This window comes from Martinezella calliandrae (assembly GCF_030272695.1).
Taxonomy (GTDB): domain Bacteria; phylum Pseudomonadota; class Alphaproteobacteria; order Rhizobiales; family Rhizobiaceae; genus Rhizobium; species Rhizobium calliandrae.
Window position 1 is genome coordinate 1 of sequence record NZ_JARFYN010000043.1, and the last position, 55,499, is coordinate 55,499.

Here is a 55,499-nt window from a genome sequence, read left to right on the forward strand (position 1 = left end):
ACTCACTTAACCTCAATCTCTCGAACCGCCCGGTGCGGACCCGCATGCCGGGTGGTGTGGCAGGGGCGCGATCAAATACGATCGCCCCCTATGCCGATTCTTGATGCAAGGCGTTCTGCCGAGTGGCAGTTCCTCATGCCAATCATCGGTATCATCTCACACCAAACAAAATAAAACCGGCCGTGCAGACACGGCCGGTTTTATTGTCAGCTATAAGCTATCGAAGCTCAGCTATTCCCAAACGCCGTCTGCAGCAGGGTAAGCTGCGCCTTGACGCTGTTCTGGTTATCCGGGACGATCGGCGCTTCGGCCGGGCGATAGATTTCCCGGTCGAGCAGGGCAACGCGGTTCTGAAGACGCAGCGACCGTTCGACGAGGTCACGAAAGGCTTCGGGCAGGTCGCTCCAGCCGGGCGCTGTGCGGTCGACGTTGAAGCCGTCGAGGCGGACTTTGTTCTTTTCGGCCAATACCTGATCGCGCGACATTTCGCCGTTGTTGACGGCTCGCTGCAGCAGCAGCCACGAAGCCATCTGCATGAGGCGGGTGGTCAGACGCATGGATTCGGCGGCATACAGCACGGAGGCCATGCGCGGCAGAACCTTGGAAGCTGCCCGACCCTGACCATCGAGATAAGCAGCGGTTTCCTCCACCAGCGACATGCCTTCGGAATACAGCGTCTTGAACTGTGCCGACGAAGCTGCATGGCCACCAAAGCTGATCGTGTTCAACCCAAGTTCCGACATCGAAGAAATCCCTGCCTAACGCAACACTTTTGTTCAGGAAAAGCCGGTCAAGTCCAGAAGAACTCTCGGCGCCCGTTCTTATGACTTCAAGATGGTGGTTTTAACTGAAATTCGCAAGGCGATTCTTAAGAAAGGGTTAATCTCCACAGTTTCGTCGCAAGCGTCGTGCCGAGGCGAAAAAGAAGAGCCGCAAAAGCGGCTCTCAAGGTAAAACAGGGAGAAAAATCAGACCAATTCGCCAAGTGGAGGAACTGTCTGAGTCCAGAGCGAATCTGGATGGTCACAGTAATATGTCGTAAAGCTTAATATTCCGTTGAGCATGCCCCAATCTGTACTACGATCAAACAAATCTAGCGCTGATGGCAGGCTCAGGAGCGGAACAGGTTTTCGGCAGCCTTGCGGCCGGATGCCTTAGTAGCGACCTCAGCTTCAAGTCGCGCGATCTCTGCTTGCATCAAGGCGATGCGCGCCTTGAGTTCATCGACGGAAAGCAGTGACAAGTCGCTGCCGATCTCATGGGCGGACGGCTTCTTGGGTCGGTCGTCGTCGAAAATGCTCATTTCGTCTCCTCCTTGTCGCTCTTTCGCGCTCAAGTGCCCTAATTTACCGTCGTATCTTCCTTTTTAGAAGCGTCGCTGCGCGCCATGGACAGGCTTTCCGGCGTGATCATCTGCGCATTTGCCGACGGCATCGTCGTATAAGCTTCGCGGTCGCCCGCGGGCTTGGCGGCGCGCTGGCGGCTGCGGAAGATCGCATAGCTCGTGATTAGCACATGGGCGACTGCGGTGACGAAGAACAACGCATAGGGGCCGACGGAGGTCATAACCGGACCCCCGAGCGTCGGACCTATGATTGTGCCGATACCATAGAGCAGCAGCAGGCCACCGGAGACTTTGACGAAATCCTGAGGCGCTGCGAAGTCGTTGGCGTGGGCGACGGCAATCGGATAGAGCGTATTGGCGACTGCGCCATAGATGACGACCATGCTGATCAGGAAATATGGATGGGCAGGCTGCAACAAAAAAAGCAGCAGGCCGTCGATGGCAGCGATGGCGGCCATGCCCGCCAGCACATAGCGGCGGTCGATGCGGTCAGAAAGGCGGCCGGCCGGCAACTGCATCACGGCGCCGGCGAAAATGGTCGTACTCATCATGAGCGCGATATTACTGTCCGAGAGGCCGGCATTGGCGCCGAAGACCGCGCCGAGCGTGCCATAGGCGCCGTTAGCGATTCCGACCAGGAGGATGCCGATGGAGGCGACCGGCGAATTGCGATAGAGCGCCTTCAGGTCCAGGCTGACGGCCTTCAGCGGCTGCGGCGAAGCGGCGGTCGACAGCGTCGTCGGCAACATGGCGATGCAATAGCAGATGCCACACCACATGAAGAGAATGGGGGTGTGGATGTCGGCGAAGGGGACCATCATTTGGCCCGCGACGGCGCCGATCAGTGTGATGCCGATATAGAGCGAGAAGATCGCACCACGGCTTTCGTTCGTTGCACGCTCGTTGAGCCAGCTTTCGATGATCATCGAGGTGCCGGCGGTGCAGAAGCCGGTGACGGCGCGCAGCAACACCCACCAGACGGGGTTGACGATGATGCCGGTCAGAAGCGCGATGACGGCGATGACGGAGATGAAGCCGGAAAAAGCGCGGACATGGCCGATGCGCCGGACCAGTTTCGGCGCTGTCAGGCAGCCGAGCACGAAGCCTGTCGCCCAGGTTGTGCCGAGCAGGCCGAGCGTCGTCGTGGCATAACCCTCGGCTGTGCCACGCACCGGTAGAAGCAGACTGTGCAGGCCATTGCCGGTGAAGAGGAAGAGCGTACCGAAAAGCAGGGCGAGGACGGGCAGGATATTTCTTTTCATGTTCCCCACTTTCATTCGGCTCGGCTTAAGGAACCGATAGGGCAGGAACGAGTCCTGCCAGTTTTCGCTATTGATTGTGCCCCGGATTGCCGTTATCGGCCTGTAGAAACAGTCTGTTGGCGCGGAAAAATGTCCGTCCTATGACGATTAGAGCATGATCGCGAAAACCGCGCAGTGGTTTTTGTGTGAGGCCATGCTCACACTTGCGCAAACGGAGAAAAATACCGTGACAAAAGTGATCGCGGTGCTGCTGTTGCTCGCCATGGCGGTACAAATCATCAAGCCGCTCGGACTGCCCGGCCTGAAAAGGCGTGCTGATTTTTGGAAGATCGCCGTCATTGCCTTCGCAGTCTGGACGATTGCGCTGATCATCAACGAGACGATTTAAGGCATTGGCCCGGATCGAGGCTTTCGCGCGATCGCGCGTGGCGTCTTAAAGCAGGATCTCGCCGCGCATGACCTGGATGCTGTTACCCGACAGCAAGACTTCCTTTACCGTGTCGGAAGATTTCATGACAGCGACGCCGATGACGCTGCGTCTTCCCATCTCCACGCCTTGCTCGATGGTGATTTCCACCTTCGCATCCGGCGCCGGCAACAGAGAGGTCAGATAGGCGCCGAGTGCGGCGGAGGCGCTGCCGGTTGCAGGGTCTTCTGTCACGTTGTCGAGGGGCGCAAACATGCGGGCGCGGATGTGCCACGGATTTTCAGCGGAGCGCACATAGACAAAGAGCGAGAAGCCGGTCTTGTCTTCCTTGTGCCGCGCAGCCGCTTCGGCAAAGACTGCCGCATTCGGCCACGCTTTTCCGAGCGTTTCGAGGCTGTCCAGTTCGGCGAAGGCGAAGGGCAAGCCGACGGATGCAAAGGTCGGGGCATGCGTCTTTGTGCGGATCGATTGCGGAGCGATCTGTACGCAGTCGGCAACTAACTCGGGCGCAATCGCTTCGCCGATCGTGAGCTTTCCCGGTGCACGTATGCTCGCGCCTTTGATGTCACCGCCCTTGCGTAGCAGGGTCACCTCAACCAGCCCCGCATCCTCTTCGAAGATCAGCCTGTCGCCTGCGAGTTTTCCGAAGATCTCCCTCTGTTGTCCGAGCACGAAAGCCGTGCCGACATTGGGGTGACCGGCAAAGGGGATTTCGGCCGTTGGCGTGAAGATGCGGACGCGCGCGGTATGAGCTGGGTTTTCCGGCGGCAGCACGAAGGTTGTTTCCGAATAACCGAACTCGGTTGCGATCTTCTGCATGGCGTCGCTGCTCAGGCCGCGGGCATCGGCGATCACGGCCAGCGGATTGACGACGAAGCGTTCTGATGTGAAGACGTCGGCGGTGACATAAGCGACGATGTTCATGGCGGATTCCAGAGTCTTGATAGAACTGCCAGGATTTAGCCGCTGCTCGGGCGAGCCTGAAAGCGGGAACTTGTGCCGGTGACAACTTCCTCGTTGTTCTTTCCGGCGCCGTCCGCTCACCCTAGCGGGAGAGGGGACGACCGCGGTAAGTGGCGTCTAACACGTGACAAAAGCAAAAAGCCCTGATCGCATTGCGATCAGGGCCTTCATCCTTTGGAGATATCACCTCAGATCAAGCTGCCTTTTCGCTATCCTTGGTCCACCTTCCCTTGGCGGCGAGGTAGTTCATCTCGGCGCGATGGGCGAAGGCGCGCTGACCGGCGGCGACGTTTTCCGCCTTGCCACCCCATGCCTTCAGCGAGGCGTCCTGCAGGGCGCGACCGTAGGAGAAGGTAACATGCCAGGGGAGGTCATAGCCGTTGATGGCGGAGAGATGCGCGGTTGCTTCCTCCGGCGTCTGGCCGCCCGAGAGGAAGGCGATGCCCGGAACGGCGGAAGGAACGGTTTCCTTCAATACCCTGACTGTGGCCTCGGCGACCTGCGCGACCGATGCCTTGCGGAGCTTCTTGCCGTCGATGACCATGCTCGGCTTCAGCACCATGCCTTCAAGATTGATGCGCGCTTCGGCGAGCTCCTGGAATACGATCTGCAGCGTCCAGCGCGTCACTTCTTCGCTGCGGGCGAGATCGTGCGTGCCGGGTTCGCCATCCATCAGCACTTCGGGTTCAACGATCGGCACGATCTTCGCCTGCTGGCAAAGCGCGGCATAGCGGGCCAGCGCATGGGCATTGGCCTTGATCGGGCCATGGGTCGGCAGCTTGTCGGAAACGGCGATCACGCCGCGCCACTTCGCGAAGCGGGCGCCGGCGTCGTAATATTTCGCAAGGCGGTCAGCGAGGCCGTCAAGGCCCTCAGTGACGGTTTCGCCCGGGAAACCGGCCATCGGCTTGGCGCCGGTATCGACCTTGATGCCGGGAATGGCGCCGGCAGAGCGGATAATGTCGACCAGGGGCGTGCCGTCGGCAGCCTTCTGGAAAAGGGTTTCCTCAAAAAGGATAGTGCCGGAGATGCACTTCTTCATCGCGTCCTCCGAACGGAAGAGCATTTCGCGATAGTCGCGCCGGCTCTCTTCGGTGGAAACAAGACCAATCGTGTCGAAGCGCTTCTTAATCGTCGCGGTCGATTCGTCAGCCGCCAGCAGGCCCTTGCCATCGGCAACCATCTTTACGGCAATGTCTTCAAGTCGTTCGCTCATTTTTGCTCTCCAAGGCGATTTAGGTCACCGATAGGAAGATATAGGTCGGCGACACCAGAAGTGTACAAAGAGGGAAATGGCCGGCTAACTCATTGAAACGATTGAAATGATTGAAATGATTTGAACCGTTTGAAGGTTCGGACTGTCATTTTAGCATCCTGTGGAGAGCTGCGAAAGTCCAGGTATCGCAGCTCTCCCCATTGTGTCGTATGCCTATTTTCCGGCTTCGAGAACGGCGACGCCGGGCAGGACTTTACCTTCCATCCATTCGAGGAAGGCGCCGCCGGCTGTCGAGACATAGGTGAATTCGTCGGCCACGCCGGCATGATTGAGTGCCGAGACGGTGTCGCCGCCGCCGGCAACCGAGGTCAGTTTGCCGGCCTTGGTGCATTCGGCGGCATATTTGGCAGCCGCCACAGTGGCGGCGTCGAAGGGCGTGATTTCAAAGGCGCCGAGCGGTCCATTCCAGACCAGCGTCGTTGCGCGGCCGATCCATGCCTTGACGGCTTCGACCGATTTCGGGCCGACGTCCAGGACCATGGCGTCAGCCGGAATCGAGTCGATCGAAACGACCTCATTGTCAGCACCGGCCTTGAATTCGCGGGCGATAACGCCGTCTTGCGGAAGCACGATGGCGCAGCCCGAAGTGGCGGCTTCGATCATGATCTGCTTGGCGGTATCGGCCAGATCATGCTCGCACAGCGACTTGCCGACATTGGTGCCACGGGCGGCGAGAAAGGTGTTGGCCATGCCGCCGCCGATCACCAGCGCGTCGACCTTCTTCACCAGGTTCATCAGCAGGTCGATCTTGGTCGAGACCTTGGCGCCACCCACGATGGCGACGACCGGGCGAGCCGGGTTGCCGAGGCCTTTCTCCAGCGCCTCAAGCTCGGCCTGCATGGTGCGGCCGGCATAAGCGGGGAGGTGCTTGGCTAGGCCTTCGGTGGAAGCGTGAGCGCGGTGGGCAGCGGAGAAGGCGTCGTTGACATAGATGTCGCCGAGATCGGCCATCGCCCTGGTGAAGGCTGCATCGTTCTTCTCCTCTTCCTTATGGAAGCGGGTGTTTTCGAGTAGCAGGATATCGCCGTTGTTCATCTTGGCGATAGCGTCGGCGGCCGGTGCATGAATGCAGTCGGAGGCGAAGAGAACGGCGTGATCGAGCACTTCTTCGATCGCCGGGACGATGAGGGAGAGCGACAGATCCGGCGATGGGCCATCTTTCGGGCGGCCGAAATGGGCGAGTAGGATGACCTTGGCGCCCTTGCCGGACAATTCGAGTATCGTCGGCGCCACGCGCTCGATACGGGTCGTGTCGGTAACCTTACCGTCCTTGACCGGCACATTGAGGTCCACGCGCACGAGCACGCGCTTGCCGGTGATGTCGGTGAGATCGTCGAGGGTCTTGAAGGTTGCCATGGGTGGATCCAATATGGTTGGTGCCGCGAAGTGCGCCGACCATACTACGGATGATACGAGACGCAAGGCGGTCAGGCGTCGTTTTTGCCGGTATTTGAATCGGTTGAAACGACCTCTTCGGCGTGCTCGCGGCGCTTGCGCAGAAAGCCGCGGATACCATTCAAAATGTCGTGGAGATTGATGAAGATCGGCAGGATCGTTGCCGGTTCGAGCACTTCCAGCGACATGCCGACGGATTGGATGTGGTCGTTTTCATCGAGATCGCGGACGATCAAGATGATCTCGCCGAGACGTACACGGTCGGCATACTCGGCCCTGCCTCCAAGGCGATGACGCATCAACTCGGCAATTGTCAGACCCTTCTCCGCCTCGCTCAGAAGCCCTGGCCCATAAGCCGCATCGAGATCGGCGGCGGGGCGCAGCGGCGAGATCGAGAAGGCGCCAAAGAAATCGGCGTCATCCGGATCGACCGGCGCGCGGCTGGCGAACAGTCGGTCGAGCAGCCGTGAATAGCTCGGAACGATGAAGAGATAGACGAGATCATTTTCGCGCAGGCGGCCGGCATATTGATAACGCATCGACTTGCCATCGCGCACGACGAGCGACGGCATCGCCCAGCGGGGGATGCGCTCGCCGCGCAAGACCGGGCTATCCTTGGCGACGCGATAGGAAAGCAGTTCATGGTTGACCGCGCCCGGGAGGTCGACCTCGACCTTATCGACCGCGCCCATACGCGGAGGGACGATGAGGCCGAGCCGACGCGCCATCGGCTTGATAGTCCAGCCCTGGACGAGAAGCGACACCAGCACGACGATGAAGGCGACATTGAAATAGGTCTTGCTGCTCTGGAGATTGCCGAGGATCGGCATGATGGAGAGCAGGATGGAGACCGCGCCACGCAAGCCGACCCAGGCGACGAAACCGGTCTCCCGCTGCGTGTAATCGAAAGGCAGCAGGCAGAGCCAGACGGCGATCGGCCGGGCGATGAAGATCAAGAATAGTGCCAGCGCCACGGCAGGAATGGCGATCGCCGGAAACTGCGACGGGGTTGCGAGCAGGCCGAGGACGAGGAACATGATGATCTGCGCCAGCCACGTCATGCCGTCCTGAAAGCGCTTGATGCTAGCTGCGGCGGGCATTTTGCGATTGCCGGCGTAGATGCCGGCAACATAGACGGCGAGGAAGCCGCTGCCGCCGGCGGCGCCGGTGAAGGAGAAGACAAGGAGGGCGAGCGCCAGAACGAAGATCGGCGTCAGGCCGCGATCGGTCTCAAGATGGCTGACAATCAGCACGATCATCATGCCGCCAAGCAGGCCGAAGATGACACCAAGGCCCATTTGCTGGAGGAATGCGGCGAGCATGACGAGATTGAGACCGTGATAGCCTTCGCCGCTTGCCAGCAGTTCGACCAGCGCCAGCGTCAGGAAGATCGCCATCGGATCATTGGTGCCGGATTCGACTTCCAGCGTCGAACGCACCTTGTCGCGGATGTTGATCCCGCCGATGCGCAGCAGGAAGAAGACGGCGGCCGCATCCGTCGATGCGACGATTGAGCCGAGGAGCAGACCCTGTAGCCAGGTAAAACCGAGGAGCCAGACGGCGGCGAGGCCGAAGAGCGCTGCCGTGACAAGAACGCCGGTGGACGCGAGCGCCAAAGCCGGTGCGGCCGCCAGTTTGAAGGCCTGGATCGGCGTCCCGTATCCGGAATCGAAAAGGATAATCGCGAGGGCGAGGGAGCCGAGAATATAGGCAACATAGTTGTTGCTGAATTGGATGCCGAGCCCGTCCGTACCGGCCATCAACCCGATCATGAGAAAGAGCAGCAGGAGCGGTGCGCCGAAGCGGAAAGCGAGCAAGCTCGAGAAAGCCGCCATCAAAATCAGGAGGGTGCAAACCAGCACGACGACATAAAAAGCCTCCACTGCTTCTTCCCCTTTCCCGCGTATCCTCGCCCGGATCGAAAGCCCGGATCCTTCGCAAATTCCCCTTGCCATTCACTATGCTGCCGCGCGCTTTAATTTAGTAAATAGAAATATTGCTCAGAGAGGGCGTTGCGATCGATGCCCGCTCCGACGAATGCGACTTCATAGTGTGATGCGTTCGCCAGAACGGCGAAACGGCCCCTGAAAGCCCTGGGAGAATTCCTATAAGAAATCTATTTGTGAATCTGGACGATAGCAGGGCAGGAAGGGGAAAGATTTTGGCGGAGCGGCGGAATAATTCGGGCGGTGCGCTGTTGTCAGTTCGAGCCGGAGGAACGCGACTGTCCCTTGCCGCCAGAAAGCGAAGTAAGACGCCGGTCATCGTTGGTTTCGATCGACCAGGGGGCGCCGGATCCAGTTGGCGGCGCAGTCGATGCGATAGAAGGCGCCGTTGCCGTCGCGGTCAGTGATGACCAAGCCAGTGATGACCAAGCCACTGGCGCGAATGGCCGCGCCCGTGGCAATTTCGAAGGGAGCGATCGTCAAATGCTCCAGCCCGTCTCCTTCCATGGACGCCAGCGAACCGTCGTCGGAAGGAGTGGGCAGAAGTCGTGATCAGATCAGCTTGGCAAACGCGACGGCCGTGTCGGCCATACGGTTCGAGAAGCCCCATTCGTTGTCGTACCAGGTGAGGATGCGCACGAAGGTGCCTTCCAGGACCTTGGTCTGGTCGAGAGCGAAGATCGACGAATGGCTGTCGTGGTTGAAGTCGCGGGAAACCAGCGGCTCGTCGGTGTAGCCGAGAATGCCCTTCAGGGCGCCGTTGGAGGCCGCCTTGATCGCATCGTTGATCTCCTGGGCGGTCGTTGCGCGCTTGGCGACGAACTTCAGGTCGACGACCGAAACGTTCGGGGTCGGTACGCGAACGGACGAACCGTCGAGCTTGCCCTTGAGTTCCGGCAGCACGAGGCCGACAGCCTTGGCGGCGCCCGTCGAGGTCGGGATCATCGAGAGAGCGGCAGCGCGGGCTCGATACAGATCCTTATGCATCTGGTCGAGCGACGGCTGGTCGTTGGTGTAGGAGTGGATTGTGGTCATGAAGCCGTGGTCGACGCCGACCAGATCGTTCAGCACCTTGACGACCGGAACCAGGCAGTTCGTCGTGCAGGATGCGTTGGAGATGACCAGGTGATCCTTGGTCAGCTTGTCGTGGTTGACGCCGTAGACGACGGTCAGGTCGGCGCCATCGGCAGGAGCCGACACCATGACGCGCTTTGCGCCGGCGGTCAGGTGTGCGGCAGCCTTGTCGCGAGCGGTGAAGATGCCGGTGCATTCCATGGCGATGTCAACGCCGAGGTCGCGGTGCGGTAGGGTTGCCGGATCCTTGATGGCGGTGACCTTGATCGGCTTGCCGCCGTTGACGATGAGGCTGTCACCGTCGATCTTCACTTCGGCCGGGAAACGGCCGTGGATCGAGTCGTAACGCAGCAGGTGGGCATTGGTCTCGACCGGGCCGAGGTCGTTGATGGCGACGACTTCGATGTCGGTGCGGCCGGATTCGACGACCGCGCGCAGAACGTTGCGGCCGATGCGACCAAAGCCATTGATGGCAACTTTTACAGTCATGGTGTTCACTCCCTTTCAGTCAGGGTCATTATCTATTGGATTTGAGAGCGCTTGTCAGCGCCCTCAGGAAAGCTTTGCCTCAGCGGCGGCGACAACGGCGTCAGCCGTAATGCCAAAGTGCTTGTAGACGTCCTTGTACGGAGCAGAAGCGCCGAAGCCCTTCATGCCGATAAAGGCGCCTTCCGGTCCGATGAAGGCATCCCAGCCTTCGCGAACAGCAGCTTCGACGGCGATCTTGACCGGGGAGTTGCCGATGACTTCCTTGCGATAGGCTTCCGGCTGCTCGAAGAAGAGTTCGGTGCAGGGAACGGAGACAACGCGGGTGGAAATACCCTTGCCTTCCAGCGCAGCGCGAGCGGCGACGGCGATTTCGACTTCGGAACCCGAAGCGAAGATCGTCACCTTGGCGTCGGCATTGCCGGCGAGCGTGTAGGCGCCCTGTTCGCAGAGGTTCTTCTCGCTGTATTCGGTGCGCACGGCAGTTAGGTTCTGGCGGGTCAGCGCGAGGCCGGACGGACGATTGTGCGTCTTGACCGCGATCTGCCAGCATTCCGCAGTTTCCGTGGCGTCGGCCGGACGGAACAACTGGAAGTTCGGAATGGCGCGCAGGCCCGCGATCTGCTCGACCGGCTGGTGGGTCGGGCCGTCTTCGCCGACGCCGATCGAGTCATGCGTCAGAACGTGGATGGAGCGGATACCCATCAATGCAGCGAGACGGAGCGGCGGACGGCAATAATCCGTGAAGATCAGAAAGCCGCCGGAATAGGGGATCAGGCCACCGTGCAGCGCAATGCCGTTCATGGCCGAGGCCATACCATGCTCGCGAATGCCATAATGGAGGTAACGGCCGGAGAAATCGGTCGGGGTGATCGACTTCATCTGGCTGGTCTTGGTGTTGTTCGACGGCGTCAGGTCCGCAGAGCCGCCGACGATTTCCGGCACGAAGCCATTGATGACCTCAAGCGCGTCTTCCGAAGCCTTGCGGGTTGCGACCGTCGGCTTGGTTTCGGCGAGCTTCTTCTTAAGGTCGCTGATGGCGGTATCAAAGCCGGCCGGCAGCTCGCCGGAGAAGCGACGATTGAACTCCGCCTTCTTGGCGGGCTCGGCAGCGGCGAGGCGGCCTTCCCACTCGGTGCGGGTGGAAACCGAGCGCTCACCGGCCGCACGCCATTCGCCGAGGATGTCGTTCGGGATAACGAAAGGCTCGTAGGGCCAGTTCAGGGCGACGCGGGTCGCGGCGATTTCGTCGGCGCCGAGCGGCGAGCCGTGAACCTTGTGGGTGCCCTGCTTGTTCGGAGCGCCAAAGCCAATAATGGTCTTGCAGGCGATCAGGGTCGGGCGATCAGATTTCTGAGCGGCTTCGATTGCATCGCCGATTGCGGCCTGATCGTGGCCGTCGACTTCGATCGTGTTCCAGTGAACGGCCTTAAAGCGGGCGATCTGGTCAGTCGAATCCGAGAGCGAGATGGCGCCGTCGATGGTGATCGAGTTGTTGTCCCAGAAGAGGATCAGCTTGTTGAGCTTGAGGTGGCCTGCAAGGGCAATCGCTTCGTGGCTGATGCCTTCCATCAGGCAGCCGTCGCCGCACATGACGTAAGTATAGTGATCCATCAGATCAGCGCCGAATTCTTCACGCAGCTTGCGCTCGGCGATCGCCATGCCGACCGAGTTGGCGATGCCCTGACCAAGCGGGCCGGTGGTGGTTTCGATACCCGTGGCATGACCATATTCCGGATGGCCGGCGGTCTTGGAGCCTAGCTGGCGGAAGTGCGCAAGGTCATCGGCCGTCATGTCGGGATAGCCGGTCAAGTACAGCACCGAATAGAGAAGCATGGAGCCATGGCCGGCCGACAGCACGAAGCGGTCGCGGTTCGGCCAATGGGGATTCTTCGGGTCGAAGCGCAGATATTTGCTAAAGAGAACAGTGGCGACATCCGCCATCCCCATCGGCAGACCGGGGTGACCGGAATTGGCCTTCTCGACAGCATCCATGGCAAGGAAACGGATCGCATTTGCCATCCGGTCGTGTTGTTCGCGAGAGATCATGGGTTTTTCCGCAATGTTCCGGGTTCGGGGGATGGCCACACGCATGGGAGGCAGGACCACCGGTTGAAAGGCGGCCGAAACGGAGAAGTCCTTATAACTCCGTTTTAGCGTTGCCTTAGGCGGCTGAGACATAGCAGTTGGGGCGAGCAAGTCAACAAATCCGCGGGCCGATCAAGGGGTGGTGCGGCAATTTTTCGACATTTGCCTGCTGACTTTTACAAAAGACGACAATGGCAATGCAAAGCCCGCATAAGCCGCAAAGGCGGCCTTCATCCACAGATTAGGTCCCCTGCCGCATGACGGCCTTTATTGACGTGCAGTTGCCGAGTTGAATATTGTTGCGAAATCAGACAAGTGGCCGGATGTTTTGATTCGGGCCTTGCGCGGGGAATCGAAAGGCATGACACCTTCAGGCAAAACGGTGGATGTGGCGCTCGCTCAGTTGCGCCAGGCGCTTTCGACTTTGGAGAGTGCAGTCGACGGGCGGTTCGAACGTGAACGCGCGCAAAGCGATGTCGAAGGCGAAGTTCGCCGGGTGCATGCCGATCGCTCGCGGCTCGCCCAGGAGCTCGATCAGGCCGAGTTTCGTGCAAACCGGCTCGAAGAAGTCAATCGCGAAGTGTCGCGCCGGCTTGTGACGGCGATGGAAACCATAAGAGCCGTGCTCGACCGCTGACCCCCTGGGAACCAGCCGTCGCGATCAGCGGCAATGATCGGAAAGTCGAATGGCGCAGGTAACGGTAACGATCGACGGCAAAGCCTATCGCATGGCCTGCGAAGAGGGGCAGGAAGCCCATCTGACGGATCTCGCCACCCGCTTTGATCGCTATGTCGCGCATCTAAAGGGTCAGTTCGGCGAAATCGGCGATCTGCGCGTCACCGTCATGGCCGGCATCATGATCATGGACGAGGTGGCGGAGCTGACGCGTCGTGTCGCTGGATTGGAAGCCGAACTCGACGCCTTGCGTAGCAACCATGACACCGTGGCTGCGGCCAACGCCCGCAGCGAAGAGACGCTGGCGACCGTCATCGACGAAGTGACGATGCGTATACGCGGTATTACCGAGAAGCTGACCGTTCGCCCGAGCGGCGAGCCGAACTGAGGTTTTGTTTTATTTCTCGGACTAGACTTGGCACCCTCTGGTGCTGATTGAAAATCCCCTTTATATAGAGGCCGCGGTCTGCGCTTCCCGACAGGAACCACAATCCCTGGGGCCATACTCGATCCAAAGGGAGCTGTCCCTGACCAGGCTCGTGGGCCTGGACACACGGTGCCCACCTACGTTTGTAGGCGCCCAGGATCGTAAACATCCATCGGTCGTCGTGGATCGCTCTTCCTTTCTCGACCGTGAAAAGAAAGGCAGCGTCGCGGGATTCTTATTGCCCCGCTGACGCCGTTCCTCCTCCCTTAACGTTTTGCGCCCAGATATGCGCCACGCTCGAATTCCGAGCGGTTGGCGGCGCTGCGCAGTCGCAGTAGATCCTTGCGGGCGATAAGGCCGACAAGAACGCCTGTTCGCTCATCAACAACGGGGATACGGCCAGTATCGGCCTGGATCATGATATCGGCGACGCGGCCGACCGTATCTTCCGGATGGGCAAGCGGAATGGAGGTGTCCGAGGCCAAATCATAGACCGTCTGACCGGCGAGATCGGGCTCATTCTGCCAGCGCAGGGCGTCCGCTCGCGAGATCATGCCGACCAAACGGCCGTCGGTCTCGATAACGGGATAGTAGCGACGGGCATCCGGCCGCTCGGTCAATTGCGCCAACGCCTCTATGGCCGGCATGGCGGCGGGCAGAGTGTTCACATTCGCGATCATGATATCGGCCGCGCGCGTCAATTCGAACGGATCGATGCCGTATTCGCGGGTGATGTGCTGGCCGCGGCGCGCGATCTTTTCCGTCAGAATCGAGCGCTTCAACAGCAACACCGTGACCGCGTAGGCTGCCACGGTAGCCGCAAGCAGCGGCACCAGTGCATGCATATCGCCCGTGAGTTCGATTGCGAAGAAGGTGCCGGTCAGCGGCGCGCGCATCGTGCCACCCATCATCGCGGCCATGCCGAGCAGCGCCCAGAAGCCGGGATCTCCGGGCAGAGCGAGGCCGATAAGCCAGCCGAGCGTGCCGCCGAGGATGAGAAGCGGCGCGAGCACGCCGCCCGACGTTCCCGACGACAATGCAACCAGCCAGATGCCGGCCTTGACCAGGAGAATGGCGAGCACGGCAGCTGCGACGATATGGTTGTTCAGCAGGTCGGCAATGATTTCGTAGCCGACGCCAAGCGCGCGTGGCTCGATCAATCCGCCGAGACCGACAACGAGGCCGCCGAGGGCGGGCCACCACATCCAATGAATTGGAAGTTTCTCGAAGGCGTCTTCGATGCGGTAGAGCAATGTCGTCAAGAGGCCGGATTGCAAGCCGGACACGATGCCGAGGCCGGCGGCCAGCAGGATGCTCCACCCGCTCAGCGGCATGTCGAAATTCGCCGGGAAGAGCGGCCCGCTGCCGATCAGGAACGGTCGCCAGGTGATGGAGACGCAGGATGCGATCACGACCGGAATGAAGCTGCGTGGCTTCCATTCGAACAGCAGCAGTTCGACGGCCAGCATGACGGCGGCGATGGGCGAGCCGAAGATCGCAGTCATGCCGGCGGCCGCACCTGCGACCAAGAGGGTTTTGCGCTCGGCGGCGCTCAAATGGAAGAATTGTGCGAACAGCGAGCCGATGGCGCCGCCGGTCATGATGATCGGCCCTTCCGCGCCGAACGGGCCGCCAGTGCCGATCGAGATGGCGGAAGAGAGCGGCTTCAGGACTGCCACCTTCGGCGACATGCGGCTGCCGCCGATCAGGATCGCTTCGATTGCTTCCGGAATGCCGTGGCCGCGGATCTTTTCCGAACCGTACCGTGCCATGAGGCCGATCACCATGCCGCCGATGACGGGAGCCGCGACCATCCAGGGCGAGCGGGCAACGGTGCCCAACGACAGGGGTTCGACGCTGATCTTGAACATCCAGACGGCGTTGGTAACCAGCACGATGAGGTTGATCAGCACCCAGGCAGACAGGGCGCCGCCGGTGCCTACGACCAGGGCCATAGCCGCAAGCACCAGAACGCGCTTGTCCGTGGTAAAATCGCCGTTGTCTTTCCGTGAAGCGCCACCCGAGAAATCATGGGCGTGCCGATGTGCGTTGATATCCTTCATGGAATGCTTTCTGTGCTAAAGCGCGGGGCAAGTGGCCGGGATTGCGTTGCACTGGCAATTATATCGTAATGCGATATAAATCAACGGCCGAAACGATGAAAACAACGAAAACAAAATGTATTCATGAGGACGATGAGAGTGGCGCGAGATTTGGATAAAACGCTATCGCAGACGGACTACGAGGCTCTGGCGACACTGCGCTATACGCTCCGGAAATTCATGGATTTCAGCACCTCTGCCGCCCAACATGAGGGATTACCACCGCAGCAGCATCAAGCGCTGCTAGCGATCAAGGGCAACCCGCAAGGCGAGGCGATGACCATCGGCATGCTGGCGGAACGCCTGCTGATCGCGCCGCATACCGCAACCGAGCTGGCCGGCCGTCTGATTGACGCCGGCTATGTCTCCCGCCATCCCGATCCGGCCGACAAACGCCGGCAAACGCTGCGGCTGACAAAAAAATCCGAGGATATTCTGCGCCGGCTCAGCGCGATCCACCTCCGGGAGATCCGCGACATGGCGCCGGAGTTGATCCACATCCTGACGCATCTGCAGGCTGACGTCGGGGGCAAGTGAGGGCCATCGCCGGGTCTGACCGGCCATGGCGCGCTGCGCATTATTGGCCGAGCCGAATGCCGCCGTCACAGATCAGCGTATGGCCGCTGGTAAAGCCGTTGCCGACCAAGAAGGCAATTGTCTCAGCAATCTCTTCCGGGCGTCCGACCCGTCCGACAGGGGTGCGGGCGGCGAAGCTAGCAAAGGCCGGCGCCTTCTGTTCCTCGCCGAGGAAATCCCACCAGGGCGTATCGACGACGCCGGGCGAAACGCAGTTCACTCGGATCGGCTTGAGTTCAACGGCAAGGATTGGCGCAAGGGCTGCTATAGCGGCGTTGACGGCTCCAAGCCCCGCTGTTCCCGGCAAGGCAGCCTGTGCCGAAACGGCGGAGACGAATGTGATGCTGCCGTCCTTCGAGAGATAGGGAAGGCAAGCCTGGGCGCAGGCAAAATGCGCCATCGTCTTCTGCTCGAAGCCTTTCTTGACATCGGCCAGATCGACCGTAGCGAAGGGGCCGCCGCCATTGCCGCCGCCCAGTGCCAGAACGAGATGATCGAACGGCCCGATCGCCTGGAAGGTGTTAGGAAGGCCGGTGAGGTCGGCGGCGTCCATGGCGATCGTGGCGACTTCGCCGGCGAGGCTTTGTGCCGCCGCCTTCAGCTTGGCCGCATCGCGACCTGTGATCGTTACCCGATATCCTTTTTCGAGGAGGTGAGCGGCACTCGCAAGGCCGATGCCGGATGAGCCGCCAATGATGACGACGTGTTGGGGTGACATGTTTTGTCTCCTTGTTGGATGAATAATGATGGGATTGGAAGATTGAAGAGGGGCGTTTCGGCCGGCGTTCAGGCGAGACCGGTGAGGTCTTGGCTGAGGACGCGCAGCCGATCGCGCGCAGCCGCGTCATAGGCTTGGGCATTGGCGCGGGAAGGGCGCTGCCCATCGTAATAGAGGCCGGTCTGTCCTTCGAGCTTGGCGCTTACAGCCAGATTGAGAATGGCGTCGGCGCCCTGGTCGACGGTGCTCATGGGTGCCACGCCTGCCTGGTGCACCATGGTGGTGTCCATGTAGGTTGCAGGGTGCAGGCAGTTGACGGTAACGCCGGATCCCACCAGTTCCTCGGCGAGATCGAACGTGAACATGATCTGCGCCAGCTTGCTCTGACAATAGGCGCGTACGCCGCTATAGCCATGGGTCAGCATGACATCGGAGAAATCGATCGGCTGCTGACCAATCGAGGAAACGTTCACGATGCGGGCGGGGTTGCTCGCCTTCAACAGTGGCAGCAAGCGGCGGGTGAGCAGGAATCCGGCAAGATAATTCACCGCAAAGCGCAGTTCATGCCCATCGCGGCTGACCTGGCGGCCGGCACCGCGGCCGCTGGTGCCGATGCCGGCATTGTTGATCAAGATCTCGAGGCGACCATGATCGCGCTCGATCGCGTCGGCCAGGGTACGGACCTCGTCCAGTGATGAGAAATCGGCGGGGTAAAAGGTCGCTTTCCCACCCGCACCATGGATGCTGGAAAGCAGGCTCTCGGCGCGCGCTTTGTCACGCCCATGCACCAGCACCGTCGCGCCCGATCCGGCGAGCCTTTCGGCAACCCGTCGGCCGACGCCATCGGTCGAGCCGGTGATCAGGATCGTCTTGTCGCTCATGTCCATCGCAATCGCCTCCAGTTCGTCTCTGCCGTGATATTTGGCAGTTTGCGAAAGCGACAAACAGTTCCAGCTTTATCCTAGTATTGATCCTGCTATGATAGGCCATGACGATCAATCAAAATCAAACCATTCTCGAAGCAAGGCGCCGAGAGTTCGGCGCCTTCCTACGGTCTCGCCGTGAGAAGTTGACGCCCGTAAGCGTAGGTCTGCCAGAAGGATTTCGCCGGCGGACGCCGGGATTGCGACGCGAGGAGGTGGCACTTCTCGCCGGCGTTGGGGCCACCTGGTACACTTGGCTCGAGCAGGGGCGGGATGTGCGTGCTTCGGCGGAGGTGCTGTCGGCGCTGGCTGACGCGTTGCGGCTCGATCCCGCCGAGCGACGGCATCTCTTCATCTTGAGCGATCGGCCATCGACGGAAATTCCGTCGCGCGGGCCGGAAGAAGTGCCGGAATCGCTGCGGCGGATGCTTGCGAGCCTCACCGGCCAACCCGCCTATGTCCTCGGCCGGCGCTGGGATGTACTTGCCTGGAACTCAGCGGCGGTGGCTCTTTTCGGCGACTACGGCTTGTTGCAGGGCGACGCGCGCAACACCGTCCATCGGGTGTTCACCGATCTCGCTCATCGTGAACTATTGGTCGATTGGGAGATCGTGGCTACGAATTCGCTCGCAATGTTCCGCGCCGATAGCGCCCGTTATGCCGGCGATCCCGACTTCGAGCGGCTGATCGAGACATTGACGCAGGCAAGCCCGGAATTTCGCGCCTGGTGGCCGAGACAGGAAGTGCTGCGGCCGCTCGCCGGCTACAAGCGATTGCGCCATCCCCAAGGCGGGCTGATGACGTTCGAATATACCGCGCTCGCCGTCATCGACCGGCCGGATATGAAGCTGGTCGTCTATACGCCCCTTGAGGAAGATGGAACCGGCGAGAAGCTGAAAGCGCTATTGAGCCAGAACGCGAAAAGCTAGTCGCGCGGCCATCGGACTACCCCTGTTACTTCAGCCTTCGAGATCGCTCTTCAGCCGGCCAAGGATCGACAAGGCATTGCCGGCATAGGCGCTGATCCAGCGGTCGTGAATCTGCTTGATCGGCAGGCTATTGAGATGGTTCCAGCACTCCCGGCCTTTTCATTGGGATGGCGGCACCGGCGAGGATGGCGCGCGATACAGGACGAAAGTGGAGATGACGTTTAAACGTTGACCGAGAAAGGGCGCGGCCTTTTTTCATGTCGTGGCGGGGCTGCGGCAATGGGGAAAGCGCACCTATTTTCGCCCGAAGAAGTCCATTGGGAACTGGTAGATATCGCCAATCGGGGAGCGGTCGAAGAACTCGAACCGCATTCGGGAACGGGAGGTTTGCTCGCTTGGGAAGATAAGATCGTCCGAAAGGTACATCCTGACGGAGAACTGCGTTGATGGCAGGCCACACTGTTCACTTTTCTGTGTGGATAAGCTCAAATTCGGGATGAATGACAAATTCCTTTAAATAATAACAGATTCATTGCTGGCGGAACGAGTCCTGCGCCAAAATTGCCCAAATTCAGAATGATGGGAGCGCTCGAGAAAAAGAGCCCGTCGTAAGAAGTGCTGGCGGTAACACAGAGATGCAAGATTCGCGTTACTGCACATCCGACTAAACGGGACCGGCGAAAGCCAATTCAAAACAGGTAGAGCATGTCGACTCCAATCGATCTGAAAAAAGCCGATGAGGACCTGGAGGCGCGCGGCGGCATAAGCGGGTTCCTGAACCGCAATCGCACGCTGATTGTCGCTATCCTCACGGTCGCGGTCTTTTGTATCGCCGCCTATGCGATCTTCGATCTGACGAACGAGGTGCGCTATGACGATGTCGTGCACGCGCTGGCGACGACGAAAATCTCGTCAATCCTGCTCGCCCTGTTTTTCACGGGTCTCAGCTTCTTCTCGCTGATCTTCTACGATCAGAACGCGCTGGAATATATCGGCAAGCGGGTGCCATTTCCGCATGTGGCGTTGACCTCCTTCAGCGCCTATGCGGTTGGCAATACAGCCGGTTTTGGTGCGCTCAGCGCCGGCGCCATACGCTATCGCGCCTATACCCGACTCGGCTTGTCACCGGACGACATTACCCGCGTTATCGCCTTCGTAACCCTTGCTTTCGGTCTTGGCCTCGCTGCCGTTGGCTCGATTGCGTTGATGATCATCGCCGACGAGATCGGGCCGCTGATCGAGGTCGACGGCCTATGGCTTCGTCTGGTCGCGGGCGCCATTCTCGCGGCGCTGGCAATCGTGATCGTCATCGGCCGCAACGGCCGCGAGGTCCGGATCGGACCCATCGCCATTCGCCTACCAGATTCGCTTACATGGTCGCGGCAATTCCTGGTGACCGCGCTCGACATCGCCGCCTCGGCGTCGGTGCTCTATGTGCTGCTGCCGGATTCGGCCATCGGCTGGCCGGGCTTCTTCGCCATCTACGCCATCGCCGTCGGCCTCGGCGTCCTCAGCCACGTGCCCGCCGGCTTCGGCGTTTTCGAGACGATCATCATCGCGTGGCTCGGCAGCTCGGTGAATGCCGACGCGGTTCTCGGTTCGCTGGTTCTTTACCGCGTCATCTATAACGTCATCCCGCTGGCGATCGCGATCCTGGCGATCTCGGTGGCGGAACTGCGTCGTTTCGTCGACCATCCGGTCGCCTCCAGCATGCGGCGGATCGGCGGCCGTCTGATGCCACAGTTGTTGTCGACCTTCGCGTTGCTGCTCGGCATGATGCTGGTGTTTTCAAGCGTGACGCCGACGCCGGACAGGAACCTCGAATTCCTCTCCGACTATCTGCCTCTGCCCCTCATCGAAGGGGCGCATTTTCTTTCCAGTCTTCTCGGCTTGGCGATGATCGTTGCTGCCCGTGGGCTCGGCCAACGTCTTGATGGCGCATGGTGGGTTTCGATTGTCTCGGCGGTATTCGCGTTGCTATTCTCGTTGTTAAAGGCCATCGCCGTCGTCGAAGCCGCGCTGCTCGGCTTCCACGTTTTCGGCCTTGTCGTCAGCCGCAGACTGTTCACTCGCCCGGCATCACTGATCAACCAAACCCTGACGGCGGGGTGGTTGACGGCAATCGCGGTCATTTGCATCGGCGCGGTCGTCATTCTGTTTTTTGTCTACCGCGACGTCGAATACAGCAACCAGCTCTGGTGGCAGTTCGAATTTACCGAGGAAGCGCCACGCGGGCTTCGCGCCGTGCTCGGCATTTCCATCGTCTCGTCGGCGATCGCGATCTTTAGCCTGCTGCGGCCGGCAACGGCGCGGCTGGAGCCGGTTTCCGACCATGCGGTGGAACGGGCCGTCGAAATCGTTCGCAAGCAAGGGGTTGCCGACGCCAATCTCGTGCGCATGGGCGATAAAAGCATCATGTTCTCCGAAAAGGGCGATGCCTTTATCATGTATGGCAAGCAGGGTCGTTCCTGGATTGCGCTCTTCGATCCGATTGGACCACGACAGGCGGTGCCGGATCTCGTTTGGCGGTTTGTCGAAGCTGCCCGCGCGGCCGGCTGTCGTTCCGTCTTCTACCAAATATCGCCTGCGCTTTTGTCCTATTGCGCCGATGCTGGTTTGCGTGCCTTCAAACTCGGCGAGCTGGCGGTCGTCAATCTCGCCAATTTCGACCTGAAGGGTGGGAAATGGGCCAATCTTCGCCAGACAGCGAGCCGCGCCGTGCGCGACGGACTAGAATTTGCCGTTATCGAACCCCATCTTGTGCCCGGCGTCATCGATCAGCTCGCTCAGGTTTCAGACTCATGGCTTGCCGATCACAACGCCAAGGAAAAGGGTTTTTCGCTGGGCGCCTTCGATCCCGATTATGTCGTTTCGCAGCCGGTTGGCGTGTTGAAAAAGGATGGCAAGATCGTTGCTTTCGCTAACATCCTGATGACGGAGACCAAGGAAGAGGGCTCCGTCGATCTGATGCGCTTCTCGCCTGACGCGCCGAAGGGATCGATGGATTTTCTATTCGTGCAGATCCTCGTGCATCTGAAAGAGCAGGGCTTCCAGCGCTTCAACCTTGGCATGGCGCCGTTGTCGGGCATGTCGAGACGGGAATCGGCGCCGGTTTGGGACAGGGTCGGCGGAACTGTCTTCGAACACGGCGAGCGGTACTACAACTTCAAAGGGCTTCGTGCCTTCAAATCTAAATTTCATCCCGAATGGCAGCCGCGTTATCTGGCTGTCTCGGGAGGTGTGAGTCCAATGATCGCGTTGATGGATGCCACATTCCTCATCGGGGGCGGACTTAAAGGGGTCGTGAGGAAATGATCTTGAAATACGCAGTGTCATTGGCGTCCGCATTCATATTGGCAACGGGGCTAATTGTATCCGGCGCGGCGAAAGCGGCCGAGGACGGTACCAAATACGATCTCGGCATGATTTCCCCGCCGCATATCATGCGTCCACAGGGCAAGGTGACGAGCGAGGTCGTTCTGATCTCGGACGCGGCCGGTTGGGGCGATAAGGAAAATGGCGTCGCCAACAAGCTCGTCGCCAAGGGCACCCTGGTTATCGGCATCGATTACCCGTCCTTTCTGGCCTCGCTCAACAAGTATGATGTCAGCCAGAACGACGGTTGCATCTACATGGTCTCGGACCTGGAGTCCCTAAGCCAGCAGGTGCAGCGTTCTTTCGCCGACAGTACCTATCAACTACCGATCATTGCCGGCGTCGGCGCCGGCGGCGCGATGGCGCTGACCATCGCTGCGCAAACGCCCGACGCCACCGTGGCCGGCACGCTTGCTATCGATCCGACCTTCGGCATCGCGCTGAAGCAGGAGCTTTGCACGCCGGCCGAAAAGAAGACCGATGGCGATATGGTGTCCTTCGGTCTACAGGACGGCGCGCTGCCGAACCCGATCGTTGCGACCTTCACTTCGAAAGCTCCCAAGGATGGACGCGATCACGTCGCGGAGATCCAGAAGGAGCATCCCGATGTCCAGGTTACCAATTCCGACACCGACGACACCTATGCCGCGCTAAGCGATGGGCTGGCGGAGATGATGAAGACGATCGATAGCGAAAAGTCGCCGCTTGGCCTGCCACTCGACGTCATGAGCACCAAGCCGACGCAAGATACGCTGGCGATCGTCTATTCCGGCGACGGCGGCTGGCGCGATATCGATAAGGAAGTCGGTAGCTTTCTGCAGGACCAGGGTATTCCCGTCGTCGGTGTCGACTCCCTGCACTACTTCTGGTCGGAGCGCGATCCACAGCAGACCGCCGACGATCTCGCTCGCATCATCCAGTACTATACCAAGCGCTTCAAGGTGAGGCACGTGGTGCTAATCGGCTATTCCTTCGGCGCCGATGTACTGCCGGCAAGCTATAACCGACTGAAGCAGCCGGACAAGGACAAGATCGTGCAGATGTCGCTGCTGTCGCTGTCGCGCAAGGTCGACTATGTGATCTCGGTCATGGGTTGGCTCGGCGCCAAAAGCGAAGGCAAGGGCGGCGATCCCATCAACGACCTCAAGTCGATCAACCCGAAGATGGTGCAATGCATCTACGGCAAGGATGATGACGAGGATGTCGCCTGCCCCGCGCTGAAAGACACCGGCGCCGAGGTCGTCGCCATGGATGGTGGTCACCATTTCGACGACGACTATGAAGCACTCGCCAATCATGTCATCAATGGGTTGAAGAGCCGGCTTGGCGAGTAATGTAGCGACATGCGCGGCGGATTGCTCTGCCGCGTATATTCTGGCAGTCAGATGGTCGGCAACACGGACGCCGATTGCCGTTTCAGCCTGTCCGCTAGGAAGTCGACGCAGAGGCGCACCTTGGCGGCGGTATGACGATTGTGCGGATAAACCGCGTGGATCGGCGCGGCCGGCAGCCGCTGCTTCGCGAGCACAACCTCCAGCCGTCCGGAATCGATATCGTCCCGGACGTCCCATATCGATTTCATGATCAGACCGGCGCCGTCGAGAGCCCAGGTATGCGCAAGTTCGCCATCATTTGTGGCGAGCGACCCACGGACATGCACGGTCGTGCCGTCGTCGAAAACCCAATCGTCCAGCGGCGGATGGCCGAACACGATACAATCCCGGCCCAGAAGGTCTTCCGGTTTCTCGGGCCGCCCGTGCCGGTCGAGATAGGCCGGTGCGCCGCAGATGACGCGAATATTCGGTGCGAGTTGCCGAGCAATCAGGCTGGAATCCGCTAGAGCGCCGAAGCGCACCGCGAGATCGTAGCCGCCTTCGACAATGTTGGCGATGGAGTCAGACGTGTCGAGCTGGATATGCAATCCGGGATGATGCGATCGGAATTCGCTAAGCAGCGGCGCCAGCCGCCGGCGGCCGAAGGCATAGGTCGACGTGACCCTCAAAACGCCGGTTGCAGTGTCGCGACCGCGCGTCACCTCCAACTCGGCTTCATCGATTTCAGCGAGAATGCGGACGCAGCGCGTGTGGAAAGTCGTGCCTTCCTCGGTCAGCGCCAATGTCCGTGTTGTGCGATTTACCAGGCGGACGCCGAGGCGCTCTTCCAGCCGCGCCAATTTGCGGCTGACGACGGCAAGCGACAGGCGTAGTTCCCGCGCCGCGCCTGAGAGACTGCCCGCCTCGACAACGCGCACGAACACCAACATGTCAAATAGGTTATCGGCCATATTCTTGCTGATATAGCAAGGAACCATCTCTAGAAAAGTCTATTCTTGCAAGCGCCAAGAAGGTCTAAATCTTTCTCGTCACAGGCGGACCGAAGTTGGGAACAGAGCATAGATGGCAGCGCGACGCCGGCGCTTGCTCGATATCCAGCGGTTTTCACAAGAGGAGTATGCCCTATGAAGTCTTTGATTGATCAACGCGTTCTGGTGCTCGGCGGCAGTTCCGGCATTGGACTGGCAACGGCGAAGGCGGCAGCGGAGGCCGGCGCCAAGGTCACGATCGCGTCCCGCTCGCAGGCAAAACTCGATGAAGCCCTGAGGGGCCTGGCTGCCACAGTGCGGGCCGTGGTGCTCGACACTGCCGATGAAGCGGCAATCGATCGCTTCTTTGCCGGGGAAGCGTCTTGGGACCATATCGTCATCTCCGCCGCGCAGACAGCGAGCGGGCCGGTCCGCTCCTTGCCGTTGACTGATGCCAAGCAGGCGATGGAAAGCAAGTTCTGGGGCGCTTACCGTATCGCGCGCGCGGCCAAATTCAGCGAGCGGGCGACATTGACCTTCATCACCGGCTATCTCGCGGTGCGGCCTTCGGCGACGTCGGTCCTGCAAGGAGCCATCAACGCGGCGCTGGAGGCCTTGGCGCGCGGCCTTGCGCTGGAATTGGCGCCGGTACGTGTTAATGCAGTCTCACCCGGTCTGATCGATACACCGCTTTGGTCGAGGATGGCCGAAGAGACGCGCCAGGGAATGTTTACCCGCGCTGCGGCAAACCTGCCGGCCCGCGTGGTTGGGACGCCGGAAGATATCGCCAATGCGGCACTGTTCTTGATGACAACACCTTTCGCCACCGGATCGACCGTACGTGTCGATGGCGGCGGCGCGATCGCGTGAGACCGGCCATGTTGGACCATGTGACCCTGAGAACTGCCGATCTGGAGGGCACGCGCGCCTTTCTTGAGACCGTTCTCGATCTGAAGCCGGGTTACAGACCCGCCTTCGGTTTTCCCGGATATTGGCTCTATGCGGGCAAGGATCCGATTGTTCATCTCATTCCCGGCCGTGCCGGCCCTGTCGACCGTCATGGTGAAACCATCGATCACGCCGGTTTCCGGCTTGCCGACTATCACGGGCGTCGGCGCAAGCTCGATGCACTGGGCATTGCCTATTCGACGATGGATCTGCCGGAACTCGGCGAGCGGCGGCTCTTTGTGCATACCCCGACCGGCATATTGCTGGAGTTGGTGTTCCGGGAAGGGGAGAACTTCGACGGGGCATAACGGCATTTTTCCTTGCTTGCCGTCCAGCATTCATTTGCTTCTTGCCGTCGCTATCGGTAGTCGGAGGAAAGATATCGCGAGTAAGCCTTGGCTCGCGCCGACTGATCCCGTCAACCGAAAGGGACTGTACCTTGTCCGTCGCATCGTCTTCCGCCTTCGACAAAAAATATTCCGGATTCCTGTTCGACATGGATGGCACGATCATCAACTCGATCGCTGCTGCCGAGCGCGTCTGGGGTGATTGGGCGCGCAGCAAGGGGCTCGATGTCGCGGCTTTCATGCCCACCATGCACGGTTCGCGCGGCGTCGATACGATCGGCCGGCTGAACCTGCCGGGCGTCGATCCGGTGGCTGAGTCGCTGATGATCACGGAAGCGGAAATCGCCGATGTGGAAGGCGTGGTGCCGCTCCCGGGCGCCATCGAATTCCTGGCCTCGCTGCCGCCGGAGCGTTGGGCGATCGTCACCTCCTCGCCGTACCGGCTTGCCCAGGCCCGCTTGGCGGCCGCCGGCATTCCGGTCCCTCGGTTTATTGTCACCGCCGAGGACGTCAAGATCGGCAAGCCCGATCCGCAATGCTACATCCTCGGCGCCGAACGTCTCGGCATGCGGCCGTCTGATTGTCTGGTTTTCGAAGACGTGATGGCCGGCATCAAGGCCGGCGAGGCCGCTGGTGCCGACGTCATGGTGATCACGGCCACGCATTCTCATCCGATCGAGACAGGTCATTCCCGGCTGCTGAACTATGAAAATGTTCGCGCGCACATCGAAGGGGACGGGCTGATTTCGGTGACACGCAAGGTTGGCTGATCTCTGTCGGCCAACATACAATCACCGCATGTCGCTTTCACGCATTGCAATAGGCCGCCGGCTCATTATCTTTTCGTGATATTTGTCAAAATCCACGAAAGCCTGATGACCCCCAGAGAGCTGAAAACCCAATATCGCAACGAACGTCTGGCGGCGCGCGACGCCATTGGCCCGGACGAACGTATCGAAAAGGCGCTGGCGATGCTTGTGCATGGCGGCGATGCGATCGATCTTCAGCCGGGGGAGATCGTGTCCGGCTTCCTGCCAATCCGCTCCGAAGTGGATATAAGGCCGCTGATGGCCCGGCTGCGTGAGCGGGGCGCGCGGCTCTGCTTGCCCGTCATTCTCGACAAAAGCACCATCGTCTTTCGCGAACTCGTTGCCGGCGCGGCACTCGTTTCCAGCGGTTTTGGGACGGCGGGGCCGGGGCCCGAGGCCACAGTGCTGGACCCACAGATTATGCTGGTGCCGCTTTCGGCTTTCGATAGCACCGGCCACCGTATCGGCTACGGCGCCGGCTATTATGACCGCGCCATCGAGCGGCTGCACCAAAAAGGGTTGTCTCCGCGGCTGATCGGCATTGCATTCGATTGCCAAGAAGTGCCATCAGTACCGGCTGAGCCGCATGATGTCCGCCTTGACGCGATTTTGACCGAGAGCGGACTCAATTTCGTTTCGGAAGTGATTGGATAGGGAATGCGGCTGCTTTTCTTGGGTGACATGGTCGGTAAGACCGGGCGCGTTGCGGTATGGGATCGCCTGCCGGGCCTTATTTCCGATCTGAAGCTCGATTTCGTCATCGTCAATGGCGAAAACGCTGCCGGCGGATTCGGCATTACCGAGGATATTTTTCTGGAAACGATCAATGCCGGTGCCGATGTGGTGACGACCGGCAATCACGTCTGGGACCAGAAGGAAGCAGTGGTGTTCTGCGAGCGCCACGATCAGTTCCTGCGCCCTGCGAATTATCCTGCCGGCACCCCCGGTCGCGGTTCCAGCATCTACTACGCCCGCAACGGCGCCCGCGTGCTCGTCGCCAACATCATGGGCCGCGTCTTTATGCATCCGGAACTGGACGATCCGTTCAAGGCGGCGGAGCTGATCCTCGATGCCTGCCCGCTGAAGGAGCAGGCGGATGCCATCGTTTTCGATTTTCATGCGGAGGCGACCAGCGAAAAGCAGTGTTTCGGTCATTTCGTCGACGGCCGTGCGAGCTTCGTCGTCGGCACACACACGCATGTGCCGACCGGGGACGCGCAGATCCTGAACGGCGGTACCGCTTATATGTCGGATGCTGGCATGTGCGGCGATTACGATTCGTCGCTGGGCATGGACAAGGAAGAGCCGCTCAATCGTTTCATCTCCAAGATGCCGAAGGGCCGCTTCGAGGCTGCCTCCGGCCCGGCCACCATCTGCGGCGTCGGTGTCGAGATATCCGATGCGACCGGACTTGCCGAAAAGATCGCGCCACTCAGGATCGGGCCGCGGCTCGCCGAAACCATTCCTGAATTCTGGCGCTAGATATTGCCCAGCCGTTAATCACCCGTCGGCGATGACGTGATTGTGAGCAATCCTATCGGATTGTCGCTGGACGTACCTCAGGCCATGCCGCATCTTTTAGCCCTCTGTGGAGCTGAAGGGATGGCATGATGCCGCGATTTCCTGTCTTCGCTGTGATCTTCCTGCTGTCCTTGGCAGGGTGGGATGTCGCAGACGCCCAGGAAATGCCTTCGCGCCCGCAAGCCAGCCAATGTCAGGCCATCGCACAATCACTTCCGAAGGCGACGTTCGCCAGCTTTTCCGGTTCCGGCCCGACGCTTGCCAACGATCCCGTTGGTGGCGACGTGAAAATTACGTTCCTCGGTCACGCCACCCTATTCATCGAGACGCCCGGCGGTGTGTCGATCGCCACTGATTTCAGCGGCGCCTTTCCACCGCCCTATACGCCGACCGTCGTTACGATGAACAAGGCGCACCCGAGCCACTATACGCTGACCCCGGACCCGGCGATCAAATATGTGTTGCATGGCTGGGCCGATACGCCCGGCGAGCCGGCGAAGATCCATTTGACTGTCGGCGATACGCTGATCCGCAATGTGGTGACCGATATCCGCTCATGGTCAGGGGGCGTCGAGGCGAACGGCAATTCGATCTTCATCTTCGAGGTCGCCGGCCTTTGTATCGGCCATCTTGGTCACCTGCATTTCGAGCTCAACGACAAGCAATATGCCGAGATCGGCCGGCTCGATATCGTCATGGTGCCGGTCGATGGCGGGTTGACTATGGGTGCAGACAGCATGAGCCGAGTGGTCAAACGGCTGCGTTCGTCGCTCATTCTGCCAATGCACCGTTGGGGGCCGCCCATACAGCAATTCCTGGCAATGTTCGGCCCGGATTTCGACGTCGCTTATGCGCCGACCGCGAGCACTACGGTTTCGCTGAAAACCCTACCGAGGAAGCCGCTGATATACGTGCTGAAGGGGCTTTGAGCCGTTCAGTACGATGCCCGGGCGGCCCTTTCCCTCCGCCCGGGCACACCTTTGAGGCAATTGCCGCCGGGCGTCTCGCCGCGGGCCTCTTTACGGGCTTTTTGCTTGAATGAAAGCCACTTCGCTCTTATAAGGCGGCCCATTCCCAACAAAAGACGTGAACAGGGGTGCCATGGCTGGCCATTCACAGTTTAAAAACATCATGCACCGTAAGGGTCGTCAGGACTCGGTGCGTTCGAAAATGTTCTCCAAGCTGGCGCGTGAAATCACCGTCGCCGCCAAGACCGGCTTGCCCGACCCGACCATGAATGCACGCTTGCGTCTGGCGATCCAGAACGCCAAGGCGCAGTCGATGCCGAAGGACAATATCGATCGCGCCATAAAAAAGGCCGCCGGTGCTGACACCGAGAACTACGATGAAGTGCGCTACGAAGGCTATGGCCCCGGCGGCACGGCGATCATTGTCGAGGCGCTGACCGACAACCGCAACCGCACTGCGTCAAACGTCCGTTCGATCTTCACGAAGGCCGGCGGCGCGCTTGGCGAAACCGGCTCCGTCTCCTTCTCCTTCGACCATGTTGGCGAAATTACCTACAAGCCTGAGGTCGGCGATGCCGACAAGGTGATGGAAGCCGCAATCGAAGCCGGCGCCGACGATGTCGAGAGCGACGAAGAGGGCCATACCATTATCTGCGGTTTCGAAGCGATGAACGAAGTCGCCAAGGCGCTGGAGGCAACGCTTGGCGAAGCCGAAACCGTCAAGGCGATCTGGCGCGCCCAAAACAATGTGCCGGTCGATGAAGAAAAGGCGCAATCGCTGATGAAGCTCATCGACAGCCTGGAAGACGACGACGACGTGCAGAACGTCTACTCGAACTTCGACGTTTCGGAAGAGATCCTGGCGAAGCTTTCGGCCTGATTTTTCCTGTAAAAAAATGAGCCCCATTCTCCCAAGGCTTGCCGAAGGGAGAACGGGGTTTTGTTTTATTTGGCCGCCTTCTTGAAGGACGGCAACTGCGCGAATAGTTCCACCGATCTCATCCGCGCCTCAATGTCGTGGATCGGCATCGAAATGATCACTTCGTCGGCTTGCGTATCCCTGATGAACTGCGAAAGCTTGGCCTCCGCAGTCGCGGGCGAGCCGACGACGGCGTAGCGCAGCGTGTTTTCGACGTTCAGTTTTTCCATCGGCGTCCAGAAATCGTCCATATCCTTGCGGGGGCGTGGGAAGGGACCGCGGACATTGCGGCGTAGATTGACGAATTGTTGCTGTGCCGAGGTGAAGTGATATCGCGCTTCCTCATCTGTATCCGCGACCGAGCCCATGACGCCCACCATGACATAGGGCTTGTCGAGCGTTGCCGACGGCGTGAACCGATCACGATAGATGGCGACCGCATCGAGCAGAGCTTCCGGAGCGAAGTGTGAGGCGAAAGCATAGGGCAAGCCGAGCATGGCGGCGAGATGGGCGCTGTAGAGGCTTGAACCGAGCAGCCAGATCGGCACCTTGGCGCCGTTGCCGGGCACGGCAAGGATCGATTGGTTTTCGTCGGCCGGGCTGAACAGATGCTGCAGCTCGACGATATCATTGGGAAAGCTCTGCGCACCGGCATCGAGGTTGCGACGTAGTGCCTGCGCGGTGCGCATATCCGTGCCGGGCGCGCGGCCGAGGCCGAGATCGACGCGGCCGGGAAACAGGGCCTCGAGTGTGCCGAATTGCTCGGCAATCACCAATGGCGAGTGGTTAGGCAGCATGACGCCGCCCGAGCCGATGCGGATGCGCGAGGTCGCCGCTCCGACATGGCCGATCACGACCGCGGTCGCGGCGCTGGCGACACCGGGCATGCCGTGATGCTCCGCCAGCCAGAACCTCGTATAGCCAAGTTCCTCCGCCTTCTGCGCCATGCGCTTCGAGCCTTCAAAGGATTGGCTGACGGTGCTGCCTTCGGCAACGGGCGAAAGATCGAGAATGGAAAAAGGGACCATGGCAAGAGACCTGCGTGGTGAAAAGGGAGGAGCAATCCTCATCATGTAAGAGTGCGGATGCTCTATTCCAAACCTGTCTCGGCAAATTCCTCATCGCGCATTTCAAAGCTGCATAAATGGCGCACGGCGTGGATTTGTTTTTGTTTTGTTCACATTTTGCTGGCACATCTGCCGCGCCAAAGATAGGTTGACGCATGCAAAACACGATTCGTATCATCGGCATCGATCCCGGCCTGCGCCGTACCGGCTGGGGCATTATCGAGACATCAGGAAACTCTCTGCGTTTCGTCGCCTCGGGAACGGTTACATCCGATGGCGAGATGGACCTCGCTTCGCGCCTCTGCCAACTCCACGACGGGCTCGCCGATATCGTCCACAGCTATCAGCCGCACGAAGCGGCGGTCGAACAGACTTTCGTCAACAAGGATGCCGTGGCGACACTGAAACTCGGCCAGGCTCGTGGCATCGCTATGCTGGTGCCGGCGCGCGCCGGGCTGCAGGTGGCCGAATATGCGCCAAATGCCGTCAAGAAGGCTGTCATCGGCGTGGGCCACGGTGAAAAGCAGCAGATCCATATGATGCTGAAGATTCTGATGCCGAAGGTGGAGTTCAAAGGCAACGACGCCGCCGACGCGCTCGCCATCGCCGTTTGCCATGCCCATAATCGCGGCGCCAGCCGGATGCGTCAGGCGGCCCTGGTGGGGTAGCTTGTTCTTGACTTGTTCTTGCGGTAAGAATATTTCTTACTGCAAGGTCGGAGAGTATATAAAGATGCGCGTGACGTCCAAAGGACAAGTGACAATCCCCCGTGACTTGCGTGAGTTGGCAGGGATAGAACTCAACAGCGAAGTCATATTCTCCGTTGAGAACGGAAAGCTGGTTATTTCGCCGAAGAACGGCAAGAGAGAGATCGAGGATCGGCAGCGGCTGGATCGTTTTATGGCGACCCTCAAGCGCTTGGAAGGCACTGGCGACCAGAATATCGACGCCGAAGCATTGATGTCGATGACGCGTGACCGATAGATCATGGTCACGATCGTCGACACGAATGTGCTCGTTGATTTGGCCGTACCTAGCTCGGCTTGGCATGATTGGTCGAGTGGGCAGGTCTTTTCCGCTTTCAAGCAAGGGCCAGTCGTTATCAATCCTGTAATTTATGCAGAATTTTCAGTGCGTTACAGCAGCTTAGATCGAGTGGATGAACTGTTGCCGCAAAGCGAGTTTCGCCGTGAAAGCCTGCCTTGGCCCGCGGCCTTTGCGGCTGCGGCGGCCTTTAAGATCTATCGTCAAGCAGGCGGAGGGCGGGAGCGAATTCTCCCCGACTTTCTGATTGGCGCCCATGCTGCCGTTCGCGGGTATTGCCTACTGACCCGAGATCCGAAGGGCTATCGCTCTTATTTTCCCACGGTCGACCTCATCTCCCCCGAAACCCATCCCTGACGGACACCACTCATGATCGGCAAGTTGAAAGGCACAATCGAAGAGATCGGCGAAGACTATGCGCTCGTGGATGTGCATGGTGTCTGCTATGTCGCCTATTGTTCGGCGCGCACGCTGTCGAAGCTCGGCTCCATCGGTGAAGCCTGCGTTCTCTTCATCGAAACCTATGTCCGCGAGGATCAGATTCGCCTTTTCGGCTTCACGACGGTGCTGGAGCGGGAATGGTTCAACCTTTTGCAGACCGTGCAGGGGGTCGGTGCGAAGGTGGCGCTGGCGCTGTTGTCAACGCTGACGCCGGCCGAGCTTGCCAATGCGATCGCGTTGCAGGACCGTAGCGCCGTGTCGCGGGCGCCGGGGGTGGGACCGAAGGTGGCGATGCGCATTGTCACCGAGTTGAAGAACAAGGCGCCGGCCTTTGCGGGCGAGGCGATCAATATCGGCCTCAAGCAGGAACTGGGCGAGGGCGTCGCCTCCGCTCCGGTCGCCGATGCCGTTTCCGCTCTCACAAATCTCGGCTATTCCCGCGACCAGGCCGCAAACGCGGTTGCTGCAGCGATGAAATCAGCGGGTGAGGGGGCAGACAGCGCCAAGTTGATTCGGCTGGGTTTGAAGGAACTGGCGCGATGATTCCTGTCTTTCTTCCTTGCTTTGATCAGTTAATAGCGGAAGATGCGCCCTTGAATTTCGACCCATCGCATCATGTTGTGGCCCATCTTGCAGCTCGTAATGGCTGCGCCAAAACACTAACCTTCGATGAAAAAATCGCGAAACGTATACCGGGAATGGAATTTCTGACATGAGCGAGGCTGCACGCCTGATATCGCCGGAAAAGCGGGGCGAAGACCTGGATGTGACGCTTAGGCCGCAGTCACTGGACGAATTCACCGGCCAGGCGGAGGCTCGAGCCAATCTTAAGGTGTTTATCGAAGCAGCCAAGGGGCGAGGAGAGGCGCTGGATCACGTCTTGTTCGTCGGCCCGCCCGGTCTCGGCAAAACGACGCTGGCACAGATCATGGCGAAGGAGCTCGGCGTCAATTTCCGCTCGACGTCTGGCCCGGTCATTGCCAAGGCCGGCGATCTGGCCGCGCTTTTGACCAATCTCGAAGAACGCGATGTGCTCTTCATCGATGAAATCCATCGCCTTAACCCGGCCGTGGAAGAAATCCTCTATCCGGCCATGGAGGATTTCCAGCTCGATTTGATTATCGGCGAGGGTCCGGCGGCGCGTTCGGTGAAGATCGACCTCGCCAAATTCACTTTGGTTGCCGCCACTACCCGTCTCGGCCTGTTGACGACGCCGCTGCGCGACCGTTTCGGCATTCCCGTTCGCCTGAGCTTCTATACGGTCGAAGAATTGGAGCTGATCGTACGGCGCGGTGCGCGGCTGATGGGGCTTGGCATAACCGAAGAGGGGGCGCGCGAGATTGCTAGGCGCGCCCGCGGCACGCCGCGCATCGCCGGCCGGCTGCTGCGCCGGGTGCGTGATTTCGCCGAGGTGGCAAAGGCCGAGGCTGTAACCCGCGAGATCGCCGACGAGGCATTGACGCGGCTGCTGGTCGACAATGTCGGTTTCGATCAGCTCGACAAGCGCTATCTCAACATGATTGCCGTAAATTTCGGCGGCGGCCCGGTTGGCATCGAAACGATTGCCGCCGGCCTCTCCGAACCGCGCGACGCGATCGAGGACATTATCGAGCCCTATATGATTCAGCAGGGCTTTATCCAGCGCACGCCGCGCGGCCGCGTGCTGACGGCTACGGCCTGGAGGCATCTTGGAATGCAGCCACCGAAGGACCTGGAGGCAGCACAGTTCAGGCTGTTCCAGGAGGAGGAGGATGAGTGATCGGCCGTCGCGGTTTGCTGAAGCTTTTCGGCAGTAGCATCGTCGGGTTCATGGCACTCGGCAGCTATGCCTTCGGATACGAGCCGGTCATGCGATTGAGAATAGCCCGTTACCAGTTGACACCGCCGGGCTGGACGCCTGGGTTGAAGCTGAGGATCGTCGCGCTTGCCGATTTTCATGCGTGCAGGCCGTGGATGACGGCCGATCGGATCGCATCCATCTGCACCCGTGCCAACGATCTTGGTGGCGATATCATCGTTCTGCTCGGCGACTACACGTCGGGAACGGATTACGTGACCGGTCTTGTCGACCATCGAGTGTGGGCGGCGGAGCTCGCAGCCCTGAAGGCGCCGCTGGGCGTTCATGCAATCATCGGCAATCATGATTGGTGGCACGATGCGGCTGCGCAAAAGAACGGCCGCGGGCCGACATTCAGTCATAAGGCATTGGTCGATGTCGGAATTCCAGTTTATTCCAACCGATCGTGTCGCTTGGAAAAGGATGGACACGGCTTTTGGCTGGCGGGTGTCGAGGATCAGCTTGCTCTGCGCAGCAGCATCCGCTGGAAGCGCCAGTTCGCGCAGGGGCTCGATGATCTCGAGGGTACCTTGGCACAGGTGAATGATGATGCGCCAATCATCCTGCTTGCCCATGAGCCCGATATCTTTCCGACCGTGCCGTCGCGCGTGTCGCTAACATTGTCGGGTCATACGCATGGCGGGCAGATCAGAGTTCTCGGCTGGTCGCCCTATCTGCCTTCGCGCTATGGCGACCGATATGTGTACGGCCATATCGTCGAAGAGGACCGTCATATCATCGTGTCCAGTGGCCTCGGCTATTCGGTGGCGCCTGTTCGCGTTGGCGTGCCGCCGGAAATCGTCGTGATCGATCTGGGATAAGACGCTCCGGTGCGGCCCACGTGAGGAGCGGTGGTCGCAATTGATATTCCGTCCTATTTCATCGCCGACGAGATCGAAAGCCTGCCGCTGGCAAGGCGCCTCAGGTCTTGCGCGACATTCAAGATAGAGCCTAGACGAGGAGCAATGCGACATGTCCGCTTTTGATCCGATCCGCGCGTTTCGCAAACTTGCCTACAACAACGCCTTGGCAAATATTCGCTTGCATCGGGCCTGTACGGCGCTTCAGCCCGGTGAGTTCGAGGCCCGGCGGGTCAGTTTCTTTCCGTCGATCAAATCGACGCTCAATCACATCCTAATCGTCGACTGGTTTTACGTCGACGCGCTGGAAGGCGGTACGCTCGGTCTCAAGGCTTTCGACATAGAAGAGCCATTCGATACGCTGGATGTTTTGTCGGCAGAGCAAAGCAAGGTCGACCGACGGCTCGTAACCCTATGTGAAAATCTGAATCCAGAGGGGCTGGTGCGGGTGATCGACCTGCATCGCGGCAATCGCATCCAGCGGGAACGGGCGGAGGATGTGCTGAGCCATCTTTTCCAGCACCAGACCCATCATCGGGGACAGATGCATGCCATGCTCTCCGGCAGCAGCGTTGCGCCGCCGCAGTTGGACGAATTCATTGTTGCCGACGATGCGAGGTTCCGAGGCGAAGAGTTGGCAGCGCTTAGCTGGGACGAGACGATGCTGATGCGTTGAAGGCCGCGGAGCGAAGCGGCATCGTTTCCGCCAATCTCGCGATTGTCTCTTCCAACAGCGTCGCGCCGCCGCCGTACCAGCCCAGAGCACGAATTTTCGACGTATCCATCGCACTGACCATGCCTTTTGGGGCGGGCGAGGGCAGGGGGTGTTGGCAGCCGGTTACCTGCTGCAGGCGCGCAAGGATATCATGGGTGTCGGTGAGCACATCGGAGAGATTGAACGCCTCGCCGCTGATGCGGCTTGTCTCAGTCTCAAGTAGGAGGCGAACGGCGCGGCCGACGTCGCGCCCATGGACCTCGGTCCCGGGGCGCGCGAGAACCGGCTTGCCGCCAAGATAATCCGCAAAAAGATCTTCCCATTTGTTCGGACAGAGGTCGCCGTAGACGCCGGTTGCTCGTAGGCTCGCCGTTGCAAAACCAGGAGCGGAAAGGGAAAAGAGGGCGCGTTCGCCGTCGCGCTTCACCTCGCCATAGAGCGTATTCGGCGCCGGTGTGGTCGTTTCCGTCAGCGCCTCGCCGGCCAGCCGGTCGCCATAGACGGCGCGCGACGAGAGAAAGATGCAGCGGCGGATGCCGGCACGTTTCGCAGTCTCGAATAGCTTTACGGTGCCATTCAAATTGAACCGGCGAAAGCCCCCGGGATCATCGCCTTCGCCGCCGCGATATTTGCCGGGGATATGCGTAAAGGCTGCATGTACGAAGAAATAGGCCTTGTCGAAAGCGTGGGTCTGGTCTTCGCAAGGGTCGAGGCTAAGTCGCACAAAGGTGACGGGTTGCGAGAAGAGGCCGGGTAGCGGTGCGTTGCGACCGCCGACGGCAACTTGATATCCGGCGGACAGCAACTCCTCGACGATATAGCGGCCGACGAAACCCGTTCCGCCCGATACCAGGACTTTCATGCTGCTGCTTTCGGATTGGCAAACGCGGCAATCTCGGGCACGTCGCGTCCTTCGTGGAATCGGTGCCATAAATCGATCAACGGTTTCAGTTCGTCGGCCTTGGGATGATTCTTCTCCCAAGGCTTCTCGTACTGGTAATGCAGGATCGAAATGCTGCTCCAGTCCCAAAGCGCGGGCATGGTGAACCATACATATTGCAGCATATTCATATAGACCGGCAGGCCGTGCCAATCCGGGAAGAATGTCTCGAGAAAGGTCTGGTCGGTGCGCCGCCAGAAAACGCCCGGACGGTCAAGCCGCTTCAACATGTCCTTGAAGGTCGCAAGGGACGGGTGAGCAACGAAGACCCCCGAATTCATTCGATGAAAATCCGCCAGACTTTCGTAGACATTGGGTGCGGCCGAAAATTCCGGATAGTCGAAGAGCTTGTCGACATTCTTCAGTACCAGCGCATCCGCATCGATGAACACGCAGTTCGCGTAGTCGACAAGCTGCCAAAGCCTGAGCTTGCAGAAATTATCGAGCGGCGAGTGGAAGGTCGGCTTGCGGCCCTTGGTGAAGGGAGCATTGGCGTGGAGATTGCCGCGCGCATGGCGCTCGTTGAATTCATCGGAAAGGACCAGATGTTCCACGGCAACCAGCCGGCAGCCGAGCGCTTCCAACGGTGCAAGATCGCTTTCGTCAACGCCGGCCGTATGCAGTACGACCGTATCCGCCTTGGTGCCGCTACGCGAAATCGAGCGCGCCAACGCCACGGCGCCCATGGCATAGTCGGCGTTGGTGACAAGCGTGACAAAGGCTTGGCGCGCCCGCGGGCTGGAGCGCGGTCGCACCCCCTCGAGGATTTCGCTTCCGAACATCATGAGACTGATTTCAATCGCTTGCCTTCCGGATCGTGGTTGACCGTCGCTGCGAGATCCTTGGTCCAGGCGGAAATGGCCGGGACGCGAGAGCGATCGACGCGGTAGTCATATTTCTTGGCGACGTCGACGATTTCGCTCAGCAGACCCGCTTGGAGCGTGATTGGCTCCAGGCCGAGATTGAGGAACTTGTCGTTCTTGACTATCAGGTCGTTCTCCGGCGCTTCCTTGCGCGGGTTAGGCAGCCGAACGATTTCCGCACCGCTCAACTTGGCGATCATCTCGGCAAGATCGCGGATACGATGAACCTCCGTCATCTGGTTGAAGATCTCGACACGGGCATTGCGCGGTGGCGGGTTCTTCAGCGCCAGCTCGATGCAGCGTACCGAATCCTGGATGTGAATGAAGGCGCGCGTTTGGCCACCGGTGCCGTGCACGGTCAGGGGGTAGCCGATCGCCGCCTGGATGAGGAAGCGATTGAGCACCGTGCCGTAGTCGCCGTCATAGTCGAAACGGTTGATCAATTGTTCGTGACGGCGGGTCTGTTGCGTATGCGTGCCCCAGACGATGCCTTGATGCAGATCGGTGATCCTGAGGCCGTCGTTCTTGGCGTAGAACTGGAAGAGAAGCTGATCCAGGCACTTGGTCATATGATAGATCGAGCCCGGATTGGCCGGATAGAGAATGTCCTGGTTGACGGTCTGCCCGTCGGCGGTTTCGATGCCGACGGGCAGGTAGCCTTCCGGAATGGCGGCGCCGACGGTCGAATAGCCATAGACGCCCATGGTGCCGAGATGCACGAGATGAGCATCGAGATTAAGCTCGACCAGCGCGTTCAGGAGATTATGCGTGGCGCTGACGTTGTTGTTGACGGTGTAATTCTTGTGGCGGTCGCTCTTCATCGAATAGGGTGCGGCGCGTTGCTCCGCAAAGTGCACGATCGCGTCCGGGCGATGCTCGGCGAGCCACTTCTTCAGGAGCTCATAGTCTTTTGCCAGATCGATGAGGTTGAAATGGATACGGCGACCGGTTTCGGCGTGCCAGATGCGCGTGCGTTCCTGGATCGAGTCCATCGGTGTCAGTGATTGCACGCCGAGTTCGGTGTCGATCCAACGGCGCGAAAGATTGTCAAGGATATGGACCTCATGACCGGCATCGGAGAGATGCAGCGAGGTTGGCCAACCAATGAAACCGTCGCCGCCCATAACCGCTATTTTCATGAAATCATATCCTTCTGCGTCAACGGCTGTCCGGCACTATCCCGGATAGTCAGTATTTATGACAATTGTTCAAAAGCTTGCTTGATGGCGGAACTTCGGCCAAAGAGGTCCCCAGATTTTTTGGAGATGCGGCGATGATGAACAGCCCCTTTCTGATTGCCGGGGAACTGGAAGCCGATGGCCACCGGCTGGTGCAGCGAGTCTATTATGAGGATACGGATTTTTCCGGCCTCGTCTATCATGCACGCTACCTCCACTTCCTCGAGCGCGGCCGCACGGACTATCTGCGTTGCCTCGGCGTGGAACAACGTGAACTGCTGAGTGCCGATGAGGAGGGGCTGGTCTTCGTCGTTCACCGCATGGAGATCGACTTCAAGGGACCGGCGCGGATGGACGACGTGCTGACGATTCGCACCACGACCGAGAAGGCTGGCGGCGCGAAAATGGTGCTTTCCCAGGAAATCAGGCGCGACGACATGCTGCTGATCGCGGCCAAGGTCATTATTGCGGTGATCAATGCCAGGGGAAAACCGCGGCGGTTGCCGGAGAAGCTGGCGGCGCAGATGCTGGTGGCGTCGACGACGCTCTAGTTTTGCGAATCTGGGGCATCTTGTCCGCGGCTGGTGATTGCGCTGAAGGCAACATATTTCATGTCGTCTCAGCGATGGCCGTAGGCTTGGGAGACGATGTTTCGCCCGGCAGAAAAGCCTTCTTGCTAAAACATGAGATTTATGTGAAGGAATTTGCGTGCAAGATTTGTTTTGTGCCCGCCGCCGGTTTTGCCCGGTCAGTTCTTTCCACCGTCAAATCTCTTATGCCGTGGCACTAACATTCTTTTAACCATAATAGTGTCTTACTGCCGTCGTCGGAGTTTGTGCGGCGCACGCCTTCCTTTGACCAAATTTGACGGCAAGAAGGCAGTTGTAGAGCTTGGAAAAGCTTGACCAGGGCGTTCAGCGGCGGCTGCCAAACAAATCTTGTGAGATCACTTTGTGCCGCCCGGTCTAGCGCCGGGCGTTTGGATTCGGGGATTTTGGATCAATGGATACGACAACAACAGCACTGGCAGCGGTCGCCACACCGGACATCACGCTCTGGTCGCTCTTCATGCAGGCAGGCCTCGTGGTCAAGGTCGTCATGCTCGGTCTGCTCGCAGCATCCGTCTGGACCTGGGCGATCGTCATCGACAAGTATCTGAGCTATGCCCGCGCACGCCGGCAGTTCGATCACTTCGAACAGGTCTTCTGGTCGGGCCAGTCGCTCGAGGAACTTTATCGCACGCTCTCGGAGCGCACCAATACCGGCCTCAGCGCCATCTTCGTCGCCGCGATGCGCGAATGGAAGAAGTCGTTCGAACGCGGCGCACGTTCGCCGATCGGCCTGCAGATGCGTATCGACCGCGCCATGGACGTCACGCTCGCGCGTGAGTCGGAACATCTGGTCGCCCGTCTCGGGTCGCTTGCGACCATCGGCTCGGCCGGCCCGTTCATCGGTCTGTTCGGTACCGTCGTCGGTATCATGACCTCGTTCCAGGCCATCGCCGGCTCGAAGTCGACCAATCTCGCGGTCGTCGCCCCCGGTATCGCCGAAGCGCTCCTCGCGACCGCGATCGGTCTCGTCGCCGCTATCCCGGCAGTTATCGCCTACAACAAGTTCTCGGCCGATGCCGGCAAGCTGTCGGCGCGCATGGAAGGATTCGCGGACGAATTCTCCGCCATCCTGTCGCGTCAGATCGACGAAAAGCTGCAGCCGCGTCAGGCTGCTCAGTAAAGCGCAGACGGAACCGGAGTAACGCACATGGCAATGTCTGTTGGAGGCAATAGTGGCGGCGGTGGTCGCCGGGGCGGTCGCCGCGGTGGCCGCCGGGGCGGACCGATCGCCGATATCAACGTCACGCCGCTGGTCGACGTCATGCTCGTGCTGCTGATCATCTTCATGGTAGCCGCGCCGATGATGACCTCGGGTGTACCGATCGACCTGCCGCAGACGCAAGCTGGTGCGCTGAACGCTCAGACGCAGCCGATCACAATTTCCATCAAGCAGGACGGCCAGGTCTTCCTGCAGGAAACGCAGATCGAGGCGGCCGATATTGCCGCCAAGCTGCAGGCAATCGCCACGACCGGCTACAGCGAACGCATTTTCGTACGCGGCGACGGCAAGGCGCCCTATGGCGTGATCGCCGACGTCATGTCGCGCATTCAGGAGGCCGGCTACAAGAATATCGGCCTGGTTACCCAGCAGATAACGGATCACTGACGGTTCGATATGAAGCGGAGCATCGCGACATCTGCGGTCATTCACATCCTGGTGCTGATCGGCGCCATGTTGACGTTGAGTGCGCCTGCGCCGCTGGAGACGCCTGAAAGCACAGCCATGGACGTGGATATCGTCCCTGCTGAGCAGCTTCAACAGGGCGAAAAGAGTGCGCCCGTGACTGATCATGCCGCGCACAAGCAGACGTCGAAGCAGACGCAGGTCGCCAATGCCCAGAATGTCGGCGACAACAATGTCGATCTGAAGAACCCCGCCGTACCGACGCAGCGTCCGCAAGATGAGAACGCCACGGCTGCTCCGAAGAAGTCCGCGGTTCCCGTGCCGCAGAGCGATCCGCGGCCGAACGACGTCAAGACGATCGAGCAGCAGGATACGGAGGCCGCCCCGAAGGAAGTCGCTGCCATTCCGCAGCAAAAGCCGGATGTGACTCCGACGCCGACGCCCCCCACTCCGCAAAAGACGGAGTCGACCCCGCAGAAGAGCGAGGTCACGCCTACGCCGGCCCCAACACCTACCCCGACGCCGACCCCGACGCCGCAAAAAGCTGATCCTAAGCCGGTGACGGAAAACCCGACCGAGCAGGCTGCACAAACACCGGCGGACAAAGTTCCCGTCCCGGACGTGAAGCCGCAACCTCAGCAGCCGCCGAAGACAGCCGAGGCGAAGCCCGACCCGAAACCGGAGCAGAAGCCTGCTGCGAAGCCTCATGAGGTGGCGGACGCAAAGCCACCGGTTAAGCCCACAGACAAGACGACCACCCAGAGCACGAGCAAGAACACGTCATCCGATAACGGGCAAGGCGACAGCGACAAGAAAAGAAAGACCGCGAAAGGTTCCAACAATGACGGCGATTTCAACGAGGGTGAAATCGCGGCGATGTTGAACAAAACCTCTTCGGCCGGCGGAGCCAAGCGGTCCAGCCAGTCGGCATCCGCCGGCGCGCAGACACAGGTTGCATCGCTTGGAGGCAGCAGGTCGCTCGGCGGCGGCAAGCTTAGTCAGAGCCAAAAGGACGGTCTGCGGGATCTGATTGCCAAGAACTGGAATGTCCTTCCTGGCCTGGAGGGAGCGAGCGGTGTGAAGATCAAAGTTCGTATTCGCCTCGACAAGTCAGGGCAAATCATCGGTGAACCGGAAGCCGTCGCCAGTGGCGGGCCGGCTCCGACACAGGAAGCGTTGAAGGGCGCGGCAGAGCGTGCCGTGCTGCGAAGCCAGGCCGATTTCCAGAAAGAAGTGGACGCCGGGAAACTGTTGCCGCCCGATAAATATGGCGGCGCCGATGGTTGGAACGAACTGGTGTTGAACTTCGACGCGAGCGACTTGGGGCTGTGATGCGGGCAGTACAGCTTTCAACGAACCACTGTCTCCGTTTCCGCCTCCCATTGTTTGCGGCCCTCGGGATCATGCTGGCAGGTTCCGTGTCTGCGCAGCCCGCGACGGCCGCTGGCGCACATCAGCTTGAACGTGCGGTTGCGGAAAGCATTCGCGAGAAAGTCGCAGAGAACTGTAACCTCATACCGGGTCTGTCTGGTATGAGGAACGTCCACGTTCAAATCCGCCTCAGGCTCGATCGTGGCGGCCAGATCGCGGGAGAGCCGGAAGTCAGCACAAGGGGCGGCCCTAAAGAGACGCGGATTGCTGTTGCGACAAGCGCTGTGCGCGCCGTCCTCAGGGCGGCACCTTTCAAAAACTTGCCGCAGGCTCAATTCGACAATGAAACTAGCTCGGTCGAAGTCATTCTAAACTTCACACCGGGCGACATGGCGCTTTAATGCTGAAAGGCTTGGCACATATGATCAGAAAATCCTTCGTTCGTCTCCTGCTGGTTCTGGCAGGCCTGACGGCAGCCCTCGCCACTCCGGCCTATGCTGTGGTTGAACTCAATATCAACAAGGGCAATGTCCAGCCCATGCCGATCGCCATCACCGACCTTCTGTCGAATGATGGCGTGGGTGCTCAGGTTTCAAGCGTCATTGCCGCCGACCTGCAGCGGTCCGGCCTGTTCGCGCCGATCAATAAGCAGGCATTTATAGAGAAAATCAGCAATCCCGATTCGACGCCGCGCTTCCAGGACTGGACGGCAATCAACGCACAGGCGCTGGTGACTGGCCGGGTGACGCAGGAGGGCGGTCGCCTTCGCGCCGAGTTCCGACTGTGGGACACCTATGGCAACCAGCAGATGGTCGGTCAGCAATTCTATGCGCAGCCGGACAATTGGCGCCGCGTCGCCCACATCATCGCCGATGCGATCTATGAGAAGATCACCGGCGAGAAGGGCTATTTCGATACGCGCGTTGTCTTCGTTGCCGAAAGCGGTCCGAAGACGGCGCGCAAGACGCAGCTTGGCATCATGGATCAAGATGGCTTCAATGCACGCATGCTGACGGATGGCAGCGATCTCGTGCTGACGCCGCGCTTCTCGCCGAACCGGCAGGAGGTCACCTACATGTCCTTCGCCAACCAGCAGCCGCGCGTCTATCTCCTGCAGCTTCAGACCGGTCAGCGCGAGCTGGTCGGCAACTTCCCGGGCATGACCTTCTCGCCGCGTTTCTCGCCGGATGGCCAGCGGGTGATCATGAGCCTGCAGCAGGAAGGTAACGCCAACATTTATACGATGGATCTGCGTTCGCGTACGACGACCCGCCTGACTTCGACGGCGGCAATCGACACGTCGCCGTCCTATTCGCCCGACGGCACGCAGATTGCCTTCGAAAGCGACCGCGGCGGCAAGCAGCAGATCTACGTGATGAATGCGGATGGCTCCAACCAGCACCGCATCTCCTTCGGTGACGGCTCCTATTCGACGCCGGTCTGGTCGCCGCGCGGCGACCTCATCGCCTTCACCAAACAGTCCGGTCAGACCTTCTCGATCGGCGTGATGAAGACGGACGGTTCGGGTGAACGCCTGCTGACCTCGGGTTTCCATAATGAGGGCCCGACCTGGGCGCCGAATGGGCGCGTTATTATGTTCTTCCGCGAACCGCAGGGCGCCAGCGGGCCGCAGCTCTACTCGATCGATCTGACGGGCTACAACGAGCAGAAGATCCCGACCCCGGGTTTCGCCTCCGACCCAGCCTGGTCGCCGCTTCTCGAGTAGTTTGGGGCGCGTCACTTTATCGCCGCAAAGTCCTGTGAGTGGACCACTTCGGGACAACTTTAGGACACTATTAACCATATTTGTTGGAATCGGATTAACCGAACCCGGTTACAGTCTGGCAACCCTGATAAAGACTTAAGGAGAGACCGGCGATGAGCCGCATAGCAACCCCGGCCGTTGGCCATATGCAAAACCTCGCTCGCAACCCAATCATGATCGCGCTTTTCGTTGGCCTTTCTCTGGCCGGCTGCGCCTCCAAGAAGGGCTTGCCGAACGATGCCAACGGCCTTGGCCTCAACGGTGGCAACGCCGCTCCCGGCTCGCCGCAGGACTTCACGGTTAACGTCGGCGACCGCATCTTCTTCGATACCGATAGCTCCTCGATCCGTGCCGACGCCGCCCAGACGCTCGACCGTCAGGCTCAGTGGCTCGCCCGCTACCCGCGCTACCAAATCACCGTCGAAGGCCATGCCGACGAACGCGGCACGCGCGAATATAACCTGGCTCTCGGCGCGCGTCGCGCTGCCGCGACCAAGGATTACCTCGTTTCTCGCGGTGTTCCGGCTCAGCGCATGAAGACGATCTCCTACGGCAAGGAACGTCCGGTCGCGACTTGCGACGACATTTCCTGCTGGTCGCAGAACCGTCGCGCCGTCACGGTGCTCAACGGCGCCGGTTCCTGATTACGTCGAATCCGGTCAAAATGCACAAAGGCGGTCCTCGTGGCCGCCTTTACTTTTTTGACCACACTTTGGCCGAACTCAATTGCTTTTTGAGGTTAATTGTAAAAATCTCCTGTTCGTGCCCAGGGCGCGAAGAATCAATGGGACAGGATGATCCAAATGAGAAGACTTGTCGTGGCGAGCTTGCTTTGTCTCGCCGCCGTCGCTGGTAGTGAGCGTGACGCCTCTGCCTTATCGCTTTTCGGAGTTCACCTAGGTGGTCGCAGCACTTCGGAACAGCCTGTTCCGGATAGCGCGGTTCCACAGGGGCAGGGACAGTTCGGGCAAGCCCCTGTCATCAACGTCCAAAACAGCGATGCCGAAGTCCGCTTGCAGCAGCTTGAAGACCAGATGCGCCAGCTGAACGGCCGCGTCGAAGAGATGAGCTATCAGTTGCTGCAGATGCAGGAGCAGATCCGCAAGACCCAGGAGGACAATGAATTCCGCTTCCAGCAGCTTGAAAAGCGCGGTGGAGGTAGCGGTGCGGCGGGCGCCGGCGCCGCCCCAATGAAGAAGAGCGAAGCCGATATCCCGGCTCAAGGTGCGGGTGGCGGTCAGCAACAGGACGATATCGCCGGCGTCATCAGCGATTCGCAAGGCGGTAATGCACCGGGTGCAGCGCCGCAGAGCGGTGGTCCCGGCAAGCCGCCGACCCAGCTCGGCTCGATCCAGTTCGATCCGAGCGGCAAACAGGTAGGCACGACGGCGACACGGGCCAACAATGGCTCGGCTGTTCCGCCCGCTGCAGGGGCCGGAACACAGACGGCCTCGCTCGGCAACGAAGGCGATCAGTATAAAGCGGCCTATGGCCACGTCCTGTCCGGCGACTACGGTGTCGCCGAACAGGAGTTCCGCCAGTACCTCGACAGCTATCCGAATAGCGCCCGGGCGGCTGATGCCAATTTCTGGCTCGGTGAAGCGCTTTATTCGCAAGGCAAATACAATGATGCTGCCAAGACTTTCCTGAACGCGCACCAGAAATACGCCACCTCGGAAAAGGCGCCGGAAATGCTTTTGAAGCTTGGCATGTCGCTCGCCGCACTGGATAACAAGGACACGGCCTGCGCGACACTGCGCGAAGTGACCAAGCGCTATCCGAAGGCTTCGAAGGCCGTTACCACCAAAGTAGCCAGTGAACAAAAGCGCCTTGCCTGCTGACCCCGATGTCCAATGATGCTGTGACCGGTGCTGCCACAGCCCAAATGCCGGACATTGCGGCCGCCCATTTCATTGATTCCCTTTTCAAGCCTGCCCATATTCTGGTCGCCATTTCCGGCGGCAGCGATTCCACCGGTTTATTGGCCGCGCTCGCCGAACAGCTGAAATCCTCCCCGAATTCCGACATCGCCCTTTCCGCGGCGACCATCGATCATGGCCTGCGGGTAGGGTCCGCGGAGGAAGCGCGCGATGTCGCCGCTTTCTGCGCAACGCTTGGCGTGCCCCATATTGTCCGCCGGTGGGAGGGCGAGAAGCCAAAGAACGGTATAATGGCTGCCGCTCGTGAGGCGCGTTATGGGCTGCTTGCGGATATCGCCGCCGAAATCTCCGCCAATCTTGTCGTTACGGCTCACACGCTTGACGACCAGCACGAGACGTTGGCTATGCGCGCAGCACGTCTGCGTGAAGGCGAGGGCGGAGCCGGCACCGGCATTGCAGACGCGACGCTCTTCGATCGACGCCTGTGGATCGTCAGGCCGTTTCTCGCCTGCCGGCGGGCAGATATTCGCGACTATCTCATGGGGCGTGGCATGTCCTGGCTGGACGATCCGAGCAATGAGGATGTCCGCTACGAACGTGTACGCACACGAAAGCGCTTGGCGGAGGGGGATATCGCGTCAATCTCCGTGCCTGATGGCGGTGTAGCCCGTGCGGCACTCTCGGCGGAAGCCGCAGCCTGGCTGGACAGACACGTGACTGTCAATGCGGACGTCCTCTGCGCAATCGGACGGGATGGGCTGGCGGTCGACGAGGCCGTGCTCTCTTACGCGCTGTCCTACCTTGCCGCGGTATTTGGCGGTGGATCCTATCGGCCAGGCCGGGAGCGGATGCGCCGCGTCCTGGATTTCATCGGCGAGGATAGGCCGGGGCGGCGTGCCGCGGGCGGAGTCGTCTTCGACCTGCGTCGGGATGGGCTTTATCTCATGCGTGAAAGCCGCGACATCCGGCCGCTTGTGCTTGCGTCAGGAACCGATGGTGTGTGGGATGGCCGCTTTCGGATCGCCAATCACGGTCCGACCACCATCCGTGTCGAAGCGGCGGGGGCGAGCGGTTGGGCGAAGTTTGCGGAAAGGTTGCCTAAAGGTGCTGTGCAGCGCGCAAGGGCGGTTTTGCCGCGGATTGTCGCCTGCGATGGCGACAACGACACGTCAGTCGCAATTGCGCCTTATCTCGCGCCTTTCGACCGCTTTTTGACACGATTCGATCTCACATTCGCGGATCGGTTGGCGGCCTGCTTTGGCCGTGAAGCCTATATGCCGCCGCCGCTTTGAGACTTATTGACGGAAAAAGCGTGTGGCGATGCGGTTTGCCTTGGCAAGGGCTTGGCGCAACCCTATGTTAGGGATCAAGTAATGCCGCCGTTTAGCGGCGGAAGTTTCAGTGCTGGGGAGTTCGATGAACCCTAATTTTCGTAATTTCGCTCTGTGGGCAATCATAGCTTTGCTGTTGATTGCTCTGTTCAGCATGTTCCAGAACGCGCCGGCACAAACAGGCTCCAGAGAAATTCCATATTCGCAATTCCTCCGTGAAGTTGATTCCGGCCGAGTCCGTGACGTGACCGTCACCGGCAATCGCGTGGTCGGCAGCTATGTCGAAAATGGAACACCTTTCCAGACCTATGCCCCGGTCGTGGACGACAGCCTGCTTGAGCGCCTGCAAAATAAGAACGTGAACATTGTCGGCCGTCCGGAATCGGATGGCTCTTCGAGCTTCCTGAGCTATCTCGGCACGCTGCTGCCGATGCTCCTGATCCTCGGTGTCTGGTTGTTCTTCATGCGGCAGATGCAGGGTGGCTCGCGCGGTGCGATGGGCTTCGGCAAGTCCAAGGCCAAGCTTTTGACCGAGGCGCATGGCCGCGTCACCTTCGATGATGTAGCCGGTGTCGACGAAGCCAAGCAGGATCTGGAAGAAATCGTTGAATTCCTGCGTGATCCGCAGAAGTTCCAGCGACTTGGCGGCCGTATCCCACGTGGCGTTCTGCTCGTCGGTCCTCCCGGTACGGGTAAGACGCTTCTGGCGCGCGCCATCGCCGGCGAAGCCAATGTGCCGTTCTTTACCATTTCCGGTTCAGACTTCGTTGAAATGTTCGTCGGCGTCGGCGCCAGCCGCGTCCGCGATATGTTCGAACAAGCCAAGAAGAATGCGCCCTGCATCATCTTCATCGACGAAATCGACGCCGTCGGCCGCCATCGTGGCGCTGGTCTCGGCGGTGGTAACGATGAACGCGAGCAGACGCTGAACCAGTTGCTGGTCGAGATGGATGGCTTCGAGGCCAATGAAGGCATCATCCTTATCGCGGCCACCAACCGCCCTGACGTTCTCGACCCGGCGCTGCTGCGTCCAGGCCGCTTCGACCGCCAGGTCGTCGTGCCGAACCCGGACATCATCGGCCGCGAGCGTATCCTGAAGGTCCATGCCCGCAACGTTCCGCTTGCTCCGAATGTCGACTTAAAGACGCTTGCCCGCGGTACGCCCGGCTTTTCCGGAGCGGACTTGATGAACCTTGTCAACGAAGCCGCCCTGATGGCTGCCCGCCGCAACAAGCGTCTGGTTACCATGCAGGAGTTTGAGGACGCCAAGGACAAGATCATGATGGGCGCCGAGCGCCGCTCTTCGGCGATGACCGAAGCGGAAAAGAAGCTCACGGCCTATCACGAAGCCGGTCACGCTATCACGGCGCTCAATGTTGCCGTTGCCGATCCGCTGCACAAGGCGACCATTATTCCGCGCGGCCGTGCGCTGGGAATGGTCATGCAACTTCCCGAGGGCGATCGCTACTCGATGAGCTACAAGTGGATGGTGTCGCGCCTCTGCATCATGATGGGCGGCCGCGTCGCGGAAGAACTGACCTTCGGCAAGGAGAATATCACCTCCGGTGCGTCCTCGGATATCGAGCAGGCGACCAAGCTTGCCCGCGCCATGGTCACGCAGTGGGGCTTCTCCGACGAACTCGGTCAGGTCGCCTATGGGGAAAACCAGCAGGAGGTCTTCCTCGGCCACTCTGTCTCGCAGTCGAAGAATGTTTCGGAATCCACGGCGCAGAAGATCGACAACGAGGTGCGCCGCCTGATCGACCAGGCCTATCAGCAGGCCAGGGACATCCTCACCGAGAAGCACGACGAGTTCGTGGCACTGGCCGAAGGCCTGCTCGAATACGAAACGCTGACAGGCGAAGAGATCAAGGCGCTAATTCGCGGCGAAAAGCCTGCCCGCGATCTCGGCGACGATACGCCCCCCAGTCGTGGCTCGGCAGTGCCGAAGACCGGCGCCAAGAAGGACGGCTCACTGGGCACCAAGGGTGACGAACCCGAAGGCGGTTTCGAACCGCAGCCGCGTTGACCGCGGGGCCGATTGAACATGTGAACGAAGAGGCCGGTTCTCCTTTTAGCGAGGAACCGGCCTTTTCTTGACAGTCGAGGGTAACGAGTGGGGCCGGTCTTATCGTCGGCGTTGCCCTACGGACGATCGGAGATCTCTATGCGTGAAGCATCCGTGATCCTCAGTTCAACGATTACCTGTCCGATCTGCCGCTTCCAGGCGACGGAAACGATGCCAACCGACGCCTGCCAATATTTCTATGAATGCAAAGGCTGCGGTGCCATCCTTCGGCCAAAGGTCGGCGATTGTTGCGTGTTCTGCTCATACGGAACCGTTCCTTGTCCACCAATCCAGGCTCAGGGCGGGCGAGGCAGCTGCTGTTAATCGGAACGAGCGCAAGTATAAGGATGCGAGGATGGTCGTGATTTCCAACTGTCCCCATACCAACGGTGAGCGCATTTACGCCGATAGACTAGGAGGCTGGTCCCGTTTCATTGGGGGATCGGCCCTTTTTAGTGCTTATTAACGGTAACGCGTTGTAATACGCTTTCTCGGTAATTTAAGTGCCGAGTTTTGCAATCTATGGCATGAGCCTCAAGCATCGATGTTCGCGCCGCGCCCGGCATTCAGGGTAGGTGAACGGGATGCCGCAGTCCCGCCGAGGGACGCCGCAATCACGGGAGTGCATATGAAACGTCGCTATTTCGGAACGGACGGAATCCGCGGTCAATCCAATATCTATCCGATGACGCCGGATCTCGCCATGCGCGTGGGCATCGCCGCCGGCACGATCTTCCATCGAGGCAGTCATCGCCATCGAGTGGTCATCGGTAAAGATACGCGTCTCTCCGGCTATATGCTGGAAAACGCCATGGTGGCGGGCTTCACCGCAGCCGGTGTCGATGCGTTCGTTCTCGGCCCAATCCCGACGCCCGCTGTCGCGATGTTGACGCGGTCGCTTCGCGCGGACATAGGCGTGATGATCTCCGCTTCGCATAATCCTTACGAAGACAACGGCATCAAGCTTTTCGGCCCCGACGGCTACAAGCTCTCCGACGATCTCGAAACGAAGATCGAGGATCTGCTGGAAAAGGACATGACGGCGCATCTTGCCAAGTCCGAGAACATCGGCCGCGCCAAGCGCGTCGACGGCGTGCATGACCGCTATATCGAACATGCTAAGCGTACGTTGCCGCGCGATGTGACGCTGCAGGGCCTGCGCATCGCCATCGACTGCGCTAATGGCGCCGCCTACAAGGTCGCGCCGGCCGTGCTCTGGGAACTCGGTGCCGATGTCGTCACCATCGGCAACGAGCCGAACGGCACCAATATCAACCTCAATTGCGGCTCCACCAGTCCGGTCGCACTGCAGAAGAAGGTTGACGAAGTGCGTGCTGATATCGGCATTGCGCTCGACGGTGACGCAGATCGCGTCATCATCGTCGACGAAACAGGCACGATCATCGATGGCGACCAACTGATGGCCGTTATTGCCGAGAGCTGGGCCGAGAGCCAGATGTTGCGTGGCAATGGCATCGTCGCCACCGTCATGTCCAATCTCGGTCTGGAGCGCTTCCTGGAAGATAAGGGCATGGCGCTTGCGCGCACAGCCGTCGGCGACCGTTATGTCGTCGAGCATATGCGCCAGCACAACTACAATGTCGGTGGCGAGCAGTCCGGCCATATCGTGCTCTCCGACTACGGCACGACTGGCGATGGTCTCGTGGCCGCGCTGCAGATCCTGGCTGCGGTCAAGCGCACCGGCAAGCCCGTCAGCGAAGTGTGCCGCCGTTTCGAACCGGTGCCGCAATTGCTGCGCAATGTCCGCATTTCCGGCGGCAAGCCACTGGAGGACATTCAAGTACGCAAGGCGATCGCGGATGCCGAAAACGAGCTGGCCCGCAACGGCCGCCTGGTCATTCGCCCCTCCGGCACCGAACCGCTGATCCGTGTCATGGCGGAAGGCGACGATCGCGGACAGATCGAACGCATCGTCGGCGGTCTGATCGATGTGATCTCAAACGTTCGCAACGCTGCCTGATCAGGGCTTCGGGCCATCAGAATATCGATAGCAGATCTGTGGCTGCCTCATCGAGGCGGCCACATCGCATAGTGCGTTCGAAGGTCACTGAAACATTTCGCCGGGGTAGGCTCCCCAAAGCGAGCTCTGCCTGATATAGCCGCTGGCGGAATGCTTCGGTACCGAGACGCTGCACCAGACGCCGGTGCAGGAGCCTAACGACAACAGAACGCCGGGTTGCAGTTCAGCGATGAGTGCGGCCGTTGTTTCCGAACCACTGCGCAGCATTGCGTTTGTCTTCAGCCACGGCGCGACAACGGCCGTACGCAACCCTGAAAGAAGTGCGCTGTGCATCCACCCGGTGGTGCCGACGTCATCGCGCACTTGTCGCCAATGGCCGTATTCGTCGATGATCTCCAGCGGCAAGCCAGGTTTCATATAGATCCATTTGGTGGGATAGATCGTTGATGGTCCGGCGCGCATACGCGCCCTGTGCGCTTTCAGGGACACAAAACGAGGGATCGGCAGCCCGCTCTCGCGCCCCTTGTTCCAACTCGTAGTCGCAAGGGGCTGTATCGGCGCTGGTCCGGCAAGGGCCGCCGTTGTCAGAAAGGTAAGCGCGAGGCAAAGGCCGGCACCCAGATTGCGAAAGCAAGTCAATGACTTCCTCCATATTTTACGCCCCGGCTTCGATCATGTTAACGACCTGACTATTGCCAATTGGTTTAAAATTGTCGGACGCTCGGCTTTGGGGGTGCTTCGGTTGCAGCGACGCGAAGAGCTTGATAGGCCGAAATATTCCTTTCCAGACTCTTAGTTTTATGAATTGCTAATGTACAGAACAAGTATATCCGCCAACGGAATAGAGTAAATATTCGTAGTTAAGCGGGTTTTAACCATTACCATTCATTATCCACATCATGTCTTTCGATTGGCAGGCGTTTGTCGTGCCAATCGCAATATATTTGGAGCCAAAGTCATGATGAAAACTTTGATTGGGGCCGCAGCTGTTTTGCTCGTCGGCACCTCCGCTTTTTCAGCCGATCTCTATACGCCGCCACCGGCGGCACCTGAAGTGGTCAGCCAATCGAGCGGTTGGTATCTGCGCGGCGACGTCGGTTACGTCTTCACCGATCTGCGCGGCGCCAACTATTTCCAAGGCTCCAACTCCAACATGCATGATTTCGATAGCGCCAGCCTCGACGACACTTGGTCGCTCGGCGGCGGTGTCGGTTATCAGGTCAACAACTACCTGCGTACGGACGTGACGCTGGACTACCTCTTCAAGTCCGATTTCCATGGCTCCACGAGCGGCGATTGCGGCGGCTGCGGCCCAGGCTTCACGGCAGTACCTGCGACCTCGCATGATGTGGCCTCGCTGACCGCCTACAGCTTGCTCGCCAACGCCTATGTCGATATCGGCACCTACGGCATCTTCACGCCATATGTGGGCGGCGGTCTCGGCGGCACCTACGTCAAATGGGACAAGCTGAAGAACACCTCCTGCTCCGACGACAATCCGGGCTCCTGCGACGAGACCGTCACGCATAACGGCCGCGGCGGCTGGCGCTTCACCTATGCGCTGATGGCGGGCACGTCGATCGACCTGTCGTGCAATCTCAAGGCCGACGTCGGCTATCGCTATCGCCATATAGAAGGCGGCGACATGTTCGGCTTCGCGGAAAACGGCGGCCCCGGTTACGACAAGGGCCTCAATTTGCACGAAGCCCGCATCGGCGCGCGTTACACCTTCGGCGGTTGCCAGACTGCAAGCTACATGCCGCCGGCCGAGATCCCGCCCCAGCCTGCAGTCTACAAATAAGCATCCTACGTCCAAGCCCTTGAAAAGTCGCCCGGTTCGTCCGGGCGGCTTTTCGTTTTTTGCTGTCGCCGTTAAGCAATTTAGCCGCATCTTAAATCTTCATTAACCATAAATTCCCTATGGTTAATGAAATGACAATGGCTGCGACCCGGCCCGGTCTCTCCACTTCGGAAGCCGGAACGATGGGTACCACAAGGGCCGGCCGGTTTGGAATGCGGGCACTTGCCCGAGGTTGGAAGGCGAGGGGTAATGATCCGTTTCGACGCTTTGGCGCTGGCCGCGATGATGGCGAGCGCGTTTGCGGGCACTGCTTTTGCAGCCGATCTGCCGCCGGAAATCAAGATGCCCGAAGTCAGCGTCAAGGATGCCCAGGGTTGGTACGTGCGCGGCGATGTCGGCTACGCGGTCAACGCCAGCCACGATGATACGACCTTCCGCACCTACGATCCCGCCAGCGGCTACGGCTCCGGGCGTTTCGATTCCGACCGCTTCAGCGGCGATTTTTCTGGTGGCCTCGGCGTCGGTTATCAGTTTAACGACCTCATCCGCGCCGATCTCACCGGTGACTATTTCAGCGGTGATTTCGATGGTCGCATGGCGAGCGTTTCGCCTTGCGCCGGCGGCGCAGGCGGCACGGGGTGCTCCACCAGGGCGCGGTCCTCTTTCAAAGCTGGCAGTCTTATGGCTAACGGCTATGTCGATCTCGGCACGCTCGCGGGCTTCACGCCCTATGTCGGTGCTGGCATCGGCGCGACCAGGGTCTCCTGGAGCAGCGTCAATGCCATCGGGTCCTGTGTGGACGGTGTCTCCGGCTGCGGCGGCGCCGCTTCAGTCAGCGCGCGTTATCCCGGCGAAAGCGACTGGCGCATGACTTACGCCTTGATGGCCGGCGTCACCTATGAGGTAACGCCGAATGTGAAGCTGGATCTTGGCTATCGCTTCTCGCACGTCGCCAGGGGCGACATGTTTCGCTATTCGGCTGCCGATACGGCCGCCGGCGCCGGCGGCACGATGGGCCGTGACGGAGCCCTGTCGCGACACGAGATCCGCATCGGTTTGCGAATCACTACCTGGTAGATTGCCGCCTATGGCGTCGTGAGCACGTAGGCGATCCGGCGAAAGAAATCCAAGGTACGGAAGAGATGCGCGGGAATGCGCTGCCATGCGGGGGATTTCGCGGCCCGATAGTCGCGTCGCCAGCCAATCATCGTCGTCTTCTGAAGCGGGCTGAAACCGACGACATTGCTGCGTGTGGTGAAGATCGATGTGTTCGTATCCCAACCGCGCTCGATCGCGACATCCCAGGGTAAGGACATGACCGCGAGCGACTTGACGATCTTTTGCGCGCCGCTGCGCGTCACCAGATAGCAGGCCGTCGAACCCTGCGGGCCGAAGAGGCAGCGGCCAATCACGTCTCCCGTGCGACTGTGCGCCGCCGCGCGGAAGCCGCCCCAGCGGTGATTGACAAGCTTGATCACCTCGGCGTTGGGAGCCGCTTCCTTTGCCGCCATGGCGCGGTCAAGAAGGTTGCTTTCCAGTGCGATGTCGTCTTCGATAATGACAGCAGATTCGCTGCCGTCGGCCAGGAATTGAAGCAGCGCCAGCAGGTGGCTGCGATAGCAACCATATTCACCAGGCAGGATTATTCTGCCGTGCCGTCGCCGGAAACGATCGTGATCGACGTCGATCCATTGCGATCGCTGCAAAAGAGCGCCATCGACACTTTCGACGCGCTCGATTCTTATGCCGAATGCATCGCTCTGTCGCTGAATTTCCGCCAACCTGTCCGTCGCCCGACCGATGTTGATGAGATAGACCGGCAGCGGCTGCACGGGCACGCTAAGGCTTTGGGAAAGTGCGCCTTGGTACAAAGACATTTGAAAGACGTTTGTTCGTTATTTGTCGGCGCCGACCATTCAACGCCCTTAACATATGGTGGGTGTCCGCGAAGATGCCAGCTTTTGTGTGGCTAACGTAACGCAATTGTGTGGTGCGAAGCTTATCCACCGGCATCATTGCTGCACGAAATCGTGAGCGCTTCCATCCGCTTCACTTTACCTATTGCGCCAACGGGTTGCTTCCAATATATCCGGCGGCGGGACACTCCTCCCCAACGAGGAGCTTTCTATCTGAGAGGATAGCATCATGACTAAGCTCGCAAAGCCGGACATCCGTCCGAACAATACCCATTTTTCTTCTGGCCCCTGCTCGAAGCGCCCCGGTTGGACGCTCGGTGCTCTTTCCGACGCGGCTCTTGGCCGTTCGCACCGTGCGAAAGTCGGCAAGGCCAAGCTGAAGCAGGCCATCGATCTCACCCGCG

57 protein-coding genes, 1 other RNA gene and 1 pseudogene (1 of these 59 running past the window's edge) are annotated in these 55,499 nt (G+C 59.9%); 38 read left to right on the forward strand and 21 right to left on the reverse strand.

Annotation, left to right across the window (positions count from 1 at the left end):
- Window positions 1–227 precede the first annotated feature (227 nt).
- The 3 genes from rcdA to PY650_RS25935 all read right to left on the reverse strand — a co-directional run bounded on the left by rcdA (window position 228) and on the right by PY650_RS25935 (window position 2,607).
- A complete protein-coding gene (rcdA, locus tag PY650_RS25925; RefSeq protein ID WP_285882458.1) occupies window positions 228–743 on the reverse strand; it encodes a protease adaptor protein RcdA in 516 nt (171 codons plus the stop codon).
- A gap of 368 nt (window positions 744–1,111) precedes the next feature.
- Window positions 1,112–1,303 (reverse strand): DUF1192 domain-containing protein, encoded by a 192-nt coding sequence (locus PY650_RS25930; protein WP_120705328.1) that lies wholly within the window; start codon window positions 1,301–1,303, stop codon window positions 1,112–1,114.
- A 38-nt stretch (window positions 1,304–1,341) separates the two neighbouring features.
- Complete coding sequence (locus PY650_RS25935) at window positions 1,342–2,607, reverse strand: MFS transporter (protein ID WP_285882459.1); 1,266 nt, start codon at window positions 2,605–2,607, stop codon at window positions 1,342–1,344.
- A gap of 154 nt (window positions 2,608–2,761) precedes the next feature.
- Here PY650_RS25935 and PY650_RS25940 point away from each other — a divergent pair, with 154 nt between their 5' ends.
- Window positions 2,762–2,995, forward strand: a complete 234-nt coding sequence (locus tag PY650_RS25940; RefSeq protein WP_285882512.1) for a hypothetical protein — start codon at window positions 2,762–2,764, stop codon at window positions 2,993–2,995.
- A 45-nt stretch (window positions 2,996–3,040) separates the two neighbouring features.
- On the opposite strand, the gene PY650_RS25945 is transcribed toward PY650_RS25940, so the two are convergent.
- The 7 genes from PY650_RS25945 to tkt form a co-directional block, all read right to left on the reverse strand.
- A complete protein-coding gene (locus PY650_RS25945) occupies window positions 3,041–3,958 on the reverse strand; it encodes a PhzF family phenazine biosynthesis protein (RefSeq protein ID WP_285882460.1) in 918 nt (305 codons plus the stop codon).
- Between the two features lie 232 nt (window positions 3,959–4,190).
- Window positions 4,191–5,213, reverse strand: coding sequence for a class I fructose-bisphosphate aldolase (locus PY650_RS25950; protein ID WP_285882461.1), 1,023 nt, complete (start codon window positions 5,211–5,213; stop codon window positions 4,191–4,193).
- Between the two features lie 213 nt (window positions 5,214–5,426).
- A complete protein-coding gene (locus PY650_RS25955; RefSeq protein ID WP_285882462.1) occupies window positions 5,427–6,629 on the reverse strand; it encodes a phosphoglycerate kinase in 1,203 nt (400 codons plus the stop codon).
- A 71-nt stretch (window positions 6,630–6,700) separates the two neighbouring features.
- On the reverse strand, window positions 6,701–8,551 hold the full coding sequence (locus PY650_RS25960; protein WP_285882463.1) for a potassium/proton antiporter: 1,851 nt from the start codon (window positions 8,549–8,551) through the stop codon (window positions 6,701–6,703).
- Window positions 8,552–8,929: 378 nt separating this feature from the next.
- On the reverse strand, window positions 8,930–9,097 hold the full coding sequence (locus PY650_RS25965; RefSeq protein ID WP_285882464.1) for a hypothetical protein: 168 nt from the start codon (window positions 9,095–9,097) through the stop codon (window positions 8,930–8,932).
- A 69-nt stretch (window positions 9,098–9,166) separates the two neighbouring features.
- On the reverse strand, window positions 9,167–10,177 hold the full coding sequence (gap, locus tag PY650_RS25970) for a type I glyceraldehyde-3-phosphate dehydrogenase (RefSeq protein ID WP_285882465.1): 1,011 nt from the start codon (window positions 10,175–10,177) through the stop codon (window positions 9,167–9,169).
- A gap of 63 nt (window positions 10,178–10,240) precedes the next feature.
- Window positions 10,241–12,223, reverse strand: coding sequence for a transketolase (tkt, locus tag PY650_RS25975; protein ID WP_285882466.1), 1,983 nt, complete (start codon window positions 12,221–12,223; stop codon window positions 10,241–10,243).
- 400 nt (window positions 12,224–12,623) lie between these two features.
- On the opposite strand from tkt, the gene PY650_RS25980 reads away from it, so the two are divergent.
- The 3 genes from PY650_RS25980 (at window position 12,624) to ssrS (ending at window position 13,557) form a co-directional block, all read left to right on the forward strand.
- Window positions 12,624–12,899, forward strand: coding sequence for a DUF4164 domain-containing protein (locus PY650_RS25980; RefSeq protein ID WP_283055775.1), 276 nt, complete (start codon window positions 12,624–12,626; stop codon window positions 12,897–12,899).
- 49 nt (window positions 12,900–12,948) lie between these two features.
- Window positions 12,949–13,326, forward strand: a complete 378-nt coding sequence (locus PY650_RS25985) for a cell division protein ZapA (RefSeq protein ID WP_285882467.1) — start codon at window positions 12,949–12,951, stop codon at window positions 13,324–13,326.
- A gap of 72 nt (window positions 13,327–13,398) precedes the next feature.
- Window positions 13,399–13,557: non-coding RNA, 6S RNA (gene ssrS / locus PY650_RS25990), on the forward strand.
- 74 nt (window positions 13,558–13,631) lie between these two features.
- Here ssrS and PY650_RS25995 read toward each other — a convergent pair.
- Entirely contained in the window at window positions 13,632–15,428 is a 1,797-nt protein-coding gene (locus PY650_RS25995; RefSeq protein WP_285882468.1) for a chloride channel protein, read from the reverse strand.
- A gap of 138 nt (window positions 15,429–15,566) precedes the next feature.
- Here PY650_RS25995 and PY650_RS26000 point away from each other — a divergent pair, with 138 nt between their 5' ends.
- Complete coding sequence (locus PY650_RS26000) at window positions 15,567–16,004, forward strand: MarR family winged helix-turn-helix transcriptional regulator (protein ID WP_432761584.1); 438 nt, start codon at window positions 15,567–15,569, stop codon at window positions 16,002–16,004.
- A 40-nt stretch (window positions 16,005–16,044) separates the two neighbouring features.
- On the opposite strand, the gene PY650_RS26005 is transcribed toward PY650_RS26000, so the two are convergent.
- Together PY650_RS26005 and PY650_RS26010 are read right to left on the reverse strand one after the other, a co-directional pair.
- Complete coding sequence (locus PY650_RS26005) at window positions 16,045–16,761, reverse strand: SDR family oxidoreductase (protein WP_285882469.1); 717 nt, start codon at window positions 16,759–16,761, stop codon at window positions 16,045–16,047.
- 68 nt (window positions 16,762–16,829) lie between these two features.
- The gene (locus tag PY650_RS26010) at window positions 16,830–17,648 is read right to left on the reverse strand and encodes an SDR family NAD(P)-dependent oxidoreductase (protein WP_285882470.1); all 819 of its coding nucleotides are present in this window, start codon (window positions 17,646–17,648) and stop codon (window positions 16,830–16,832) included.
- Window positions 17,649–17,749: 101 nt separating this feature from the next.
- Between PY650_RS26010 and PY650_RS26015 the strand changes: the two genes are divergently transcribed.
- Window positions 17,750–18,613 carry a helix-turn-helix transcriptional regulator gene (locus PY650_RS26015; protein WP_285882471.1) on the forward strand — a complete coding sequence of 288 codons (864 nt, stop codon included), beginning with the start codon at window positions 17,750–17,752 and terminating at the stop codon, window positions 18,611–18,613.
- Window positions 18,614–18,643: 30 nt separating this feature from the next.
- On the opposite strand, the pseudogene PY650_RS26020 reads toward PY650_RS26015, so the two are convergent.
- Window positions 18,644–18,772: pseudogene (locus PY650_RS26020) on the reverse strand (transcriptional regulator); the annotation flags it as partial.
- A 546-nt stretch (window positions 18,773–19,318) separates the two neighbouring features.
- On the opposite strand from PY650_RS26020, the gene mprF reads away from it, so the two are divergent.
- Both mprF and PY650_RS26030 read left to right on the forward strand, forming a co-directional pair.
- Window positions 19,319–21,928: a bifunctional lysylphosphatidylglycerol flippase/synthetase MprF gene (gene mprF / locus PY650_RS26025; protein ID WP_285882472.1), complete on the forward strand. Its 2,610-nt coding sequence runs from the start codon at window positions 19,319–19,321 to the stop codon at window positions 21,926–21,928.
- Window positions 21,925–23,322, forward strand: a complete 1,398-nt coding sequence (locus PY650_RS26030) for a virulence factor (protein ID WP_285882473.1) — start codon at window positions 21,925–21,927, stop codon at window positions 23,320–23,322. Before mprF ends, PY650_RS26030 begins: the two co-directional genes overlap by 4 nt.
- Window positions 23,323–23,369: 47 nt before the next feature.
- On the opposite strand, the gene PY650_RS26035 is transcribed toward PY650_RS26030, so the two are convergent.
- A complete protein-coding gene (locus tag PY650_RS26035) occupies window positions 23,370–24,272 on the reverse strand; it encodes a LysR family transcriptional regulator (RefSeq protein WP_285882474.1) in 903 nt (300 codons plus the stop codon).
- A gap of 174 nt (window positions 24,273–24,446) precedes the next feature.
- Between PY650_RS26035 and PY650_RS26040 the strand changes: the two genes are divergently transcribed.
- The 7 genes from PY650_RS26040 to PY650_RS26070 all read left to right on the forward strand — a co-directional run bounded on the left by PY650_RS26040 (window position 24,447) and on the right by PY650_RS26070 (window position 29,763).
- Window positions 24,447–25,160: an SDR family oxidoreductase gene (locus tag PY650_RS26040; RefSeq protein ID WP_285882475.1), complete on the forward strand. Its 714-nt coding sequence runs from the start codon at window positions 24,447–24,449 to the stop codon at window positions 25,158–25,160.
- A gap of 8 nt (window positions 25,161–25,168) precedes the next feature.
- The gene (locus PY650_RS26045) at window positions 25,169–25,546 is read left to right on the forward strand and encodes a VOC family protein (protein ID WP_285882476.1); all 378 of its coding nucleotides are present in this window, start codon (window positions 25,169–25,171) and stop codon (window positions 25,544–25,546) included.
- Window positions 25,547–25,677: 131 nt separating this feature from the next.
- Window positions 25,678–26,355 (forward strand): HAD-IA family hydrolase, encoded by a 678-nt coding sequence (locus PY650_RS26050; protein ID WP_285882477.1) that lies wholly within the window; start codon window positions 25,678–25,680, stop codon window positions 26,353–26,355.
- A gap of 105 nt (window positions 26,356–26,460) precedes the next feature.
- Complete coding sequence (locus PY650_RS26055; protein WP_285882478.1) at window positions 26,461–27,048, forward strand: 5-formyltetrahydrofolate cyclo-ligase; 588 nt, start codon at window positions 26,461–26,463, stop codon at window positions 27,046–27,048.
- A 3-nt stretch (window positions 27,049–27,051) separates the two neighbouring features.
- Complete coding sequence (locus tag PY650_RS26060) at window positions 27,052–27,876, forward strand: TIGR00282 family metallophosphoesterase (protein WP_285882479.1); 825 nt, start codon at window positions 27,052–27,054, stop codon at window positions 27,874–27,876.
- 125 nt (window positions 27,877–28,001) lie between these two features.
- A complete protein-coding gene (locus PY650_RS26065) occupies window positions 28,002–28,844 on the forward strand; it encodes an MBL fold metallo-hydrolase (RefSeq protein ID WP_285882480.1) in 843 nt (280 codons plus the stop codon).
- A gap of 172 nt (window positions 28,845–29,016) precedes the next feature.
- Complete coding sequence (locus tag PY650_RS26070) at window positions 29,017–29,763, forward strand: YebC/PmpR family DNA-binding transcriptional regulator (RefSeq protein WP_285882481.1); 747 nt, start codon at window positions 29,017–29,019, stop codon at window positions 29,761–29,763.
- Window positions 29,764–29,828: 65 nt separating this feature from the next.
- Here the strand turns inward: PY650_RS26070 and PY650_RS26075 are convergent, their stop codons facing one another.
- Complete coding sequence (locus PY650_RS26075; protein ID WP_285882482.1) at window positions 29,829–30,830, reverse strand: LLM class flavin-dependent oxidoreductase; 1,002 nt, start codon at window positions 30,828–30,830, stop codon at window positions 29,829–29,831.
- Between the two features lie 194 nt (window positions 30,831–31,024).
- Here PY650_RS26075 and ruvC point away from each other — a divergent pair, with 194 nt between their 5' ends.
- The 8 genes from ruvC to PY650_RS26115 all read left to right on the forward strand — a co-directional run bounded on the left by ruvC (window position 31,025) and on the right by PY650_RS26115 (window position 35,727).
- The gene (gene ruvC / locus PY650_RS26080; RefSeq protein ID WP_285882483.1) at window positions 31,025–31,537 is read left to right on the forward strand and encodes a crossover junction endodeoxyribonuclease RuvC; all 513 of its coding nucleotides are present in this window, start codon (window positions 31,025–31,027) and stop codon (window positions 31,535–31,537) included.
- Window positions 31,538–31,601: 64 nt separating this feature from the next.
- Window positions 31,602–31,853 carry an AbrB/MazE/SpoVT family DNA-binding domain-containing protein gene (locus PY650_RS26085; RefSeq protein ID WP_285882484.1) on the forward strand — a complete coding sequence of 84 codons (252 nt, stop codon included), beginning with the start codon at window positions 31,602–31,604 and terminating at the stop codon, window positions 31,851–31,853.
- A gap of 3 nt (window positions 31,854–31,856) precedes the next feature.
- Complete coding sequence (locus PY650_RS26090; RefSeq protein WP_285882485.1) at window positions 31,857–32,270, forward strand: type II toxin-antitoxin system VapC family toxin; 414 nt, start codon at window positions 31,857–31,859, stop codon at window positions 32,268–32,270.
- Window positions 32,271–32,282: 12 nt separating this feature from the next.
- Window positions 32,283–32,897 carry a Holliday junction branch migration protein RuvA gene (gene ruvA / locus PY650_RS26095; RefSeq protein ID WP_285882486.1) on the forward strand — a complete coding sequence of 205 codons (615 nt, stop codon included), beginning with the start codon at window positions 32,283–32,285 and terminating at the stop codon, window positions 32,895–32,897.
- Window positions 32,894–33,070, forward strand: coding sequence for a hypothetical protein (locus tag PY650_RS26100; RefSeq protein ID WP_285882487.1), 177 nt, complete (start codon window positions 32,894–32,896; stop codon window positions 33,068–33,070). Before ruvA ends, PY650_RS26100 begins: the two co-directional genes overlap by 4 nt.
- Window positions 33,067–34,113, forward strand: coding sequence for a Holliday junction branch migration DNA helicase RuvB (ruvB, locus tag PY650_RS26105; RefSeq protein ID WP_285882488.1), 1,047 nt, complete (start codon window positions 33,067–33,069; stop codon window positions 34,111–34,113). The genes PY650_RS26100 and ruvB overlap by 4 nt, the downstream gene beginning before the upstream one ends.
- A complete protein-coding gene (locus PY650_RS26110) occupies window positions 34,110–35,012 on the forward strand; it encodes a metallophosphoesterase (RefSeq protein ID WP_285882489.1) in 903 nt (300 codons plus the stop codon). The genes ruvB and PY650_RS26110 overlap by 4 nt, the downstream gene beginning before the upstream one ends.
- A 151-nt stretch (window positions 35,013–35,163) precedes the next feature.
- Entirely contained in the window at window positions 35,164–35,727 is a 564-nt protein-coding gene (locus tag PY650_RS26115; RefSeq protein WP_285882490.1) for a DinB family protein, read from the forward strand.
- On the opposite strand, the gene PY650_RS26120 is transcribed toward PY650_RS26115, so the two are convergent.
- The 3 genes from PY650_RS26120 to PY650_RS26130 are packed head-to-tail and all read right to left on the reverse strand — an operon-like array spanning window position 35,696 to window position 38,708.
- A complete protein-coding gene (locus PY650_RS26120; protein ID WP_285882491.1) occupies window positions 35,696–36,628 on the reverse strand; it encodes an NAD-dependent epimerase/dehydratase family protein in 933 nt (310 codons plus the stop codon). The genes PY650_RS26115 and PY650_RS26120 overlap by 32 nt on opposite strands.
- A complete protein-coding gene (locus PY650_RS26125; RefSeq protein WP_285882511.1) occupies window positions 36,625–37,488 on the reverse strand; it encodes a glycosyltransferase in 864 nt (287 codons plus the stop codon). Before PY650_RS26125 ends, PY650_RS26120 begins: the two co-directional genes overlap by 4 nt.
- Complete coding sequence (locus tag PY650_RS26130; RefSeq protein ID WP_285882492.1) at window positions 37,488–38,708, reverse strand: NAD-dependent epimerase/dehydratase family protein; 1,221 nt, start codon at window positions 38,706–38,708, stop codon at window positions 37,488–37,490. The genes PY650_RS26125 and PY650_RS26130 overlap by 1 nt, the downstream gene beginning before the upstream one ends.
- A gap of 134 nt (window positions 38,709–38,842) precedes the next feature.
- Between PY650_RS26130 and ybgC the strand changes: the two genes are divergently transcribed.
- The 12 genes from ybgC (at window position 38,843) to glmM (ending at window position 51,378) form a co-directional block, all read left to right on the forward strand.
- Complete coding sequence (gene ybgC / locus PY650_RS26135; RefSeq protein ID WP_285882493.1) at window positions 38,843–39,298, forward strand: tol-pal system-associated acyl-CoA thioesterase; 456 nt, start codon at window positions 38,843–38,845, stop codon at window positions 39,296–39,298.
- Window positions 39,299–39,749: 451 nt separating this feature from the next.
- Window positions 39,750–40,478, forward strand: a complete 729-nt coding sequence (tolQ, locus tag PY650_RS26140) for a protein TolQ (protein ID WP_120705292.1) — start codon at window positions 39,750–39,752, stop codon at window positions 40,476–40,478.
- Between the two features lie 27 nt (window positions 40,479–40,505).
- Window positions 40,506–40,964, forward strand: coding sequence for a protein TolR (gene tolR / locus PY650_RS26145; RefSeq protein ID WP_285882494.1), 459 nt, complete (start codon window positions 40,506–40,508; stop codon window positions 40,962–40,964).
- A 9-nt stretch (window positions 40,965–40,973) separates the two neighbouring features.
- A complete protein-coding gene (locus tag PY650_RS26150; protein WP_285882495.1) occupies window positions 40,974–42,314 on the forward strand; it encodes a hypothetical protein in 1,341 nt (446 codons plus the stop codon).
- An 86-nt stretch (window positions 42,315–42,400) separates the two neighbouring features.
- Entirely contained in the window at window positions 42,401–42,754 is a 354-nt protein-coding gene (locus PY650_RS26155) for a hypothetical protein (RefSeq protein WP_285882496.1), read from the forward strand.
- Window positions 42,754–44,079 carry a Tol-Pal system beta propeller repeat protein TolB gene (gene tolB / locus PY650_RS26160; RefSeq protein ID WP_432761585.1) on the forward strand — a complete coding sequence of 442 codons (1,326 nt, stop codon included), beginning with the start codon at window positions 42,754–42,756 and terminating at the stop codon, window positions 44,077–44,079. Before PY650_RS26155 ends, tolB begins: the two co-directional genes overlap by 1 nt.
- Window positions 44,080–44,231: 152 nt before the next feature.
- On the forward strand, window positions 44,232–44,762 hold the full coding sequence (gene pal, locus PY650_RS26165; RefSeq protein ID WP_285882498.1) for a peptidoglycan-associated lipoprotein Pal: 531 nt from the start codon (window positions 44,232–44,234) through the stop codon (window positions 44,760–44,762).
- A gap of 159 nt (window positions 44,763–44,921) precedes the next feature.
- Window positions 44,922–45,959, forward strand: a complete 1,038-nt coding sequence (gene ybgF / locus PY650_RS26170; RefSeq protein ID WP_285882499.1) for a tol-pal system protein YbgF — start codon at window positions 44,922–44,924, stop codon at window positions 45,957–45,959.
- Between the two features lie 5 nt (window positions 45,960–45,964).
- A complete protein-coding gene (tilS, locus tag PY650_RS26175) occupies window positions 45,965–47,290 on the forward strand; it encodes a tRNA lysidine(34) synthetase TilS (protein WP_285882500.1) in 1,326 nt (441 codons plus the stop codon).
- A gap of 124 nt (window positions 47,291–47,414) precedes the next feature.
- A complete protein-coding gene (gene ftsH / locus PY650_RS26180) occupies window positions 47,415–49,358 on the forward strand; it encodes an ATP-dependent zinc metalloprotease FtsH (protein WP_285882501.1) in 1,944 nt (647 codons plus the stop codon).
- A 153-nt stretch (window positions 49,359–49,511) separates the two neighbouring features.
- Entirely contained in the window at window positions 49,512–49,721 is a 210-nt protein-coding gene (locus PY650_RS26185; RefSeq protein ID WP_432761586.1) for a GDCCVxC domain-containing (seleno)protein, read from the forward strand.
- Window positions 49,722–50,025: 304 nt separating this feature from the next.
- Window positions 50,026–51,378 (forward strand): phosphoglucosamine mutase, encoded by a 1,353-nt coding sequence (gene glmM / locus PY650_RS26190; RefSeq protein WP_285882503.1) that lies wholly within the window; start codon window positions 50,026–50,028, stop codon window positions 51,376–51,378.
- Window positions 51,379–51,462: 84 nt separating this feature from the next.
- Here the strand turns inward: glmM and PY650_RS26195 are convergent, their stop codons facing one another.
- Window positions 51,463–52,017, reverse strand: coding sequence for an SH3 domain-containing protein (locus tag PY650_RS26195; RefSeq protein ID WP_285882504.1), 555 nt, complete (start codon window positions 52,015–52,017; stop codon window positions 51,463–51,465).
- A 319-nt stretch (window positions 52,018–52,336) separates the two neighbouring features.
- On the opposite strand from PY650_RS26195, the gene PY650_RS26200 reads away from it, so the two are divergent.
- Window positions 52,337–53,179, forward strand: a complete 843-nt coding sequence (locus PY650_RS26200; protein ID WP_285882505.1) for an outer membrane protein — start codon at window positions 52,337–52,339, stop codon at window positions 53,177–53,179.
- Between the two features lie 249 nt (window positions 53,180–53,428).
- The gene (locus PY650_RS26205; protein ID WP_285882506.1) at window positions 53,429–54,256 is read left to right on the forward strand and encodes an outer membrane protein; all 828 of its coding nucleotides are present in this window, start codon (window positions 53,429–53,431) and stop codon (window positions 54,254–54,256) included.
- Window positions 54,257–54,264: 8 nt separating this feature from the next.
- Here the strand turns inward: PY650_RS26205 and PY650_RS26210 are convergent, their stop codons facing one another.
- Window positions 54,265–55,056 carry a glycosyltransferase family 25 protein gene (locus PY650_RS26210; protein WP_285882507.1) on the reverse strand — a complete coding sequence of 264 codons (792 nt, stop codon included), beginning with the start codon at window positions 55,054–55,056 and terminating at the stop codon, window positions 54,265–54,267.
- A gap of 268 nt (window positions 55,057–55,324) precedes the next feature.
- Here PY650_RS26210 and PY650_RS26215 point away from each other — a divergent pair, with 268 nt between their 5' ends.
- Window positions 55,325–55,499 carry the beginning of a phosphoserine transaminase gene (locus PY650_RS26215; protein WP_285882508.1) on the forward strand. Its footprint extends 1,004 nt past the window's final position, so 175 of the gene's 1,179 nt are visible here — the first part of the coding sequence; it begins with the start codon at window positions 55,325–55,327; its stop codon lies beyond the right edge, outside the window.

What these genes read in the sequence shown, in the direction of transcription:
- PY650_RS25955 (WP_285882462.1), bottom strand. Translation starts at nt 6,629, where the DNA reads ATGGCAACCTTCAAGACCCTCGACGATCTCACCGACATCACCGGCAAG.
- PY650_RS26035 (WP_285882474.1), bottom strand. Translation starts at nt 24,272, where the DNA reads ATGGCCGATAACCTATTTGACATGTTGGTGTTCGTGCGCGTTGTCGAG.
- PY650_RS26210 (WP_285882507.1), bottom strand. Translation starts at nt 55,056, where the DNA reads ATGTCTTTGTACCAAGGCGCACTTTCCCAAAGCCTTAGCGTGCCCGTG.
- PY650_RS25940 (WP_285882512.1), top strand. Translation starts at nt 2,762, where the DNA reads ATGATCGCGAAAACCGCGCAGTGGTTTTTGTGTGAGGCCATGCTCACA.
- PY650_RS25950 (WP_285882461.1), bottom strand. Translation starts at nt 5,213, where the DNA reads ATGAGCGAACGACTTGAAGACATTGCCGTAAAGATGGTTGCCGATGGC.
- glmM (WP_285882503.1), top strand. Translation starts at nt 50,026, where the DNA reads ATGAAACGTCGCTATTTCGGAACGGACGGAATCCGCGGTCAATCCAAT.
- tkt (WP_285882466.1), bottom strand. Translation starts at nt 12,223, where the DNA reads ATGATCTCTCGCGAACAACACGACCGGATGGCAAATGCGATCCGTTTC.
- ruvC (WP_285882483.1), top strand. Translation starts at nt 31,025, where the DNA reads ATGCAAAACACGATTCGTATCATCGGCATCGATCCCGGCCTGCGCCGT.
- PY650_RS26065 (WP_285882480.1), top strand. Translation starts at nt 28,002, where the DNA reads ATGATGCCGCGATTTCCTGTCTTCGCTGTGATCTTCCTGCTGTCCTTG.
- PY650_RS25930 (WP_120705328.1), bottom strand. Translation starts at nt 1,303, where the DNA reads ATGAGCATTTTCGACGACGACCGACCCAAGAAGCCGTCCGCCCATGAG.
- PY650_RS26055 (WP_285882478.1), top strand. Translation starts at nt 26,461, where the DNA reads ATGACCCCCAGAGAGCTGAAAACCCAATATCGCAACGAACGTCTGGCG.
- PY650_RS26085 (WP_285882484.1), top strand. Translation starts at nt 31,602, where the DNA reads ATGCGCGTGACGTCCAAAGGACAAGTGACAATCCCCCGTGACTTGCGT.
- PY650_RS25980 (WP_283055775.1), top strand. Translation starts at nt 12,624, where the DNA reads ATGACACCTTCAGGCAAAACGGTGGATGTGGCGCTCGCTCAGTTGCGC.
- ftsH (WP_285882501.1), top strand. Translation starts at nt 47,415, where the DNA reads ATGAACCCTAATTTTCGTAATTTCGCTCTGTGGGCAATCATAGCTTTG.
- PY650_RS26150 (WP_285882495.1), top strand. Translation starts at nt 40,974, where the DNA reads ATGAAGCGGAGCATCGCGACATCTGCGGTCATTCACATCCTGGTGCTG.
- PY650_RS26100 (WP_285882487.1), top strand. Translation starts at nt 32,894, where the DNA reads ATGATTCCTGTCTTTCTTCCTTGCTTTGATCAGTTAATAGCGGAAGAT.
- PY650_RS26120 (WP_285882491.1), bottom strand. Translation starts at nt 36,628, where the DNA reads ATGAAAGTCCTGGTATCGGGCGGAACGGGTTTCGTCGGCCGCTATATC.
- mprF (WP_285882472.1), top strand. Translation starts at nt 19,319, where the DNA reads ATGTCGACTCCAATCGATCTGAAAAAAGCCGATGAGGACCTGGAGGCG.
- PY650_RS25995 (WP_285882468.1), bottom strand. Translation starts at nt 15,428, where the DNA reads ATGAAGGATATCAACGCACATCGGCACGCCCATGATTTCTCGGGTGGC.
- rcdA (WP_285882458.1), bottom strand. Translation starts at nt 743, where the DNA reads ATGTCGGAACTTGGGTTGAACACGATCAGCTTTGGTGGCCATGCAGCT.
- PY650_RS26205 (WP_285882506.1), top strand. Translation starts at nt 53,429, where the DNA reads ATGATCCGTTTCGACGCTTTGGCGCTGGCCGCGATGATGGCGAGCGCG.
- PY650_RS26060 (WP_285882479.1), top strand. Translation starts at nt 27,052, where the DNA reads ATGCGGCTGCTTTTCTTGGGTGACATGGTCGGTAAGACCGGGCGCGTT.
- PY650_RS26010 (WP_285882470.1), bottom strand. Translation starts at nt 17,648, where the DNA reads ATGGACATGAGCGACAAGACGATCCTGATCACCGGCTCGACCGATGGC.
- PY650_RS26130 (WP_285882492.1), bottom strand. Translation starts at nt 38,708, where the DNA reads ATGAAAATAGCGGTTATGGGCGGCGACGGTTTCATTGGTTGGCCAACC.
- ruvA (WP_285882486.1), top strand. Translation starts at nt 32,283, where the DNA reads ATGATCGGCAAGTTGAAAGGCACAATCGAAGAGATCGGCGAAGACTAT.
- PY650_RS26015 (WP_285882471.1), top strand. Translation starts at nt 17,750, where the DNA reads ATGACGATCAATCAAAATCAAACCATTCTCGAAGCAAGGCGCCGAGAG.
- PY650_RS26045 (WP_285882476.1), top strand. Translation starts at nt 25,169, where the DNA reads ATGTTGGACCATGTGACCCTGAGAACTGCCGATCTGGAGGGCACGCGC.
- gap (WP_285882465.1), bottom strand. Translation starts at nt 10,177, where the DNA reads ATGACTGTAAAAGTTGCCATCAATGGCTTTGGTCGCATCGGCCGCAAC.
- tolB (WP_432761585.1), top strand. Translation starts at nt 42,754, where the DNA reads ATGCTGAAAGGCTTGGCACATATGATCAGAAAATCCTTCGTTCGTCTC.
- tolR (WP_285882494.1), top strand. Translation starts at nt 40,506, where the DNA reads ATGGCAATGTCTGTTGGAGGCAATAGTGGCGGCGGTGGTCGCCGGGGC.
- PY650_RS26030 (WP_285882473.1), top strand. Translation starts at nt 21,925, where the DNA reads ATGATCTTGAAATACGCAGTGTCATTGGCGTCCGCATTCATATTGGCA.
- PY650_RS26040 (WP_285882475.1), top strand. Translation starts at nt 24,447, where the DNA reads ATGAAGTCTTTGATTGATCAACGCGTTCTGGTGCTCGGCGGCAGTTCC.
- pal (WP_285882498.1), top strand. Translation starts at nt 44,232, where the DNA reads ATGAGCCGCATAGCAACCCCGGCCGTTGGCCATATGCAAAACCTCGCT.
- PY650_RS26070 (WP_285882481.1), top strand. Translation starts at nt 29,017, where the DNA reads ATGGCTGGCCATTCACAGTTTAAAAACATCATGCACCGTAAGGGTCGT.
- PY650_RS26125 (WP_285882511.1), bottom strand. Translation starts at nt 37,488, where the DNA reads ATGTTCGGAAGCGAAATCCTCGAGGGGGTGCGACCGCGCTCCAGCCCG.
- PY650_RS26075 (WP_285882482.1), bottom strand. Translation starts at nt 30,830, where the DNA reads ATGGTCCCTTTTTCCATTCTCGATCTTTCGCCCGTTGCCGAAGGCAGC.
- PY650_RS25945 (WP_285882460.1), bottom strand. Translation starts at nt 3,958, where the DNA reads ATGAACATCGTCGCTTATGTCACCGCCGACGTCTTCACATCAGAACGC.
- PY650_RS26005 (WP_285882469.1), bottom strand. Translation starts at nt 16,761, where the DNA reads ATGTCACCCCAACACGTCGTCATCATTGGCGGCTCATCCGGCATCGGC.
- PY650_RS25985 (WP_285882467.1), top strand. Translation starts at nt 12,949, where the DNA reads ATGGCGCAGGTAACGGTAACGATCGACGGCAAAGCCTATCGCATGGCC.
- ruvB (WP_285882488.1), top strand. Translation starts at nt 33,067, where the DNA reads ATGAGCGAGGCTGCACGCCTGATATCGCCGGAAAAGCGGGGCGAAGAC.
- ybgF (WP_285882499.1), top strand. Translation starts at nt 44,922, where the DNA reads ATGAGAAGACTTGTCGTGGCGAGCTTGCTTTGTCTCGCCGCCGTCGCT.
- ybgC (WP_285882493.1), top strand. Translation starts at nt 38,843, where the DNA reads ATGATGAACAGCCCCTTTCTGATTGCCGGGGAACTGGAAGCCGATGGC.
- PY650_RS26115 (WP_285882490.1), top strand. Translation starts at nt 35,164, where the DNA reads ATGTCCGCTTTTGATCCGATCCGCGCGTTTCGCAAACTTGCCTACAAC.
- PY650_RS25935 (WP_285882459.1), bottom strand. Translation starts at nt 2,607, where the DNA reads ATGAAAAGAAATATCCTGCCCGTCCTCGCCCTGCTTTTCGGTACGCTC.
- PY650_RS26200 (WP_285882505.1), top strand. Translation starts at nt 52,337, where the DNA reads ATGATGAAAACTTTGATTGGGGCCGCAGCTGTTTTGCTCGTCGGCACC.
- tilS (WP_285882500.1), top strand. Translation starts at nt 45,965, where the DNA reads ATGTCCAATGATGCTGTGACCGGTGCTGCCACAGCCCAAATGCCGGAC.
- PY650_RS26090 (WP_285882485.1), top strand. Translation starts at nt 31,857, where the DNA reads ATGGTCACGATCGTCGACACGAATGTGCTCGTTGATTTGGCCGTACCT.
- tolQ (WP_120705292.1), top strand. Translation starts at nt 39,750, where the DNA reads ATGGATACGACAACAACAGCACTGGCAGCGGTCGCCACACCGGACATC.